Origin of the sequence: Streptomyces kronopolitis, assembly GCF_050953795.1 — a bacterium.
Classification (GTDB): Bacteria; Actinomycetota; Actinomycetes; order Streptomycetales; family Streptomycetaceae; genus Streptomyces; species Streptomyces kronopolitis_A.
On record NZ_CP191850.1, the window covers coordinates 691745 to 748607 of the forward strand.

A 56863-nucleotide genomic window follows, 5' to 3' on the forward strand; every position below is an offset into this window, starting at 1 on the left:
AGGGCGCGCCGGGTCTCCTGGAGGTGGCGGTCGATGGCCGCGCAGGCGGCCTCGGCGTCCCCGGCGGCCAACGCGTCGAGGATGTGGCGGTGTTCGGTGAGGACCTCGTCCCGGCGGTGGCCCGAGCCGTGGTGGCCGGGCACGCCGGCCCGGGTCTGGCGGCTGCGCAGGGCGTCGTACTCGCGGCACATCAGCGTGTTGCCGACGGCGGCGACGAGGCTGGCGTGAAAGCGGTGGCCGGCGGCGTGGAACTCCGTGGCGCCGGCCTCGCCGCGCAGCGCCTCCTGCCGGTCCAGGTGGCCGGCCATCTCCTCGACGGGCGCGGTGCCCCGGCCGGTCGTGCACCGGGCGGCGAAGCGCTCGATCAGGCCGCGCATCTCCATCAGTTCGCCGATCTCCCGGCCGGAGAGCGGGGCGATGTGCGCGCCGCGCTTGGGTACCAGCCGCACCAGGTCCTCGGCGGCGAGCAGCAGCAGGGCCTCGCGGATCGGGGTGCGGGAGACGCCGATCCGGTCCGCGATCTCCTGCTCGGACAGGAAGCGGTCCCGCATCGCCGGGTCGGTCAGCACACTCTCCTTGAGATAGGCGTAGGCCCGCTCGCGCCCCGACTGCATCGCCCGCACTCCCCACTCATGACATCCCGCCAGGAATCCCCCATACGGCCTGTATGCGCAGGCTACACGGTGGGCCGGAGGTCAACACCCGGTGGTCCTCAGCTGCTCTGACGGAGCGTCATGGAGACCGAGCCGAAGGTGTTCGACGTGGAAGAGGGCCTGGTCGAGGAGTTCGGCGACATGGTGGTCGTAGAGCGTGTAGACGATCGAGCGGCCGTGGCGTTCGCCGGTGACCAGGCCGAGGTTGCGCAGCAGCCGGAGTTGATGGGAGCAGGCGGACTGTTCCATCCCGACGGCGGCGGCGAGATCGCCGACCGCGCAGGGGCTCTCCTGGAGGCGGGCGAGGATGCGCAGCCGGGAAGGGGTCGACAGGGCCTGGAGGGTGGCGGCGACCTCCGCGGCCCCCACCGCGTCCAGTCGTTCACGGGTGGCGGTGTGGCGGTCATCCATGCGGTGGCCCATGGCGCCATCTTAACGACGACATATGAAGACTTCTTCACTTATTCCTGGCGGGGCACCTCCTCCCCCGCCAGGAGGTCGGTGACCCAGCGGTGGAAGACGCCGATGTGGTGCTCGCTGGGCACCAGCACCCCGCCGGCCCGGTACGCGCGGGAGTGCATGGCCGGCTGGGTGCGCTCGCAGGCGTCGAAGTCCTGGGCGTTGACCCGGTGGAAGAGCTCGACGGACCGGGAGACATCGGCCCCGGAGTCGACCACCTCGGGCAGATACAGCCAGTCGCACTCGACGACGGTGCGGTCCGGCGCCATCGGGAACATCCGGTGGACGATGACATGGTCGGGGACGAGGTTCACGAACACCTGCGGGCGCACGGTGATCGCGTAGTAGCGGCGGTCCTGGGCGTCCTCGATACCGGGGAGCCGGCCGAATCCCCCGGTGCCGTCCACGGTGAAGCCGGTGGCCTCCTCGGAGAAGGCCGCGCCGTGGCCGACGTAGTACTGGGCGGCGAAGCCGTCGGCGAACTCCGGCAGCACCTCGGTGAGTTCGGGGTGGATGGTGGCGCAGTGATAGCACTCCATGAAGTTCTCGACGATGAGCTTCCAGTTGGCCGCCACGTCGTAGGTGCGGCGCTTGCCGAGGGCGAGGCCCTCGGTGCGGTAGCGGTCGAGCGAGGCGGCGTCCCCCAGCCGCTCGACGGCCGCGCCGATCACGGTGTCCTCGAAGGACGGGGGTTCGTCGGCCAGGCACACCCAGGCGTAGCCGAGCCACTCCCGCAGCGGGACGGCGACCAGCGCGCGCTCGCCGCGGTCCACGTCCGGCATCTTCTGGAGGTTGGGGGCGGCGACCAGGCGTCCGTCGAGGTCGTAGGTCCAGGCGTGGTAAGGGCATTGCAGGTTGCGCCGGACCTCGCCGGCCTCCTCGGTGCACAGCTGCGCGCCGCGGTGCCGGCAGACGTTGAGGAAGGCGCGCAGCGCGCCGGCGCGGTTGCGGGTGAGCAGTACGCTCTCCCGGCCGATCCGGACCGTGCGGAAGGCGCCGGGCTTGTCCAGGTCGGTGCTGCGGACCGCGCAGAACCACAGCCGCTCGAAGATCTTCTCCTGTTCCCGGCGGAAGATCTCCGGGTCGGTGTAGTGGTGGCCGGCGAGGGTGGCGAGGAGGCTGGGCGTGGCGGTGGAAGCGGCGGGTGTGGTCGTCATATCCGGTCTCCTCGGACGGCCGCGGCGGTGGGCCGGCGGGGGTCGAACAGCTCGATGGGATGCGCGGTGGCACCGGTCAGCGCGAGATCCGCGACGATCTCACCGACCACCGGCACGAACTTGAAGCCGTGGCCGGAGAATCCGCAGGCGACGGTGACCGTCTCCGGGTGCGCGGGGTGCCGGGTGATCACGAAGTGTTCGTCGGGGGTGTTGGAGTACATACAGGTCGCGGCCTTGAGGAAGCGGCCGGGGAGGGCCGGCAGCCGCGGGGCGAGCTGCTCGGCCATGGCGCGCACCTCGTCGTCGCGCACGGTGCGTTCGATGGTCTCGGGGGTGCAGACGGTGCCCTTGCGGAAGAAGGCGACCTTGGCGCCGCCGCCGGGGCCGTCGATCGCGGGGAAGCCGTAGATCTGCACGCCCCGGTCGTCCTCCCAGATGTAGATCGGGTGCCGCTCCGGGACGAAGGGCGCGGTGCCGCCGTCGGGGGCGAACCAGTACATGACCTGCCGCTCGATGGTGAACGGCACCCCGAGGTCGGTGAGCAGACCGGGCGCCCAGGCGCCGGGGCAGCTCACCAACTGCCCCGCGGTGTAGGTGTTCTCGGGGGTGTGGACGCGGACCCCGGAGCCGCCGGGCAGCTCTTCCCAGCGGGTGACCGGCTCCTCGAAGTGCAGCTCGGCGCCGTCCTGTCCGGCGCGCTGCAGATGGGCGGCGACGGTGTACTCCGGCCGGACCAGGCCCGCCCGCGCCTCGTACAGGGCGACCTCGTCGGCGGCCGGGGTGAGCGTCGGGAAGCGGCGGCGGATCTCCCCGGCGTCCAGCACCTCGTGCGGGAGGTCCCACTGCACGGCCGACTCCAGGCTGCCGCGCACCGTGCGGCTGTCGGGGCGGCCGACCATCACCCCGCCGCAGAGGGTGGCGATCTCACGGCCGGTGTCCCGCTCCAGCTTCTCGTACAGCTCGTAGGAGCGCAGCAGCAGCGGGACGTAGGCGGGATCCTCGAAGTACGACTGCCGGGTGATGCGCGAACCGCCGTGGCTGGAGCCGCGGTGGTGTACCGGGCCGAATTTCTCCAGGCCGAGGACCCGGGCGCCGCGGGCGGCGAGATGGTGGGCGGCGGCGCTGCCCATGCCGCCGAGGCCGAGGACGATGACGTCGTAGGTGGGAGCCATGCGGTTGCTCCTTCTGCGTACGGGGGGCGGGTGCGGCGCACCGGGAGTGCGGGTGGTGGGGCGCCGGCCCCCGCCTACCGGCGGATGCGCTCCATCTGCGGGTCGAAGAGCGGCTCCCGGGCGACGGTGGCGGGGATCTTCTCTCCGAAGTACTCGATGTGGACGGCGGTGCCGGGGACCGACACGGCGGCCGGCAGCCAGGCGTAGGCGATTCCGCGGCCGAGGGTGTAGCCGTAGGCGGCGGAGGTGACGTAGCCGGCCGGCGCGCTGATGGGGGCACCTCCCGCTCGAACGGAGTCGAGAGTGGGGGAATGGACCGGTTCCTTGCCGAGGACGACGGCCGAGGGGTCGTCGAGGGTGAGGCAGGTGAGCCGGCGCGACACGGTGTCCTCGCCGATGCCCGCCAGCGCGTCCCGGCCGAGGAAGTCGCCCTTGTCGGGGCGGACGGCGAAGCCGACACCGGCCTCGTACGGGTTGTGCTCGGTGGTCATGTCATGGCCCCAGGCGCGGTACCCCTTCTCCAGGCGGAGGCTGTTGAAGGCGCTGCGCCCGGCGGCGATCACCCCGTGCCGCCGGCCGGCCGCCCAGAGCGTGTCCCACAGGCGCAGTCCCAGGTCGGCGGTGGTGTAAAGCTCCCAGCCGAGTTCGCCGACGTAGCTGAGCCGCATCGCGGTGACCGGGACGTGGCCGAGGTGGGTGTGCCGGGCGCGGAAGTAGCCGAAGGCCCGGTGGGAGAAGTCGTCGCGGGTGAGCGGCTGGACGAGGTCGCGGGCCAGCGGGCCCCAGACGCCGATGCAGCAGGTGCCCGGGGTGATGTCGCGGACCTGGACCCCCTCGGCGGGGGCGTGCCGCAGCAGCCAGTCGAGGTCGGACCCGCTGTTGGCGCCGACCTGGAAGCGGTCCGGGGCGAGCCGGGCGACGGTGAGGTCGGAGCGGATGCCGCCGGCCTCGTCCAGCAGCAGGGTGTAGGTGACCGCGCCGGGCTTCTTCGCGAGGTTGTTGCTGGTCATGTGCTGGAGGAAGGCGAGGGCGCCGGGTCCGGTGACCTCCAGGCGGCGCAGCGGGGTCATGTCGTACAGGGCGACCCGCTCGCGGGTGGCCTTCGCCTCGGCGGCGGCGATCGGCGACCAGTAACGGGCCGACCAGGCGTCGCGCGCGGGGAGTTCGAGGCCCTCGGCGAGCGGGGCGTTGGCCTCGTACCAGTGCGGGCGCTCCCAGCCGCCGCCCTCCAGGAAGTACGCGCCGAGTTCCTGCTGCCGGGGGTAGAACGGGCTGGTGCGCAGTGGGCGGGGCCGGTCCATGGGCTGCAGCGGGTGGATGACGTCGTAGACCTCGATGAAGCTCTGGGCGCCGCGGTCGGCGAGGTAGGCGGGCGAGCGCTGGGCGTCCTCGAAGCGGTAGAGGTCGCACTCGTGGAGGTCGGTCGCGGGCCGGCCGTCGGTCATCCACTCGGCGACGGCTTTGGCGACGCCCGCGGAGTGGGTGACCCAGACCGCCTCCGCGAGCCAGAATCCGCGCAGTTCACGGGATTCGCCGAGGACCGGCATGCCGTCGGGGGTGAAGGAGAAGACGCCGTTGAAGCCCTCGGCCACCCGGGAGTCCGCCAGCGCGGGCAGCAGGCCGACGCTGTCCTGCCAGCTCGGGGCGAAGTCGTCCGGGGTGAAGGGCAGCGACGAGGGCATGGTGGGGGCGTCGTCATAGGCGGGGACGGTGAAGGGGTCGACGGGCATCGGGCGGTGGGCGTAGGAGCCGATGCCGAGGCGGCGCCCGGCGGCGTCGAGGTGTTCGCGGAAGTAGAGGTCGCGGTCCTGGAAGCGCAGGATCGGCAGACTCTCCTCGGCTCCCGGCCTCCCGGCTTCACCCGGGGAGAGGACCTCCCCCCGGGGGCCGGCGAGTTGAGGCAGCGGATCCGTGGTGGCGTATTGGTGGGCCAGCGGGAGGAGCGGGACGTCCACTCCGGCCATCGCACCGATCACCGGGCCCCAGAAGCCGGCGGCCGAGACGACGTGGTCGGCGGGGAAGGTGCCGCGGTCGGTGACGACGCCGGTGACCCGGCCGTCGGCCTGCTCGATGCCGGTGACGGTGTGCCGCTCCAGGAAGCGGGCGCCGCGGCTCTCGGCGCGGGCGATCTGGGCGCGGCAGGCGAGCACCGCCCGGGCCAGTCCGTCGTCGGGGGTGTGGAAGCCGCCGTACAGCCGGGTCTCGTCCAGCATGGGCCACAGTTGCTTGCACCGTCGCGGGGTGAGGAGTTCACCGTGTACGCCCCAGGAGGCGGCGAGGCCGGCCTTGCGGTGCAGGTCGGCCCAGCGGGCCTCGGTGGTCGCGACCTCCAGCCCGCCGACGGGGTGGAAGCAGGGCAGCCCGTCGACGTCGAGGGCGCCGAACTTCTCGGCGGTGTAGACGGCGAACTCGGTCATGGTCTTGGACGGGCCGGTACGGAAGACCAGGCCGGGCGCGTGTGAGGTGGAGCCGCCGGGGGCCGGCAGCGGGCCCTGTTCGAGGACGGTGACCTCGGTCCAGCCGCGGGCGGTCAGCTCGTCGGCGAGGGAGGCGCCGACGATGCCGGCGCCGATGACAACCACGCGGGAACGGTGTGCGGGCGTGCGGGACATGCCCCTCCTCCTGCTGCTGGTCGGGGTGGTAGGGCGGGTGGTGAGGATGGCGGCTCAGGGGTGGCTGTAACGCCGTTACAACAGCACGACGGAGCGCAGTACGGTGCCGTCGCGCATCGTGTCGAACGCGGACTCCACCTCGTCCAGGGCGATCGTCTCGGTGACGAAGCCGTCGAGGTCGAGCCGCCCGCTGAGGTAGCGGTCGATGAGGACCGGGAAGTCGCGGCTGGGCAGACAGTCGCCGTACCAGGAAGACTTCAGCGCGCCACCGCGCGAGAAGAGGTCGAGCAGCGGCAGCTCGACGCGCATGCCGGGTTCGGGGACGCCGACCTGGACCAGCGTGCCGGCCAGGTCGCGCATGAAGAAGCCCTGGGTGTAGGTCTCCGGGCGGCCCACCGCGTCGATCACCACATCCGCGCCGTGGCCGCCGGTGAGGCCGCGGACCGCCTCGACGGCGTCCGTACCCCGGGAGTTGACGGTATGGGTGGCGCCGAAGCGGGCGGCGCCGGCCAGCTTGCGGTCGTCGATGTCGACGGCGATGATCCGGCGCGCGCCGGCGACCGAGGCGCCGGCGATCGCCGCGTTGCCGACCCCGCCGCAGCCGATGACGGCGACGGTGTCCCCGCCGCCCACCGCGCCGGTGTGCACGGCGGCGCCGTATCCGGCCATCACCCCGCAGCCGATGAGTCCGGCGGCCTCGGGGCGGGCGTGCGGGTCGACCTTGACCGCCTGTCCGGCGGCGACCAGCGTCTTCTCGGCGAAGGCGCCGATGCCGAGCGCGGGGCTGAGCGGGGTGCCGCCCCCGGAGTTCGTCCGGGAGGCGTCCCCGGGCAGGGTCATCGGCCGGGAGGCGTTGCGGGAGTCGAAGCAGTACCAGGGCCGGCCCCGGCGGCAGGAACGGCAGTGGCCGCAGGGCGCCCGCCAGGCGAGGACGACGAAGTCACCGGGGGCGAGAGCGGTGACCCCGGGGCCGACGGCCTCGATCACACCGGCCGCCTCATGGCCGAGCAGGAAGGGGAACTCGTCGCTGATCGCGCCGTCCCGGTAGTGCAGATCGGTGTGGCAGACCCCGCAGGCCTGCACGGCGACCAGCACGTCTCCCGGGCCGGGATCGGGCACCAGGATCGTCCGCAACGCGACCGGTGCGCCGGGTTCCGCCGCGACGACGGCTTGGACTTCGTGTGGCATGCCCTACCCCTCCGTGTTGCGTAGTGCACGACTCGTTGCGCGATGAGAGACATAGTGAGAACGCGGACCGGCACCGTCAAGGGGGTGCGGGCGCGCTCTTCACGCGCCGGCCGGCTTTTCTCCGGACCGCTTGACGCGTGAGCCCAGCGACTGGATTCTGTTGCGCATAGCGCTCCATCGTGCGCACCGCGAAACTCGATGATCCAGGGGGTCCCGTGATTCCTGTCTGCCGTCTCGCCGATCTGCCCGCCGGCGAATCCGTACGCATCGACACCGCACCGCCGATCGCCGTCTTCCACGCCGAGGGGCGGCTCTACGCGATCGACGACACCTGCACCCACCAGGACGCCTCCCTCGCGGACGGCTGGCTGGAGGGCTGTCTGGTCGAATGCCCGCTGCACGCCGCGGCGTTCGACCTGCGCACCGGGGCGGCGACCTGCCTGCCCGCCCGCCGGGCCGTGCGCACCCACCCCGTGACCGTCGAGGACGGCATGATCTACGTCCAGCACGCCGCCGAGGAGGGCACCGCCGCATGAAGACGGTCGCTGTCATCGGGGCCTCGCTGGCCGGCCTCTATGCCGCCCGGGCCCTGCGCGCCGAGGGGTTCGACGGCCGGCTGGTGATCGTCGGGGACGAGCAGCACGCCCCCTACGACCGCCCGCCGCTGTCCAAGGACCTGCTCACCGGCGCGACGGGCCCGGACCAACTGGCCCTGGCCGACGCCGAGGAGATCGCCGAACTCGATGCCGAATGGCTGCTGGGCACCGAGGCCACGGGACTCGACACCGGCGGGCGCACGGTGCTCCTCGACGGCGGACGGCGCCTGACCACCGACGGCGTGGTGCTCGCCACCGGCGCCGCCCCGCTTCGCCTGCCCGGCCCGGCGCCCGCCGGCGCGCACACCCTGCGCACCCTCGACGACGCGCAGGCTCTGCGTGCGGACCTCTCCCGCGGCCCGGTCCGGGTCGTGGTGATCGGCGGCGGCTTCATCGGCGCCGAGGTCGCCTCCTCCTGCGCCGCCCTCGGACATCACGTCACCGTGGTCGAGGCCGCCCCGCTCCCCCTCGTCCCCCAGCTCGGCGACGCGATGGCCACCGTCTGCGCCGCCCTCCACGCCGACCACGGCGTCACCCTCCGCACCGGGACCGGCGTCGCCCGGCTGCGCAGCGAGGGCGCCGGGAGCCGGGTCACCGGGGTCGAACTGGCCGACGGCCGGCTGCTGCCCGCCGAGGTGGTGGTCACCGGCATCGGCGTCCGGCCCCGCACCGCCTGGCTGGCGGGCTCGGGGCTGCCGCTCGACGACGGGGTCCGCTGCGACGCGGGCTGCGTCACCCCGCTGCCCCGGGTCGTGGCGGTCGGCGATGTCGCCAGGGTGGACGGCACCCGCGCCGAGCACTGGACCAGCGCCACCGAACAGGCCGCCACGGCCGCACACAACCTGCTGGCCGGACGCACCGTCAGGACCCACCGCGGCGTGCCCTACTTCTGGTCCGACCAGTACGGCGTCCGCATCCAGTTCGCGGGCCGGCGGCTGCCCGGCGACACCCCGCGCGTCCTCGAAGGCTCGCCCGACGACCGCAGCTTCCTCGCCTGCTACGAACGCGACGGGCACCCCACCGCGGTCCTCGCCCTCAACCGCCCGCGCCCGTTCATGCGGCACCGCCGCGCCCTGGCCCGCGCCGCCCAGCCGGCCGCCACCTGACCCGCCCGGCCGCCGGTGCCTCAACTCCCGTCGGCGTCGCGCGGCTCGATGTGGTAGCGGAACGCGGCCCCGCCCGGGTCGCCCGCCGTCGCGCCGCCGTCGACGGTCAGCACCGCGCCGTTGACGAAGGAGGCCGCCGGCGACAGCAGCCAGCCGATCGCCTCCGCGACCTCCCGTGGCTGACCGGCGCGGCCGGCCGGCAGCAGCCGGGTGGCCTCCTCGTACGCGGCGTCCACCCCGCCCGCGAGCCCGGCCTCCTCGGCGAAGCGCGCCATCCGCCCGTCGGCCATCTCGGTCCGCACCCAGCTGGGACAGACGATGTTGGCGCGCAGCCCGTCCCGCCCGTAGTCGACGGCGAGCGAGCGGCAGAGCTGGAGCAGGGCCGCCTTGGACGTCGCGTAGGCGGGGTTGCCGTGACCGTTGCGCAGCGCGGCGACCGAGGCCACGGCGACCACCGCGCCACGGGCCGCCAGCAGGTGCGGGAGCGCCGCGCGTTGCAGCAGGAAGGGGCCGGTGACATTGGTGGCCATGACGGCCTGCCAGTCCTCCATCGACAGCTCACCGACCGCGCCGCCGCGGGCGATCCCGGCGTTGAGCACCAGCCCGTCGAGCCGTCCGTACGCGGACACGGCCGCCTCGACCAGCCCTCGCACCGCGTCGGGGTCGGCGGCGTCGGCGGGGTGCGCCAGCGCTCCGGTCTCCTCGGCGAGCCGGTGCAGCGGCTCGGGCCGGCGACCGGAGATCACCACCTGGTGCCCGGCCGCCCGCAGCAGCCGCGCGGTGGCCGCGCCGATGCCCGTACCGCCCCCCGTCACCAGGACCACCCGCTCATCCGTCATGCCCGTTCACGCCTCCGGTCCTGGTCATCCGCCGCCTCCGCGATCCTACGGGCGCGTCCCGGGCGGGGCGTGGCATCCCACCGCGCCCCGCGCCCTCCTCATGTGCCCTGCTGCCCGGGTGCGGAGAGGGGCGGAATGGTGGAGGTGGTGGCTTCCCACTGGCTGAGGATGCCGTCCCAGTCGTGCTGGGCGGCGGTGATGGCGTTGGCGTCCCAGGAGCCCTGGGAGGGCTGCTGGTAGTAGTGCTGCTGCGGTTGCTGCTCGTACACCCGGTACTCCTGATACTGCTGATGCTCCGGGTAGTTCTGATACGGGTGTTGCTTCCAGGGTTCCTGTTCGTAGTACTCCCGTGCCTGCGCGGGCCGCTCGCGCCAGGCCGCGTGGGGGGCCTCGGGCTGCGGGGTGGGCGGCGGGACGTTGACGAGGCGGCGGTGCCGGCCGATCCGGTCCGGCGGCGGCGCGGGCCGGCTCTCGGCCGTGAGCTGCTGCGCCCGTGCCACCAGGATCCGTACGTCGAGACCGAGTTCGGTGGCCAGCGCGGTGAGGTCGACGCCGGCCTGCCAGCTGCTCATCAGGACCGCGTCCAGGGCCGGCGCCCAGGCCGGTTCGCCGGGCGGGGACATGCCGGGCGGGGACATGCCCGGCTGGGGCGCCGCGACCGGGGCAGGGGCCGGGGCCGGCGTGGGCGGTGGACTCGCGGCCGGCGGGCCCGCGGTGGGCTGACTCGCGGGGGACGGGCCCGCGGGGGCTGCGGCGGCCGGCTGCGCGGGGGTTTGCTCGCACGCGGGCTGGGACAGCAGGCTCTGGGCGACCGCACGGGCGTCGTCCTTGCCCACCGTGCGCCGGGCCAGGCGCACTTCGCGCTCCTCCAGGCCGAGCAGGTCCGCCACCACGGCGTCGCTGCCCACGGTCACGGCGAAGGCGGCCAGGGTCCGGGAACGACGGGCCTCGGCCTCGTCGAGGAGCCCCTGCGTACGGCGGACCTCGTCATCGCTGCTGCAAAACGCCTGTGCGAGTACCGCGTGGCGCTCCCACAACTCCCTCGGTTCCATGACTGCGACAACGTTCCTTCGTCCGTATTGGACTGCTTCCCAGCTATAGATCACTGCATAAGGTGATATTCGAGAGGGAGCCGTCCCCGCCTTCACGGGGAATCCCGGGCAGTTGAGAAAATACGTCGTGACCACATGCCGGAAGAATCGTTTCTACGGCCATGAGCGTCCCCTCTTCCGGCACCGTCGCAGGTCACGGACAGACGTCCCTCCCCCGCCCCGGCTCCGTTCCGCGATGGCTCACCGCGGAGATCGTCCGCCAGACACCCCTGTACGCGGGGATGGCGAAGCTCTGGACGGAGCGTGCGCGCACCGTGCCCGGGGTCGCCGACCCGGAGTGGCAGCGGCTGGTCTCCTACCGCGCGCTGATGGAGGAGACCGAGCGGGCCCTGACGGCCCTGCGGCCGCACCGCGCCCCCGATGTGCTGCCGCAGAGGAGGCAGGTTCCCGCCGCCCGTCCGGCCCGTCCCGCCCGTCTGGACGTCTGAGGCACACCCGGCCCGGCGGCCGGCCGTCCTGCTACCTCGCGCCTGCCGGTGCCCGCGGGGCCGCGCCGGGCACCCGGAGGTGTCCGGCGGGCCCACGGGGCGCCCGCGTGGCCCGGCTCAGGCCGCGGCGGGCGTGGGCGTACGGCGCCAGCGGGTCAGGACGAGGTGCGCGAGGACGCCGAAGAGCAGCCCCCAGAACGCGGATCCGATGCCGAAGAGGCTGACGCCGGAGGCGGTGGCGAGGAAGGTGATCAGTGCCGCCTCGCGGTCCTTCTCCTCCTTCACCGCCCCGGTCAGGCCGCCGGCCAGGGCGCCGAGCAGCGCCACCCCGGCGACCGCCGCCACGAGTTCCTTGGGGAGCCCGGCGAACAGCACCACGAGCGTGGAGCCGAACGCGCCGATGAGGAGGTAGAACGCGCCGCAGGACACCCCGGCCACGTAGCGGCGCTTGGGGTCGCGGTGGGACTCCGGGCCGGTGCAGATGGCCGCGGTGATCGCCGCGAGGTTGATGGCGTGCGAGCCGAACGGCGCCAGCACCGTGGAGACCAGGCCCGTGGAGCCGATCAGCAGCCGGTCCTTGGGCCGGTAGCCGGACGCGGTGAGCACGGCCATGCCCGGGGCGTTCTGCGAGGCGAGCGTCGCCAGGATCATCGGCACCGCGATCCCGATGAGCGAGGCGACCGAGAAGTCCGGGGTCGTCAGGACCGGCCTGGCCAGCTCGATCCGGTCGAGGTGGACGTCCAGCCGGGAGCCGGCCGCACTGGCCACGACGCCCACCGCCAGGGCCACCAGGACGGCGTAGCGGGGCAGCCAGCGCTTCGCCAGGAGGTAGGCGAGCAGCACCGAACCGGCCAGGAGCGGCGCGGTCTTGAGCGAGGTGAACACTCCGGTGCCGAACGAGAACAGGATGCCGGCGAGCATCGCGGAGACGACGGCGGTGGGCACCTGCCGCATCAGCCAGCCGAACACCCCGGTCAGGCCGACCAGGGTGATCACCAGTCCGGTGACGAGGAAGGCCCCGACGGCCTCCGCGTAGGAGTACGCCCCCAGGCTCGTCACCAGCAGGGCGGCGCCCGGGGTCGACCAGGCGGTGATCACCGGCATCTTGGTGCGCAGGCTCAGCGCGATGCAGGTCAGACCGCTGCCGATGGAGATCGCCCACACCCAGGAGCTGGTCTGTGCGGTGTTCAGATGCCCGGCGGAGGCCGCCGCGAGCACGATGACGAGCGGTCCGGAGTACGACACGACGACGGCGACGAAGCCGGCCAGTACCGCGGACAGCGAGACGTCGTGCAGGAACCCCGGACGGGGCCCGCCGTCCGGGGCGGGCCCCGCCGCGCCCTGCGGACCCGTGGTGTCCGGCGGTGCGGCGTCGGGGTGGGGGGTGGGGATCTTTGCGCTCAACGGTCTTCCTTCACGGCCTTTTCGAGGGCCTGTTCGAGGTCGGCGACGAGGTCTGCGGGACTCTCCAGACCTATGGACAGGCGCAGCATGTCCTTCGGTGAGGTGCTGTCCGGCCCCTCGAAGGTATAGCGGTGTTCGATCAGACTCTCCACACTTCCCAACGACGTGGCGCGGATGAAGAGTTCGCAGTGGTTGGCGGCGCGCAGGGACCGCTGCCACGCGCCGTCCACGTGCAGGGAGAGCATGCCGCTGAATCCGCCGGTCATCTGGCGGGCGGCGATCTCGTGTCCGGGGTCGGTGGGCAGGCCCGGGTAGGCGACCCGCCGGATCAGGGGATGGGCGGCGAAGTGCTCGGCCACCGTCATCGCCGTGGCGGAGATCTGCCGCATGCGGGGGAAGAGCGTGCGGATGCCGCGCACCAGGAGGTAGGTCTCCAGCGGGCCGAGGATCGGGCCGGTCAGCCGGCGGTGCAGCTGCAGCCGCTCCCAGATCGCGTCCCGGGCCTCGGTGCTCCGCGGTGCCTTGACGAGCAGTCCGGCGACGACATCGGTGTGACCGTTGAGGTACTTGGTGCCCGAGTGCATGACCAGGTCGGCGCCGAGGTCGAACGGCCGGGCGTGCACCGGGGTGGGGACGGTGTTGTCCACGCCGAAGAGCGCGCCGGCCCGGTGGGCGATCTCGGCGCAGCCGGCGAGGTCGGTCACCAGCCAGGTGGGGTTCGCCGGGGATTCGGCCCACACCAGGGCGGTCGGGGCCGCGTCCACGGCGGCCGCGACCGCGTCCAGGTCGTTCATCGGCACCTGGACCACGTCCAGGCCGCGCTGCGGGCCGAACTCCCGCAGCCACTTGGTGAGACCGAAGTACATGGTCTGCGGGACGACGACCCGCGCACCGGCCGGCAGTACCTGGAAGACGGCGGTGGCGGCGGCCATCCCGGAGGAGAAGAGCAGCGCGTCCGAGCCGCCCTCCAGGCCCGCCACCACCTGCTCGGCCTGCTCGTACCCGGGAGTGCCCTGGTCGCGCAGGTACGCGAGGCCGGCCGGCGAGCGGTAGTCGCTGTCGCGGGCGTAGGTGACGCCCAGGCTGATCGGGGGCGGCACGGCGCCGGTGGTCGGGCAGCGCCAGCCGTCGCCCTGTGCGGCGCGGGTCTCGGGGCGGTACTCCTGGGTCCAGGGCGTGTAGGTCTCGCTGGTGTTCATCGGGTCCTCGTGATCAGAGACGGCAGGGCGGTGCGCAGGGCGAGTTCGGCGTCCAGCAGGGCGCGCGAGGGCACGCCGGGCGAGGGGACGTAGTGGTTGTAGTAGCTGGATCCCTCGGTGTGCGGACCGAGGAAGAACAGCCGCGGCTGCGGGGTGCCGGTGCGGTCGACGCCCCGTCCCTCGCGGGTGACGTCCAGTCCGGGCACGGCCGTCCCGCGGTGGGCGAGGGTGCGGACCCGGCCGGCGGCCACGAGCGTGCCGAGCAGGGAGCCGGCCACCCGGTCCGCGCCGGGCTCGTTCACGTGCGCCTGGACGACGTGGTCGACCTCCATCCGCAACGGCCGGTCCAGGCAGGTGGATTCCAGCCGCCAGGGGCCCTGCCCGGCCGGTGCGACGACCTTGGGCCGCGGGCCGGGGCCGAGCCGGACGATCCCGGCGTCGAGCAGCGAGAGCAGCTCCGCCGAACGGTCCAGCTGCGGGCCGATCACCAGCCGGTTCACCGTCGGGGCGAACTCCCCGAAGAACGCGGCCAGCGAGGCGTCGTCGACGCCGGGCGGGTCGATGACCGCGCGCAGGACATCGCGGTGATCGCGCAGCACTTCGAGGGCTTCCTTCAGCGGGGCGGCGCCGAGGCCTTCCCTGGCCTCGGCCAGGTCGGCGGCGACCTCCGCGGTGAACCAGTCGCGGTAGGCGTCGTGGCCCGTCCACCGCCGGTCGACGAGCTCCGCGGACAGCAGACCGGTCACCGGGCAGGGGCCGAACTCCGCGCGCAATTCCCCGAGCACCGCCGGGTGGCCGTCGCGTGCGCAGCGCCGGGCCAGCTCCGTCCCGGCGCCCATGGCATCGCCGTGCGTGCGGGCCAGCAGGGTGCGGTAGTAGGCGAGTTCCATCTCGGCCTCGACCAGCGGCAGCACGTCGCGGGTGAAGCCGAGACGGCCGTCCGGCCTGCCGGCCCGGATCTCGTCGAGGCGCCGGGTGGTCAGCGCCAGCGGCGCGAAGCGGACCCGCCCCGGGCGCAGACGGGGGCGGCTGCGCGCGGGCAGCCCCGAGCGGTTGGTGAGGACGATCGAGGGCTCCCGGCCGCTGGGCAGGTAGCGCAGCCCCTCGGGGCCCGGGAGGTGCCTGCCGCCGCGGCCCAGCGTCAGCGTGGCGAGGACGTCCATGGCGGTCAGTCCCATGCCGAGGACGGCGACCCGCTCGCCCGGCCCGATGCCGTCGAGCGCCGCGGGCAGCGGGTAGGGGCGGGTGACCAGGCGGGGATCGGGCGCCGGGGCCGCGGGCAGATACAGCGAGTGGTGGCCGACGGTGACGAACACCGCGTCCGCCTCGATCCGGCCGCCGTCGGCGAGGACCACCGTCTCGGTCCGCGGCCCGCCGGGGCGGATGTCGACGGCGGTCGTACGGTGCCGGATCAGGGTCAGGCACGCGGGGGCCGCGCCTGCGATCTCGCCCGCGGCCCAGGCGAGATACTCGCTCAGCAGCCGCCGCGGCAGGAAGTCGCCCGGCTCGATCTCCCGCCCCTCCCCCGGGCGCACGGTGTAGCCGTCGTCCGCCAGCCGCAGATCCCGGCTCCGGCACCACGCGTGCAGCGACGGGCCGCGGACCGGAGCGGGGCCGTCCACCATCTGCGGGTCGGCGAAGGCGGAGAGCTGTCCGCAGACGGTGTTGAGCAGCAGGTGGTCGGGCTGGGCGGGCAGATGGAATCCGGCGCCGAAGGGCTGAGGGTCGATGAGGTGGACGGTGAGCGGAGCCGGTCGTTCCAGGCAGTGGGCGACCAGCCGCTCGAAGACGCCCAGCCCCCGCGATCCGGCGCCCACGAGGGCGACGGAGGACGGTATGTGGCTGTCGGAAGGGGATATGTGGCTCACCACCGGCGCGTCTCCCCGAAGAAGTTGGGCACCTCGATGGTGGTGCCGTCCTCGCGGGCCGCGCCGAGGACGAAGGCTCCCACGGCCAGGTCCAGCACGCCCAGGCCGAACGGCGAGAAGACCACCGGGCGTTCCGCCGCGAGCTTCACCTCGCCGTTGAGCACTCCGGCGAGGGTGCCGGTCACGAACTCGCGGGCACCGGAGCGCTGCTCGGCCAGATGCGGCGAGGTGTTGGCCTTGAGGCAGTGTTCGACGTCGTCGAAGATGTTGTCCGCCGCCAGGATCACCTCGGGCGCCAGGTCGCGCAGGGAGATGTTGAGGACGAGCTGCCCGGGCCTGAACGGCTCCGTGACATAGGGCTCCAGGGCGGTGGTGGCGAAGACGACGGTGTCGGCCGCGAGCGCCGCGCCGAGGTCGGCGGTGAAGGACGCCGGGCGGTCCTGGGTGGTGCGGAGGTGGCCGGCGAGGGCCTGGCCGGAGGCCTCGTCGAGATCGTGGACGAGGTAGGCGTCCGGGGCGCAGCCGGCGGCGTGCAGGTAGTCGCAGATGTTGCGCGCGATGACGCCGCCGCCCACCACGGCGATCCGGGTGCCCTGGAAGCCGTCCGGGCGCAGCGCGGTCGCCGCGACGGCCGCGGAGGCGGCGGTGCGTGCCGAGCTGATGCTCGCGGCCTCCAGACAGGCGATCGGGTAGCCGGTCTCGTAGTCGTTGAGCACGAGGACGGCCGAGGCGCGCGGGGCGCCGATCCGCGTGTTGCCCGGGAAGCTCGCGATCCACTTGATGCCTGCCAGCTGGACATCGGCACCCAGGTAGGCGGGCAGCGCGATGATCCGGGAGTCCGGCTTTTCCGGGAAGCGGAGAAAATAGCTGTCCGGGTTGACGGAATCCCCGGCCTCATGCGCGAGATAGGCCTTGCCGACGATATCCAGCACCTCGCCGCGTCTCCCGTGCAGGACATTGCGCACCGTTTCACCGGCGACGATTTCAAAATTGAACACGGTCATTCCCCCCTCTCGGGCCGGTGCCCGAGAAACCTAGTGGCCGACCACGTCGGGCCAGCGTTCGGCCACCCATGCGTCGTCGTAGATGGTCTCCAGATACCGGTCCCCGAAGTCCGGTGATATCGCCACCACCACGCTCCCCTCCGGGATTTTCTTGGCGGCGTCCTGCACGGCGCACAGCACCGTTCCGGTCGAGGCGCCCAGGAGCAGGCCCCGTTCCCGGGCGAGCGTCCGGCACATCTCGACGGAATCCGCCTCGGAAATGAGCACGATGTCGTCGAGGTTCTTGGTGTCGAGTATTTCCGGGCGCCGGCTGGTGCCCAGTCCGGGAAGGTGGCGGCGGGCCGCCGGCCCGCCGAAGGTCACCGAACCGACGGCGTCCACCGCCACGATCCGGGTGGCGGGGCTGTGCCGGCGCAGGTACTCCGCGCAGCCCATCAGTGTCCCCGTGGTGCCGGCGCCGATGAAGGCGTAGTCGAGATGGCCGATGCCCTCCACGATGGCGCGGCCCGTACGGTCGCGGTGCGCCCGCGGCCCGGCCGGGTTGGCGTACTGGTTCAGCCAGTGCAGGTCGGGGTCGGCGCGCAGCCGCTCGCCGATGTAGTCGATCCGCGACTGCAGAAAGCCGCCGTTGGCGTCCCTGGTCTCGATGACCACGACCTCGGCGCCGAGGACGGCCATCAGGCGCCGTGAGCGGACGGTGGCGTTGGGGTCCGTGACCAGCGTGAGCGGATAGCCCTTCGCCGCGCACACCATCGCCAGGGCGACACCGAGGTTTCCCGACGTCGATTCGATCAGGCGGGTCCGTGGAAAGCGGAGCCCGGATTCCTCGGCCGCCGTGACCAGCGCGACAGCCGTCTTGAGCTTTACCGATCCGGCCGGATTGAGTCCTTCCAGTTTCAGGAAAACGGAACTACCCGGAACCAGTTGGTCCAGCCGAATGAAGAGGTCATCCAACACGAGATCGTACACTTCTTCCGCTATCACCAGAATCCAAACCGTTGAAAGTGGGCAGCGCAAGGCAGCTGTGCTCGCAGAAGCGAGCGCCCACGGGCTTGTTGGCCGCACACACGGGTCAGGTGTGCGCTACGCAGAAGGGACACTTCCCCCGTCCCCCATTGACCGCAAATCCCCCATTCGCGATGTGACGGTTTAATCCTGCCACCAAGTAAGGCCAATGACAATGATTGGCCGGAATCGAAACACCCGGCCCAAGGAAATGGCGGACGCCCTTCCGGGTACCGGCCGACACCCCGTCAGCCGGGCGACCCGGCGGGCGACCTGGGGCGAGAGACCGGTGCGGCAGCGGGCCGGGTACGCCTCCGGCGGGGCTCACGCCCGCGGCCCCGGCGGACGGAGGGACTGATTCCGGCGCGACACGGAGCCGGGCGGGGGCTGCCGGAGCGTTCACTTCCGGGGCAACATCCGCCTCCTGGAGGTGTGTTGGGACGGAGTCAGGGTCTTGACGGGCCGTCGGGGTCGCGTCCACGGCCGGCCGTACGGACCTCACCCATGAGCCCCGCGGCGCGACGAGGCGGGCACCGGCCGCCCGCATCCTCCGCCGGCCCCGGACCCGGACGCTCCCCTTCCAGCCGCCACCCGCCCCGCGGTGACCCGTGGTCAGCCACCGGCCACGGCGCGGCGCTGCATGACGAACAGCGGGCCCGGGAGAGGATCCCGGGCCCGCCGCAGGACTGTCCGGCAAAGGTCAGAGGATGCCGAGCAGGCCGAGGCCGAGCAGGCCGTTCCGACCCCGCCCCAGACCCTCACGGCCGGCGCCGTCACGCCCGTAGCCGTCGCGGTCGTAGCCGCCGTCACGGCCGTAGCCGTAGTCGTCGCTACGTCCGCCGTCGCGACCGAAGTCGTCGTAGCCGTCATGGCCGCCGTGCCCGAAACGGCCGTGGTGGCGGCCGTCGCGACGGTCATGACGGCGGTCGTGGCGACGGTCGTGACGGCGGTCGTGACGGCACTTGCAGTAGCGGTGCCCGAAGTGGTGGTGGCCCCGGTCGCAGCGAAGGCACATGGTGCTCTGCGAGCTGCTGCTGGGGGGCGCGGTTGCGGCGGTGGCGGCACCGGCCGTCGGCACCACCAGGGCAGCCGCGGTCAGGCCGGCCAATGCTAGGCCGCGAGGAATCAAACGGAGCATGTTTCCACCTTGACTCGACTGTGCAGAAAAAGGATATTTTCTGCAAACATGACGATAAAGGTGCGTTTGATCACCGACTTGCGACCCGCCGGAGAGTCACTGGAACGCAGCAGGAGGCGCGGCGGCGCACCACACCCCGCCCGCTCACCCCGGATTCCCCCCGCTTTCCCGGCCTCCCGCGGCTTTCCCTCCCGACCCGTCTCCCCCGACACGCCGGGCGCCGTCCCCCGTCGGCAGTCCCTCCAACAGACCACCCAGGGCCCCCACGACGAGCGAGCACACCGTGTCGGGGTCGGCGCTCGCCAGCGGCTCCTTGGCGACGACCACTCGCATCAAGCCAATTCCCAGCAGCCACGACAGCGCCAGATCGCCGCGCAACCCCCCGGTGTCGGACTCCGAGAGCGTGGCGAGGACCTCCGCGTACTCCTCCCCCAGCCCCCGCAGCGCGTCGGCGATCTCGTCGCTGCCACCTATGGAGCGCAGACACACCTCCAGGGAACGGTCGGCGTCCTCCCCGCCGCCGGCCAGCATGCCGCGCAGAGCTACCTCGAACAGCCGCTCGGCGGGCGTGTTGCGCAGCTGCTCCTGGCCGCCGCGCGCCATGACCTCGCCGAACAGGGCTTTCTTCGAGCCGAAGTACCGGAACAGCAGGGCCTGGTTGGCCCCGGCGCGGTCCGCGATGTCGCGCACCGTCGCCCGTTCGTAGCCGCGCTCGGCGAACAGCTCCGACGCGGCGTCCAGCAGCCGCAGCCGGGTGCCCTGCGCGTCCCGGCGGTGTGTGCCCGCGCCGCGCTGCGGGGACTTGGCCATCGCCACGCTTCCTTTCCTCCGGACCGTCACCAGGACGGCCACAATGCGTCGTTGACCGCCCCGTGGGAGCGGCTTACGTTTGTAAGCAGGTGCTTACACAAGGGAGGTCACCATGACCACGATCGATACGGCACCCCTCTCCTACCCGTTCAACATTGCCGAGAGCCTCGCCCTTGCCGAGGAGTACGAGCAGGCCCGCAACCGTCCCGGGCTGCTGAAGGTACAGATGACCTACGGGGAGCCGGCCTGGCTGGTGACCCGGTACGCCGAGGCCCGGTTCGTCCTCGGTGACCAGCGCTTCAGCCGCGCCCTGGGCGCCTCGCACGACGAGCCCCGGCAGTCCGAAGGGCGTCGCGACAGCGGCATCCTGGGGATGGACCCACCCGATCACACCCGGCTGCGGACCCTGGTGGCCAAGGCCTTCACCGTGCGCCAGGTCGAAAAACTCCGCCCGCAGGTACGGGAGTTGACCCACGGTCTGCTCGACGAGCTGGAGGCGGCCGGACCGCCCGCCGACCTGGTGGACCGCTATGCGCTGCCCATCCCCGTCGCCGTGATCTGCCGGATGCTGGGCGTCCCGGCCGAGGACCGGCCGCGCTTTCGGGTGTGGAGCGACGCCGCGCTGTCGACGAGTTCCCTGACGGCCGAGGAGTTCGACGCCAACCTCGAAGAACTCCGTGCCTATATGGGGCAGTTGATCGAGGACCACCGGCGGGCTCCGCAGGACGACCTGATGACGGCGCTCATCGACGCCCGGGATGTCGGCGACCGGCTCTCCGAGCTCGAACTCGTCGACCTGTGCGTCGGGATCCTGGTCGCCGGGCACGAGACCACCGCCACCCAGATCCCCAACTTCGTCCTGGCGCTGCTGGATCACCCGGGCCAGCTCGCCCTGCTGCGGGAGCAGCCGCAGCTGATCGACAAGGCCGTGGAGGAGCTGCTGCGCTTCGTCCCGCTGGGCAGCGGCGCGGGTCAGCCCCGCTATGCGACGGAGGATGTCGAGGTCGGTGGGACCCTGGTGCGGGCCGGCACCCCGGTCCTGGTCGCGGTGGGTTCGGCCAACCGGGACGCGCTGCGCTTCGCGGAGCCGGGGACCCTGGACATCTCCCGGGCCGCGAACCAGCACCTCGGCTTCGGTCACGGCGTCCACCACTGTCTGGGAGCGCAGCTGGCCCGGCTGGAGCTCCAGGAGGCGATCGGCGCGTTGATCACCCGGTTCCCGGGGCTGCGGCTGGCCGGCGATGTGGAGTGGAAGAGCGAGATGCTGGTGCGCGGGCCCCGGGTGATGCCGGTGGGGTGGTGAGTCGATGACCTGGCACGTGGAGATCGACCCCCGGCAGTGCATCGCCTCGGGCTCCTGCGCCGCCGTCGCACCGGACCTGTTCGTCCTCGACGGCAGCCATGCCCGTCCGCGGCAGGAGCACATCGAGGAGGACGAGCGCGCGCTGGACGCCGCCGAGGTGTGTCCGGCGCTCGCCATCACCGTGCGGGACGGCGGGGAGGTCATCGGGTCCCGGCCATAGAGGTGTTGTCCCGGCACGTAGGTGACAGGCGATATGCCCTGGCTGATGCCCGGCCGAGGTGAGGGCCTTCTGGCTCGGTGTGGATTGTGACACTTACCGCCGAGTACAGGGGGCCCTTGCGATCCACCACAAAGCCCCGCTCACGCCGACGAGCAGGATGCCTCTGGCCTGGTGCCTCGACGATGAGGGCCGGCCGTTGCACCGTGCCGCGAAACGGTTCCAGGTCAGCCACATCACCGCCGCCCGCTACCAACGCCATGGTCGCGCCGAGATGAAGGGCCACTCCAACAGGCCCTACCGCCAACCTCGCCGCGCGCCCTCAGCGGTGGAGGACGAGGCCATCCGCACGCGACGCGAGCACCGGACCAGCCGACTGCGGTTGCCCGTCCGTGCCGGTGTCGCAGCCTCCGCCGCACACCGGATCCTCCAGCGCCGCGGCCTACCACCCCTGGATGCGATCGACCGCGCCACCGGCGAACCCCTCCGCCGCTACTAACGCGCCCGGTCCGGCGAACTGGTCCACATCGGCGTCATGATGCGGTCGCATCCCCAATGGCGGTGGCCACAAAGCCCTCGGCCGGGCACCGGCCGCAAGGTCTGTGCGGGCGTCGGTCTCGCCCACCTGCACACCGCTCTGGACGACCACTCCCTTCTCGCCCACACCGAAGACTCTCCCGATGAGAAGGCGGCCGCCTGCGTCGGCTTCCTGATCCGAGCCACAGCCTGGTTCACCGCCCGAGGCGTCACCGTCGAATGTGTGCTGACCGACAGCCCTACACCTCAGATGCCGAACGACAGGCAGCATTTCCCGACTGGCTGGACTGGCACAACTACCACCGACCACACACCGGAATCAACGCCTACACCCAGCCAGCCGCGTCACCAACCTCTCCGAACAACACATCTAGTGCTCTGACCGGGAAGGTTCGCCGGGTTGGCAGGGTAGGTTCTGCTCGGACGCGGCAGCGAGTTGACGGCGGCAGGAGGTCGACGGCCGTGAGGTAGGGCTTGTTGAGCGCATCGTCAGCGAGGCGCAGCTCACAAGCCGCCCGGTCCAGGTGCTGTCAGAATTAGGGCGGCACGTCGAGGTCGCCATCGAGATCGACCAGGCAGTCGACAGCGAGTCCAAGCCGTTGTGCTGCAGAAACTCGAGCACCACTGAGAAGCCGATGTCCGGGTAGACCCGTCAGGTATTCCCGTGCGGCGTCGAGGTGACCCCCGGGTGCGGTTCCAGGCCGGTCTGACGGGCCTCACGATCAACGGTCATGGCGTCACGCCGGTTGCCTTTGTCACGGTCAGGCGTCCTTCCCCGGTCCGCCCCAGCGCACGTCCTTCTCACTACGGATACGGGCTCCTCGCGGCGCTGAGCGGCCGGCACGTCGGAGTACCGGGGGTTCGTGTTGCGCCAGCGCAGGTAGGCGGGCTGGCCGATCACGGATCCGGCGGCGCCGGGCAGGAGGAGGACCAGCGAGACGTCGGACGATGCAGACTGCACCTCCTGCGGCAGCGTCCGTCCGAGACAGGGCGGCCAAACTTCCCGAGTGATGCAAACCACATGGTAACTCATCGTCATCCCACACCGACGAAGTTGTGCAGTTTGTCATGATATCTACTACATAAGATTAGCTAGTCGCTACAAGTATTTGAAAATCCGACGTCTGAGAATCTTTTACCTGAGCGTTCCGCCGGTCCGACGGTGTAGATTCCTGGCCGATCGCGAGGCTGCCCTGGCTCGCGTGAACCGGGGGGTTCACCAGGGCGGAAGCTCCCCTTGCGATTTCACCATTTCGCGATGCTCCCAGGGGGAAATCAATGATCAACACCATCACCAAGCCCGCAGGGCGACTTTCCGCCGCCATCGCCGCCTTAGCGTTAACGGGCCTGATTGCTCCGAACGCAGTTGCCGCTGACGTAAATGCGGCGTCGGAGGTGAGGGTTTCTATGCAAGCGAATGACGAGACGCGCACAATCGCGAAAAAAGAATCCGAGGCTGTGAATTCTGCAGCAAATCTCTGCGGGGCAGGGTACGAGCTATTCATGGCAGAGCGACTTCCGGATGCGACGCGACTTGGCACCCTCTTCACGTACACCAAGTCCGGCTCATCGGGATTTACGAGCTCCTGCGCAGTATTCGACAATAACTCTGGCAGCAGCGCGTACATGAAACTCAAACTCTGCCCGAACAGTACCGACACCAAGTTGTGTAAAACGGACGAGGGCACGTTCAGTCAGTACGCTGGCCCCGTCCGTGTCACAGGATCCAGCGCTTCCATCCTCTGTTCCAAGGTGACCGCCATCATGAAGTACGAGGGCGGTACGGTCATCAATCGCGTCACGTACGCAGCCCCCTGCAACTGATGGGCCAGCGAGCTGCGCACTCTGTTGCGAACTCCGTCCGACGTCGGGCCCTGATGACTACTGTACTGCTGGCTGCTGTCGCGGGGTTGGTAGCTATCGCTCTCTTCGTGTTCCGCGATACGGGGATCAACGGGCAGTCGGGGCCGGAGAAGCAGTCGCCTGGGCAGGCCGGTGGCGCTCCTTCCAGTTCTGCGTATCAACCGGGTACTCCGCGACCTTCAGAGAGCGCACCAAACTCAGCAGGCACCGACCCCAGCGCCTCTCCCGAAAAACGCGAGTCACGCGAGCCGAAATCGTCGAAAAAGGCTGACACGAGCCCCGGAGTATCCCGAGTCGTAAGCACCAGGGACGGCGTAACCGTAAAACGACCGGTGGCAAAAACATCTGGCAACGGGATGTGGGTAGCCGTCGACATCGTCAATCAAGGGAAGACGCCGGCAACCTACGAGGCTGAGATCCGCATCACTGGTCCGCACGGGTTTTCAGCAACCGTACGGGCCACTACGCAAGCACTCGGCCCGGGCGATAAGGCATCTCAGGCGCTTACCGCAATGGATACTTCCGGAGCTCCCGTACCGAAGCAGCCAAAAGTCCAAATCATTGAAGTAACTCGGACGCCTGCCTAGGTATTTACCGATGAGGCTTTCGGGAACGGTCCAAGTATGTGCCCAGAAAGGTACGTAGTTCAAGGAGACGCCGTGGCGTGCAACGTAGATACGTCACGACGTGAGAAGAGACAGAACCAGGGGGAGTAAAAGCAGTGCGGGGAAAGAGATTCAGACGGAGTCGATTACCTGTGACCGTAGGGGTCACACTGGCGCTCACAGCCAGCATCGTCGGCAGCCGGGCCGTTGCCGCAGACAGCCCCGGCGTGCCCAAGAAGGCAGCGCAGGGCTGGAGCGGCAGCCCAGGGGCTAGCGGAACGGCCATGACCGAGTCAGGAGATGAGCCGCGATCGCTTCCTGTGAAGGAGAGGGCGGCAACACTCGGGAAGAACTATCGGGCCTCGAAGGACATTGCCTGGACCACCTCGGGGGACGGCACGGGCTTTCACCTCCTGGTTGGTGCTGAGAAGGACGGCTACCGGTGGAGGACGGCCGCGTCGCTGTCCGAGACTGGTTTCGACACCGATACCTGGATAGGTAATGCATGCGTGACCGAGTCCGGGAAGCACGCGGCCGTCGCCTACGCTCCACGCACCTTCACAAACAAGCCCGAGATGATGTCGCGAGGCGCGTTCACCGCGGTCGTTGACCTGGAGACCGGAAGAATCACGAAGCTGCCGTACCAGGCAACGCTCGGTTACTTCTCACCTGGCTGCGGCCAGGGGGAAGATGCGGTGTTCACCGCTCTGACGGACGACACTGCGAAGTCGCCGGAGAGTCGCCTGGTCACTGTCGCCGCCGCGACTGGCAAGGTGAAGTCGAAGGTCACTGTGGCCGGCCAAGTGACCTCGGCGATCCCCGTCAGAGGGGCCCTCGCGGCGGCGCGCGGCAACCACATCATCAAGGTGACCGGCGGGAAGGTGCGTGAGGTCGCCACGACGAAGGCGACTCCGTTCCAGCTCAAGGCCGATGCTGAAGGCGGTGTGACGTTCATCGACCGCGTGCCCCAGAGAGCCAAAGCTCGCGCTGGCACACAGGAGGCGGCGATTGTCTCTCGAGTGCCTGAGCGCGACTTGGAGAAGGCGAGCGGCAAGGCCCAGCCGACCGCACTCGCCCGGGGCAGCCTCACCGGCTTCGATCTCACCGCGACACCGTCTGGCGAGGTGTACATCACGGGTGAGGCCTCCTCCACGACAAGCGGGGCCGGCGGCGTGATACACAATCCAGGTGGGCTGGCCAAGGGGGCTCTGGTCTCCAGCCACGGGCAAGCTGCGGTCACGTCACGGTGGGCAGATGGGAAAGATTCCCGGATTCGTCCTGAAGAAGCACTCACCCAGCGGACCGTCCGGACCACGCTGAAAACGATTGACACCGGCAATACAGCAGTCCTGGACGCGGCTCCCGGGGACCTGATCGGCGGTGCCAAGTCCGCGCGCGCGGGAAACGAGACCTCCCCGGTGCTCACTGCCCAAAGTGCGAGGGCCACCGCACTAGCCAGCGGGACCGTCGATGACGGCCGCTATTGCTCCGTGCCGCGCGGCGATGCGAAGAAGCAGGCATTCCAGCCCACACCTCGCCAGATCGAGTGGGCCGTGGACCAAGCCGTCGTGGGCAAACTGAACAAGGGAGCAACCCGCGGGGCGAACTGGAAGAACACCGGCATGGCCGCGTATGCGCCCCAGTCACTTTTCCCGCTGACTCCGCTCAAGGGCGGATCGGGCGCGGATTGGCACGTTCCCGCACAGGTATTGCTCGGCGTTACCGCGCAGGAGTCGAACATGTGGCAGGCTGCCCGCACCGTCGTCCCCGGCGTCACCGGCAATGCTCTGATCGGCAACTACTACGGCATCAAGTACAGCGCGGACGGCGACCAGAAGGATCCGTGGGCGATCAACTTCGCCGAAGCCGACTGTGGCTACGGCGTCACCCAGGTTACCGACGGGATGCGCATGCACGGCAAAGAGAAGGAGGGCGAGCACCCCAAGACGTCCGTGCAACAGGAGGCCGTCGCGCTGGACTACGCAGCGAATATCGCCGCCGGCGTGAACATCCTGATCGGGAAGTGGAACGACACCCGCGACGACGGGATGACCATCAACGGCGGCGACCCTAGATACATCGAAAACTGGTTCTACGCCCTGTGGACCTACAACTCCGGCTATCACCCCAAGTCCACAGCCGGCAGCAACTCCGGTAAGTGGGGGGTGGGCTGGACCAACAATCCGGCCAACCCACTGTGGAAGGAGAACCGCACCCCGTTCCTGGAAAACTCATTCGGCAACGACGACTACTCCCATGCTTCGCATCCCCAGGACTGGCCCTACCAGGAAAAGGTAATCGGCTGGGCCGCACGACCTATCTCAGCAATGTTCGGCCCCGGCGACTTCCAGGCCGGCTACCGACCATCCTGGTGGGTGAACGTGCAAGAGCGCACCCAGGCAAAGCCGCCAATCGGTCTGTTCTGCGACGCCTCCAACACGTGCGACCCCTCCTCGGCCACCGACGACGCCTCCAACGAGACGGGCAAAGGTCCCTGCACCCTGCCCGGCGACCCGGACACGCACAACCCGCTGTACCTGAAGTGCTGGTACACCAAGCCTGCCGCGTGGAAAAGGTGTGACGACGCGGAGTGCGGTAATGCCGTCCACCGGTTCGACGACACCTACCCCGAGCAACCAGACGCCAACTCGTATCCGCCGCGCTGTAACACGGGCTTGCCAGCAGGGTCGCTGATCGTCGACGACCTGCCCAACGGCACGACCCCAGCGGGATCGTCCAACCGCTGTTCAGGAGTCTCCTCCCAAGGGTCATTCACATTCGACTTCGCGTCGCCGTCGGCTCGGATCGACCTGCACCAGCTCGGGGCAGGCAACGGCAACCACTTCTGGTTCTCGCACACCCGCTCCAAGATCAGTCACAGTGACGGATCGCGTCTGTACACCAAGGGCACCTGGACCCTCGGTTCGTCCAAGCGCGGTTGGATGCGCGTCTACGCACACCTGCCCGACCATGGTGCGCACAGCCGCCAGGCCACCTACACGATCGGGGGGACGGACTCGACCAGTCCCTTCCGGGTCCAGCCCCAGCGGGTGATGGAGAATAAGTGGGCGGACCTCGGCGTCTTCAACTTCACAGGCACACCGACCGTGTCGCTGGACACGGACACACAAGACGGCACCGGGGACGAGGACATCGCGTGGGACTCGGTGGCCTTCCAGCCGCTCAGTGCGAAGCCGAAGAACTTCGTCGTGGCGATGGGCGACTCCTACTCTTCTGGTGAGGGCGCGACGGCGCCGGAAGGCAAGGACTACTACGCCGAGTCGGACTACTACGACAAAGCGCAGCCGAAGACGAAGAACACCTGCCACCGCTCAAGGCTCGCCTGGTCGCGTCAGGCGACTCTGCCGGGCTACACCAAGTCCATCGGTGCGATGGATGACGGGCAGGACGCCACCATGGACTACCACTTCGTCGCATGCTCTGGTGCCCGTATCTACAACGTGGTGAGCTTCGGACAGAACAGTGAACTGCCACAGCTCAAGCAGGGCTACCTCGATCAAAACACCACACTGGTCACCCTCTCTGTGGGCGGCAACGACGCCCGGTTCACAGACATAGTCACGGAGTGCGTCCTGCCCAACCTGGTGAATTGCCAGGCGAGCTCAATGGACAACGTGAACCCGGACAACGGCGATCCCGTTGATGGCGATACAGGACGGCTCGACGAGTGGGCTCCGAAGTGGCTCCATGAACAGATCCGACCGCGCATCACCGCGATGTTGAAGATGATCCACGACAAGGCACCCAACGCGAAGATCGTCCTCATGGGCTACCCGAAGCTCCTGGAAAACAACGGCTCATGCATCCCCGCCATCGAGCAAAGTGAGGGGCAGTGGCTTAATACCGTTGCCGACACCCTCGCCACCGAGATGAAGGGCGCGGTCGACGACGCCAACAATAAGTACGGAGCAAAGTCGATCTTCTCCGACCCACGCGCAGCGTTCGCCGGCAAGGCAATCTGCGGCGACCCCGAGTCAGTACACGGCATCGTGATGACAGGACGGTCGCAAGCCGACAACGACCTACCAGCGCCCTCGATGCAGTCGTTCCATCCCAAGCCCGCGGGCGCACGCCTCTACGCAGACTCCCTCGAGAGCACCCTCAAGGGCTAAGCGCACTCGTCCTGGAAGAGCAGGGAATCACAGGGAGATGGTGAAGAGACGGCCCTCGAGCCGCCCCAAACGGCAAGATGGCCGACATCCCGCTCCCCCTCTGACCACCTGATGCCGTAGGGGTCCTGAGTGCAAATACTCAGGACCCCTACAGCCCCTCTCGAAAGAATGTTCCCTATGGCCAGTTCCCGAGCTACTCGCCCCCTCAAGGGAGCGGCAGTCACGACATTCGCCATCGTTGTCTGCCACGTCATCCTCAGCGTCGGCTATGCCGCCGTGAGGGCCAAGAAGCGTGCAAACCCGAGCAGTTCCTGGGCAGATATCGATTTACGCCTGGCGACCTTTGCTCTGGGCATTGTGATCATGATGCCTCTGATTTTATGGATAGGCATGCGGATCATGGGAGAGAAGGACAACTACGCGCTCGTCATCGGCGGCAGTCTGGCCTGGTTGTTCGGCGCCGGCTACTGCCTCAGTTACATCAAGTACACGCCTAGTTCGCACCTGCCAGTGCCGTTGCTCGTCGCCATGGTGGCCGTTGGGGGACTCCTCTCCCTCGACAACGTGGCGCACCGACTGACGGGGCGTGCGAAGAGCTGAGTAGCGTCGGATCAAGCTCGTCAGCTTCGGCGCAGTGCGGTCGCAGCCGCTGCCGCAGATGGTCGTGTGTGCACTCTGCACGGTCACGGAGGGCGGGGATGGATCTGTCGTCGTCGAAGAACACCGCTTCTCGACGAGTTCCAGAGGCGCTACGACTGTAGGCCTCGGCCGCCGACGGACAGACGCGTCGGACAGGTCGGAGGGGCAAGCCAGCCGCCACCGTCGGCGACGAGTGACATCCCGTGCTGGGAGGCAGCGGAACGCCCGAGATCGCGCTGGGCCTTGGCCAGGTAGTAGAAAGCCATCTCGTGCAACTCGTCCGGCAGCCGTCCGGTGTCGACCACCGCGGTGAGCCGGTCGGCGGTGCACTCACGGTGCTCGTGCTGGCGCCGGGCGAGGGCGCTGAGCATCTCCACCAGGGCCTCGGCCGCAGTCTCCAGGTGGTTCACGGATCGCTCGTACTGGGCTGCGGCGGTGAGCGGCTCCCAGATGGAGTCGCAGGCGAAGGTCAGGCCTTGGCGCAAGCAGCCGATCAGCACCATCCACCCGGGTGCGATGCTGGTGATCCACTGCTCGCCGACGGCGGCGAAGGCGCGTTCGGCGGCCTGGTGCCAGTCGCGCGGTGATCAGCGGTCGTCCGAGGCATTGTCGGCAGTGCGCAGGGTGGAGCGGATCAGGGCGTGGAGATGGAAGGGCTACAGGACGAACGCGGTGTAGTGGACGATGGGCCGCTCCAGCAGGCTGAGAGCCGGTGCGTCATGGGTCGTGCCGGCGACCTGGGCGGCAGGGTGAGGTCGCCAGCATCGAGGAGGCTGACCAAGCGCCGGACATGCCGTTCGTCGGGAGGAGGTCGGACAGGGTGCAGGCGATCAGGGCCGGGAAGCCGTGGTCGAAGTTTGCCGGCTGAGGGGTACAGCCGGTGCGCCGGATCTCCAGGAACCGCATCACGGACAGGTCGAGGTAGAGCGGAAGGCGGTGCGAGCCGGCGGTGATGATCGACCTCAGTTCGTCGCCGATAGGGGGCTGTCCGGCGTTGCTGAGGCGGCCGGGCGAGGTAGTCGTCACAGTCCTTGAGGGAGAAATCGCCGAACAGGATCTTCCGCCCACTGGCGGCGGCCGCACCGGTGCGCTTGTGTGGGGCGTCGTGGGCGACCAGGCCAGGTCAGGCCGCGAAGCCGGTCCAGTCGAGCGCGCCCTTGTAGGACCAGATTGGATGTCGCGATATCCAACCGCCCACAATGCCCGCACTGCCAACAGGCAACCCGGTGAACCTTCCCGGTCAGAGCACTGGACAAGGGGCAGCGGGACGGCGGGGCGTGGCCGGGGGCCGCGCCCCGCCGTGCGCCGGAGCCGCGCCCCGCCGTATGCGGCGCGGGCCGCCGACTCCCGTGGCGGCCGGGGCGGCGGGCCGGGCCCCTCTGGTCCCGTTGCGGGAGCGGGGTGCGACGATGGGCCTGTCATGGATGCGGGGCAGGTTCTCAGGGGGCTACGCGCCGCGGTGTTCGCGGTCGTGTGTGTGCTGCTCGCCGCGCTGGGCCACGTGGTGATGTCGGATGCCACGATTCCCGCGTGGGCGCTGCTCGCGGCCGGGGCGGGTACCGCGGCCCTCGCCTGGTGCTGCGCGGGCCGGGAACGCGGTCCGTTCCTGGTGGGGTTGCTGACCGTCGGCACCCAGGCGGCCCTGCACACCGCGTTCTCGTTCGGCCAGGCGGTCGCCGGCCCCGGCGGCGGCGCACCGCGCACGCTGGGCCGGTGGGCGGACACCTGGTTGTGCGGCGCGCCGGAGACGCCGCTCCCCGATGACGACGCCGCCCGGCTGACGCAGCTGATGCAGCGGCAGATGGCGGCCCTGCCCGGGATGGACCACTCCTCCTCCGCGTCGGGCATGGCGCACATGAGCCGGATGTCCGGGGCGGACGGCATGGCCTCGATGCACGACGGCGCGTCCGGGATGGCCGGGATGCACGGCAGTGCCTCCGGCATGCTCGCGGCCCACCTGCTGGTCGCGCTGCTCAGCGCCTGGTGGCTGTGGGGCGGTGAGCGGGCGGCGTTCCGGCTCGTGCGGTGCGTGTCGGCGTGGCTGTGCGCGCCGTTGGTGCTGGTCTGGCGGATCGTGCTGCCCGATACGCCGCCCGCCGTGCGCTCCGCCCGTCCGGAGCCGCGGCGTGCGGTGCACCAGTTGCTGCTGGCCCATGCGAGGTCGTTGCGGGGTCCGCCGTGTGAACCGGCTGTCGGCTGACAGCACGGACGAATTCCCGAGCCGGCCCACGGGCGCGGAGGGCTCACGCCCCTGCCCGGCTCCGACTTCACCGGTCCCCGCCGTGCGCGGCGACCGGATCACGCGAAGGACTCCAGATGATGAATCCTGTCCGGATGCCGGTGGCGCTGCCGCCCGCGTCCGCTTCGGGCGCACCGGCCGGCGCGGGCGGGCGCCCGTACGCCGGCACCCCGGCCGGCTCAACCGGCCCGTTTCCCGCCGCCCGCCACCTCGCCGGGAGGTACCGCACCCGGCCGTACGGAGACCGTCCGCAGCCGGGCGAGCAGGGCGTCGGCGGCCGCCGGGTCGTCCTCGGGCTGCCCCGCGGCGCGGACCGCACCGGTCGCCAGCGCGCGGATCTGCGCCTCCCAGCGGCGGCAGTCCCGGCAGTCGGCGAGGTGCGCCCGGAGCCGGTGAACGGTGAGACCGGGGGGCGGTTCCTCGCCGTCGAGGCGGGCCGAGAGTGCCGTACGGATGCGCGTGCAGAGCATGCGTCCATCCTCCCCGACGCGCCGGGCGGCGCCGAGGGACGGTGCCGGAATGCGCGATGACGAGAGTGTGACGGGCTGGGCGCTGGCCGCGCGCGGCGGTGACGAGCGGGCCGTCGAGCAGTTCGTCCGGGCCACCCAGCTCGATGTGCGGCGCTATGTGACGCATCTCAGCGGTGACCCGCAGGCGACCGACGACCTGGTGCAGGACACCTACGTCCGGGCGCTGCGCAGTCTGCCCGGGTTCGAGGGCCGGTCCTCGGCCCGCACCTGGCTGCTGACCATCGCCCGGCGGGTGGTGGCGGACCGCATAAGGTCCCGTGCGGTGCGGCCCCGGCTGGCCGCGACGGACGACTGGCAGACGGCCGCCGAGCGGGTGCAGCCCCGGGGGGTGCCCGGATTCGACGAGGGCATCGCGCTGGCCGAGTTGCTGGCGGCGCTGACGCCGGAGCGGCGGGAGGCGTTCGTGCTCACCCAGCTGCTGGGGCTGCCGTACGCGGCGACGGCCGGGGTGATCGGCTGCCCGGTGGGGACCGTGCGGTCCCGGGTGGCACGCGCCCGGGAGGCGCTCGTCGCGCTGCTCACGGAGGCGGAGCGGGCCGAGACCGCCGACCTGCCGCGGGACCTGGCGGGCGCGGTGGCCTGACGGGCCGTGACCGGCGGGGCTCATGGGCGGGCGGTGGCCGGCCCATGAGCCCCGCCGCGGTAAGTTCACCGGCCGGGCACCACGGCCACGGCCCGTACGGTCCGCGGGGGGCTGTGGCGGAAGTGCAGCGTGAAGGTGAGCCGGTCGCCGGGCGCGAGCCGGGGCGGTGGGCTGACCATGACGTCCAGGGTGGTCGCGGTCATCGTCAGGTCGCCGCCGGCCGGGACGGTGGCGTCCTTGACCATCGCCATGCTGCGGGCGTTGTCGCCGATGTCCACGGTGCGGCTGAGCATCGCGCGGTGGCCGGGGGGTCCGGTGACTCCCGTCAGGACGTCGTCGGAGCCGCCGGTGTTGCGGATCGTGAAGAAGGCGGCGGTGGCGTCGGACCCCGCGGGGATCAGCACCCGGCCCTCGGCGACGCTCAGCCGCGCGGGGGTGCCCGCGTTGCCGGCGGCGGTCCACGCGGTGAGCGTGCCGAGGGTCACCAGACAGGTGAGCAGCGGGACGGCGACGGCCTGGGCGGCGGGACGCTTCATGAGGTCTCCCCACGGTTTCGGGCCCGCGGGCCGTGCGGGCGGGCGGTGGTGGCGCCGCGCGGGCGCCAGGCGCGCAGCCGCAGGCTGTTGCCCACGACGAGCAGGGAGCTGGCGGACATCGCGGCGGCCGCGAGCATCGGGTTGAGCAGGCCGACGGCGGCCAGCGGCACGGTGACCAGGTTGTAGCCGAACGCCCAGCCCAGGTTGGTGCGGATGGTGCCCAGAGTGCGCCGGGCCAGCCGGACCGCGTCGGCGATCGCCTGGAGGTCCTCGCGCACCAGGGTGACGTCGGCGGCGCCGATCGCGGCGTCGGTGCCGCTGCCCATGGCGATACCGAGGTCGGCGAGCGCCAGCGCGGCCGCGTCGTTGACCCCGTCCCCGACCACGGCGACGCGGCGGCCCTGTTCCGTCAGGGTGCGGACCAGGGCGGCCTTGTCCTCGGGGCGGGCCTCGGCGTGGATCTCGGTGATGGCCAGGTGGGCGGCGACCGCCCGGGCGGTGGCGGTGCGGTCCCCGGTCGCCAGCACCGGCCGCAGTCCCAGCCGGCGCAGGTGGTCGACGGCGCGGTAGCTGTCGGGGCGCAGCGTGTCGCCGACGGCGAGCACCGCCTGCGGGGTGCCGTCGACGGTCACCAGGACGGCGGTGTGACCGTCGGTCTCCGCGGACCGCACCGCCTCCGGGAGCGGCGCCGGGAGCCCGTCGAGGTCGCCGGGCCGGGTGACCGTCACGTGGTGCCCGTCCGCCACGCCCTCGACGCCGTGCCCGGGCGTCGCCTTGAAGTCCCGTACGGGCAGGCGGAGTTGATTCGGCTCCGGGTGCCGTTCACGGGCGTGGGCGGTGATCGCGCGGGCCAGCGGATGCTCGGAGCCCTGCTCGACGACGGCGGCCAGCCGCAGTACCGCTTCGGCGTCGAGGCCGCCGGAGCGGGCGGTGAGGGCGGTGACGCCCATCCGGCCGGTGGTGAGGGTGCCGGTCTTGTCGAGCACGACGGTGTCGATGTGCCGCAGCCGCTCCAGCGCCTCCGGGCCGCGCACCAGGATGCCCAGCTGGGCGCCGCGCCCGGTGGCGGCCAGCAGCGCGGTCGGCGTGGCCAGGCCCAGCGCGCAGGGGCAGGCCACGACCAGGACGGCCACCGCGGCGGTCACCGCGGCCTGCGGGTCGGCCCCGGCGCCGAGCCAGAAGCCCAGGACGCTCACCGAGACGGTCAGGACGGCGGGGACGAAGACCGCCGCCACCGCGTCGGCCAGCCGCTGGACCCTGGTCTTGCCGGTCTGGGCGTCCTCGACGAGGCGGGTGATCCGGGCGAGTTGGGTGTCGGCGCCGACCGCCTCGGCCCGTACCTCCAGCAGACCGCCGGAGTTGACCGCGCCGCCGACCGCCGCCGCCCCCGGGCCGACCTCGACCGGGCGGCTCTCGCCGGTGATCAGGGACAGGTCGAGGGCGGAGCTGCCCTCGACGACGGTGCCGTCGGTGGCGACCCGTTCGCCGGGCCGGACCAGGAAGCGGTCCCCGACCCGCAGCCGGCTGACCGGGATGCGCCTCTCACCGTCGGCGGTCGGCACGGCGACGTCCTTGGCGGCGAGTTCGGCCAGCGCCCGCAGCGCGGCGCCGGTGCCGCGCCGGGCCCTGGCCTCCATGCGGCGCCCGGCCAGCACGAACAGCGGGACGCCGACGGCGGCTTCGAGGTAGAGGTGCGCCACGCCGTCGCCGGCCGTGGGCAGCAGGCTGAACGGCATGGTCATCCCCGGCGCGCCGGCCCCGCCGAGGAACAGCGCGTAGGTGGACCAGCCGAAGGAGGCGGCGACGCCGAGGGAGACCAGGGTGTCCATGGTCGCGGCGCCGTGCCGCAGGCCGCGCAGCGCACGGGCGTGGAAGGGGGCGGCGCCCCACACGGCGACCGGGGCGGCCAGCACGAAGCACAGCCACTGCCAGTTGCGGAACTGCCACCCCGGCACCATCGACAGCACCAGGACGGGCAGCGAGAGCAGCGCGGTCACCAGCAGCCGCCGGCGCTCGGCGCGGGCCGCGTCGTCCCCGTCGTCCGGGCCGTCGGCGGCCGCGGGACGCTCGTCCGCGTCCGGATCCGGCTCGGGCTCGGGGAGGTGGGCGGTGAACCCGGCGGCCTCGACGGTGGCGACGAGGTCGGCGGCGGACACCGCCGGGGGGTGGCTGACGGTGGCGCGGCCGGTGGCGAGGTTGACCGTGGCGGCGACGCCGTCCAGCCGGCCGAGCTTCTTCTCGACCCGGCCCACACAGGCGGCGCAGGTCATGCCGCCGACCGTGAGGGTGGTGGTGCGCTCGGCGGTCCGCTGCGGTACGGGGACGGGCCGGGGCTGCGGGGTCATCGCGCCTCACCCACCGGCAGCGGGCGGGGAGCCGCGGCGCCCATGCCGTGCATGCCGCCCATGTCCCCACCGCCGTCGGACGCGCCGCCACCGCTCCCGCCGGCCGGGCGCAGCCCCGGTGCCACCGGGCCGACCGCGGCGCCGACGGCGTACGACAGGGTGCCGAGCACCACCAGCAGCGCGAGGAAACCGAGGACCGGCCGGGCGGGCAGGAACCGGGTGACGGCCCGGCGGAGAGGGGGCCGACTGCGGTCGGCGGAAGAGCTGGACATCGCGTCATGGTGGCAGCTGAGGACGGTGCGGCGGGGGCGATCGGGGGCTCGCCGGCACGTGAGGTTTGTCCCGTTCCGTCGCCGGAACCGAGTGGCTGCCGGGACCGACTAACTGGGATTGCGGTGCCCGCGCGAGGCGGTGTGCGGCGCCCGCTTTCCCGCCCGCTCCTGCCGCCCGGCCGAATTTCCCGCCGTCCCGCGGGAACTCGGTGCGGCCCCCGCCCGACCTCTCCAACACCGTGCCGTCGGGGCCCGGTTCGCCGTCACTTTGGAGAATGCCGTGTCCAGACCGTCCGAACCCGTGGAGCTGTACGGGGCGGAGTACAAGCGTGACCCCTATCCGCTCTACGCCGAGCTGCGCGAGCGCGGCCCCGTCCACCGGGTGCGCTTCCCCAGCGGGGTGCACGCCTGGCTGGTCACCGGCTACGAGGCCGCCCACCGGGCGCTGACCGACCCGCGGCTGGGCAAGCACCACTCGCGGGGCAACGCCGCCTGGCGGGCGCGCGCCTCGATCATGCCCGAACCCCAGCACTCCCAGCTCCAGGTGCATCTGCTGCACCAGGACCCGCCGCGGCACACCGAGCTGCGCCGGCTGCTCGGCGACGCCTTCGCCCCGCAGCGCGTCGAGGCGCTCCGGCCGAGCTTCCAGGCGATGGCTAACGCGCTGCTCGACGGCCTCCCGGAGAGCGGCGAGGCCGATCTGGTGGAGACCTTCGCGGCCCGCTTCCCCTTCCGGGTCCTGGCGGAGGTCATCGGGTTGCCCGAGGAGTTCGCGGCCCGCTTCGACCGGGACTGGGGCAAGGTCGTCCAGCCCGTGGGGCCCACCGACCCGGGCCGCCCGGCGTACGAGGCGCGGCTGCGCGGGCTCCAGCAGTACATCGCCGACGTGGTCGAGGACCGGCGCGCGTCGGGCGGTGCGGATCTGCTCTCCCGGCTGGTGGCCGCCCACGACGCCGGCGCGCTCGGCCGGGAGGAGCTGGACTCCATGTTCTTCCAGCTGCTGGTGGCGGGGCAGGAGCCGGTCACCAACCAGATCACCACGGCGCTGGTCACCCTGCTGCGGCACCCCGCGCACCTCGCGGCGCTGGCCGCCCGCCCCGAGCTGCTGTCCCGCGCGGTCGAGGAACTCCTGCGGTACGACAGCGCCTTCGAGCTGACGACCTGGCGGTTCCTCGCCGAGGACGCCGAGCTGCACGGCACCCGGATCCCGGCGGGCGACTCGGTCATCGTGTCGCTGTGCGCGGCGAACCGCGACGGCCGGCAGTTCCCCGACGCGGACACCCTCGACTTCGCGCGCTCCCCCAATCCCCATCTGGCCTTCGGTCACGGCATCCACTTCTGCCCCGGTGCCGCGCTCGCCCGTATCGAACTCCAGATCGCCCTCGGTACCCTGCTGCGGCGGCTGCCGGGCCTGCGGCCGGCCGTCCCGGACGGCGAACTGCGCTGGATCCCGGCCGTCCTGGCGCGCGGCGTCGACCGGCTGCCGGTGACCTACGGGGCGGCGGGCGGCTGCCCCGTCATGAACGGGCCGGACGCCGCGTGCTGACCGTACCGGCGCCGCCCGGCGCACCCACCGAGGTACCGGCCGTCTGCGCGGCGCTCCTCGCCACCCTGCTGCCCCACCGGCGCACGCTGGACACCGGCGGCCACGACGACACCCCCGACGCCTTCCCCGCGCAGCTGCGGCAGCTGGCCGCCCCGGTGGCGGCAAACGAGCCGATCGTCTTCACCCTGCCGGGCTTCCCGTGCAAGTCCCCCAACCCGGCCAAGGTGCTCGGCCACCTGCCCGACGAGGGCGAACGGCTGGCGCTGCGCTTCCTGGACGGGCTGTGCGCCCGGATCGCCGCGCTCCATCCGCCCGGCGCGCGGATGGTCATCTGCTCGGACGGCCATGTCTTCAGCGATCTCATCCAGGTGCCGGACCGTGACATCGATGCCTACGCCGACGCGCTGCGCGCCCTGATCCACGACGAGGGGCTGACCCGGCTGGAGGTCTTCGACCTGCGGGACGTGTACGGGCAGGAGCTGTCGCACGACGCCAAGCGGTCGCTGGTCCACGAGCGTTACGCCCCGCCCCTGGAGGTGCTGCGGTCCCGGACCCGCGGCGACGAGCCGACCCGGCGGCTGTACCAGGGCATCACCAAGTTCCTCTTCGAGGACTCCGCGTCGTTCGCGGGCACCCGGTCGGCCCGGCAGCGCAGTTGCCGGCGCCGGGCCTACGGGGTGATGCAGCGCAGCGGCGCCTGGGGCGAGCTGATCGCGGCGCACCACCCGGGGGCGTTCCGGCTGTCCATCCATCCGCAGCCGCGGGGCTCCGCGAAGTTCGGCATCCGGCTGCTGGACGCGCCCGATGTGTGGATGACGCCCTGGCACTCGTGCGTACTGGAACACACCGACGGGCGGCGGGAGTTGCTGCACCGCGCGGACGCCGAGCGGCTCGGCCGCCCCGTCCTGCGCCGGGGGCGGCCGAGCCACTTCGCCGCCGGGTGAGGCGGCGGGGCGGGCCCGTCAGCCGTCGCCGGCGGCCAGCGGCTCACGGTGGTCGAAGGCGATCAGCGGATCTCCGGTGAGCGGGTGGGCGGTGACCGCGGCGCGCACCCCGAACACCTCGGCCAGCAGCTGCGGGGTGAGCACCTCACGGGGGGCGCCGGACGCCACCACTCGCCCGCCGTGCAGCACGTGCAGCCGGTCGCACAGGGAGGCCGCGGCGTTCAGGTCGTGCAGGGAGATCAGCGTCGTCCGGCGCCGGTCCCGCAGCAGCGCGAGCAGCTCCACCTGATGCCGCACATCGAGATGGTTGGTGGGCTCGTCCAGCACGAGCACGTCCGGGTCCTGGGCGAACGCGCGGGCCAGCAGCACCCGTTGGCGTTCGCCCCCGGACAGGGCGGAGAACCGGCGGGCGCCCTGCCCGGCCATCCCGACGGCGGCCAGGGCGCCGGCCACGCTCTCCCGGTCGGCGCGGTCCTCGCCCGCGAAGGCCCGTTTGTAGGGCGTCCGGCCCATCGCCACCACTTCGCGCACGGTCAGCTCGAAGTCGCTGCCGCGCTCCTGCGGCAGCGCGGCGACCTGCCGTGCGGTCTGCCCCGGCGTCAGGGTGCGCAGGTCGCACCCCGCCAGCAGCACCCGCCCCGCGGTGGGCCGCAGGTGCCGGTAGACGGTCCGCAGCACGGTGGACTTGCCGCTGCCGTTGGGCCCGACGAGCCCGACGATCTCGCCGGCCGCCGCCATCAGGCGCACCCCGGCGACGACATCGCGGCCGGCGTAGCCGACGTGCAGATCCTCGATCTCGACGGTCATGCGCCCGCCTCCGTCCGCCGGTCCAGCAGGAAGAGCAAAACGGGCGCCCCGATCATCGCGGTGACGACGCCCACCGGCAGCTCCTGGGTGTCCATGGCCGTACGGCACACCAGGTCCACGACCACCAGCAGCAGCGCGCCGGTCAGCGCGGACAGCGGCAGCAGCCGGCGGTGGTCGCCGCCGACGACCAGCCGGCACAGATGCGGCACCATCAGGCCCACGAAACCGATGGCACCGGAGACCGCGACCAGCACGCCGGTCAGCAGTCCGGTCACCACGAACAGCTCCCTGCGCAGCCGGGTGACGTCCACGCCCACGCCGGCCGCGGTCTCGTCGCCCATGATCAGCGCGTTCATGGCCCGGGCCCGCGCCTGGAGGGCCAGCAGCCCGGCGGCGACGGCGGCCGCCGGCAGCCACAGGACGCTCCAGGTGGCCCCGCCCAGGCTGCCCATCAGCCAGAACAGCACGCTGCGGGTCTGCTGTTCATCACCGGCCTGCAACACCAGATAGCTGGTGAAGCCGGAGAGGAACTGCCCGATGCCCACCCCGGCCAGCACCAGCCGCAGCGGCGAGAAGCCGCCGCCCCGCCGGGCGATGCACCACACCAGCGCGAACGAGACCAGCGCACCGGCGAACGCGGCGGCCGAGAGTCCCAGCCCCAGCAGGGAGTCGGCCGACACCCCCAGCACGATGGCGGCGACCGCGCCGAGCGAGGCACCGTTGGAGATGCCCAGCAGATAGGGGTCCGCCAGCGGATTGCGCACCATCGCCTGGGTCGCCGTGCCCACCAGCCCGAGTCCCGCACCGGCCAGCGCCGCCAGCAGCGCCCGCGGCACCCGCAGTTGCCACACGATCAGGTCGTCGGTCCCGGCCCGGGCCGGCGCCCCGCCGAGCCGCCGCAGCACCACCGACCAGACGTGGCCGGGCGCGATGTCGGTGGAGCCCAGACAGACCGCCGCGGTCAGCGCCGCCACCAGGGCGATCCCCAGCCCGGCGGCGAGCAGTCCGGCGCGCGGGGTGCGGCGCGCGTCGGGAGCCTCCTCCTGCGCCGCGGTGGTGCACGGGTCCACGGCCGTCCGCGTCACTGCCGCGCCGCCTTGAAGCGGTCGGCGTGGACGGTGTGCGCGATCTCCTCGACGGTGTCCGCGTTGCCGACCCCGGCGATGGTCGTCCGCTCCGAGCCGATCCGCAGGAACCTGCCCTTGCGCACGGCCGCGAGGTCCTTGGTGGCGGGGAAAGACTTCAGGAACGCGGCGGCCTCGTCGAAGGCCTTGGTGTTGGCCGCCTCGCTGCCCCGGTCGCGCACCCCCAGCTGGATCCAGTCGGGGTTCTTGGCGACCACGTCCTCCCAGGAGACCTGCTTGAAGTCCCCCTCGCAGCCCTCGAAGACGTTGCGCGCCCCGGCCTGGCCGATCACGGCGTTGGCGACCTGCTTGCGGCAGACCGCGACCGGCTGCTTGGTGCCCGCGTCGTAGTCGAAGAAGAAGTACGTGGGCCGCTTGCCGGGGGCGAGGTCGCCGACGGCCTTTCGCACCCCGCCGACCTTCGCCCGCATCCCCGCCACCAGCGCGTCGGCCCGCTTGCCGGTGCCGGTCACCGCGCCCAGCCGCCGGAGGTCGTTCTCCACACCGGACAGGTCCGTCACCGCCTTGTCGGCCGTCGGCGCGCAGGCGGTGGAGGTCAGATGGAGGTGCTTGATGCCAGCCGCCGTGTACTCCTCCTCGGTCGGCGCGTCACCGCCGCCGCCCATCATGTCCATCGCGCCGAAGGTGTCGACGTACAGATCGGCGCCCGACCCGAGCAGCTTCTCCTTGGGGATGACGGACGTGCCCAGGACCGGCACCTTGCGGGCCGCCCGGTCCAGCGCGCCCGGCAGCGTCCCCTTCCCGGGCGGGAACCCGGTCCCGATGACCCGGTCGCCCGCGCCCAGCCGCAGCAGCATCTCCAGGGCGGCGGCATTGCTGGTGACGATCTTGCGCGGTGCGGACGGGAAGGTGACGGAGCCCTTGCAGTCGGCGACCTTCACGGGAAAGCCGGTCCCGGAGGCGGCCTTGTCCGCCCCTCCTCCCCCGCCGCTGCCGCCGCACGCGGTGGCGCCCAGCGCGACGACCACCGCGATACCGCACAACTTCCCAGGACGCATGGCTCTTCTCCCTGTGCTCACCGGCCGGCGCACCGGCCCTCTCACCCGCCGCGCAGCGACCGGCGGGCCGCGGACACGGCCCGGCACAGATAGTCGGCCCGACGGCGGGGGCGGTTCCGGGGCCACGGGCGTCTTTTCCGGTTTTCCGGACTCCGCCGGGCCGGGGCGCCGGCCTGCGTGGTCGCCCCCGGCACAGGGGCGGACTAGGGTGACGCCTCACCACGGCACCGGGAGGCGGTCGATGACGGCGGACACGGACGGGCCGCGCCCCCTCGCCACGGCGGACCCGCAGGCACCGGTCCCCGACGTGTCCCAGGCGGCCCGCTCGCTCGCCGCCCGCTGTGTGCCCCGGGTGAACGAGCTGGCCCGGCTGATGTCCCGGGACGCCTTCGAGCAGCTGCACGGCTATGCCGAACTCCCCGCCGAGGTCAAGGACGTGGAGATCGCGGCGACCGCCCGGCACGGGCTGCGGCTGTTCCTGGAACGGGTGGTGCACGATCCGCGGACCGGCCCCGACGACACCGGCCTGTTCCGCGAACGCGCCGCCCAGCGCGCCGAGGAGGGCATGCCGCTGCGGTTGCTGCTGGACACCCACTGCGCGGGCGCACGGGTGCTGTGGCAGGCGCTGCGGGAGGCCGCCCGGCCCGGCGAGGACGCCGCGCTGGTCGAACTGGCCGGCTATCTGCTCGGCGCCGAACAGCGGGTGGTGCGCGCGGTCACCGAGACCTACCTCGACGAGCGGGCGGCCCTGGCGGCCGAACACCGCGCGGAGCGCCGCTCCATGGTCCGCGACCTGCTGGCGGGCACCACGGTCCCGGCGGCGGACAGCCCGCTCGCGGGACCGTCACTGGTGCTGGCCGTGCGCCTGCCGGACGGGCCGCGGGCCCCGGTCGCCGCACGGCGGGTCGTGCGGCGGCTCCAGACGGCGCTGGACGGGGCGTTCGGCCGGGAGGTGCTCACCCTGCTCGACGGCACCGGGGGCCGGGCGCTCGTGCCCGGCCCGGCGCGGCCGCCGGCCGATCTCGCCGGGCGGCTCGCCGAGGCCGGCGGCCCGGGCGTACGGCTCGCCGCCGTCCCCGTCGAGCGGGGCGCGCAGCTCCCCGAGGCGGCGCGGACCGCCGCGCAGATCGTCCGGGTGGCCCGCGCCTGCGGCCGGCCGGCCGGGCTGCACCGGCTGGAGGACGTCCTGCTCGAATACCAGCTGTCCCGCCCCAGCGCCGGCAGCGACCGGATCGCCGCCCTGCTCGATCCGGTCGCCGGCCGCCCCGAACTCCTCGACACCCTCCGCACCCACCTGGAACAGGCACAGGACCGCCGCGCCACGGCCCGGCTGCTGACCCTCCACCCCAACACCGTCGACAACCGCCTGGCCCGCCTCACCGCCCTGACCGGCCTCGACCTGACCACCCCCCGGGGCACGGCCCTGGCACTGGCGGCGCTGCTGCTGCGCGACGCGGCGGACGACGGGGACGAGGGGTACGGGGAGGGCTCACTCCGGCTCTGAACCGGCTCGGCCCGCGGTCACGGCGTGACGATCGGGAAGTTCCAGTCGGGCTTGTCCAGCAGAGTCCCGAAGGTGAGCAGCGCCTCGGCGTCGCCGTCGAGAGTGACGGTGCCGGCGGTGATCTCGTCGAGGAAGGTGCTGGCGCCGCTGAGCACCGCGTTCAGGGTCGTGCGGGCCAAGTGCAGTGTGGCGAGCGGACGTTCACCCCGGGGCGCGTCACCGGGCATGGGGGTGAGCGCGCCGTTGGACAGCAGCAGACTCCAGATCTCCGGGTCCGGGCCCGGGTCGTCACCGACGGGCGCGGACCCGATCTCCCAGCGCAGAAGGAGACGCCGGTCGCCGGCCCGCGGCCCGTTGAGACGGACCGCCATGGACTGGAAGATCTGCTCGGCGGTCAGGGCCGCGAGGACATCGGGCGCGGGGTGTGCCGGGGTCCCGGCGACGGGCCCGCGCAGCTCCACGGCCCCCATGAGGTAGAAGTTACGCCAGGGCCCGGACTCGGCGGCCCGGCCCAGCCGTTCGAAGGCGTCGGCCTGCAGCGCACGGGCCCCGGCATGCCCCGGCTCGGCGAAGACGACATGGTTGACCACCTCGGCCACCCACCGCAGATCCCCCGCCTCGTACGCCTGCCGGGCCTTGTCCACCACGGCGTCGGCGCCACCCATGAACTCGACATAGCGCCGGGCCGCGGCCACCGGCGGATGCTGCCACAGATGCGCCGGATTCCCGTCGAACCAGCCCATGTAACGCTGGTACACGGCCTTGGCGTTGTGGCTGAGAGTGCCGTAGTAGCCACGGGCGTGCCAGGCACGTTCCAGCGCGGGCGGAAAGCGCAACTCCTCGGCTATCTCGGCACCGGTGAGCCCCGCATTGATCAGCCGGACCGACTGGTCGTGCAGATAGGCATAGGCGTCACGCTGCTCCTCCAGGAAGCGGACCGCACGCTCCCGCCCCCACGTCGGCCAGTGATGCGAGGCGAACACCACCTCACTGGAGTCGGCGAACAGCCGGAGCGTCTCGGTGAGATACCGGGCCCAGGCACTCGGATCGCGCACCAGCGCCCCGCGCAGCGTAAGGACGTTGTGCAGCGTATGGCAGGCGTTCTCGGCCACACACAGCGCCCGCAACTCGGGGAAGTGAAAGTTCATCTCGGCGGGCGCCTCGGTCCCGGGCGTCAGCTGAAAGACCATCCGCACCCCGTCGATCACCTCCTGCTGTCCGGTCTCGGTGACGTCCAGGGTCGGGGCGATCAGCCCGACGGACCCGGTCGAGGTCGTCTGCCCCAGCCCACAACCGATCTGCCCGGCCGGCCCCTTGGGCAGCGTGGTGCCGTACATGTAACCGGCCCGGCGCACCATCGCGGGTCCGGTGAAGACGTTCTCACTCACCGCATGAGCGAGAAAGCCGGCCGGAGCGATCACCGGAACCCGCCCGGCGGCCACGTCGGCATCGTCAACCACACCCCGCACCCCGCCGAAGTGGTCCAGATGCGAATGGCTGTAGAGCACGGCAGTCACCGGCCGCGGCCCCCGGTGCGCCCGGTACAACCCCAGCGCGGCCCCCGCCACCTCGCTGCTGATCAGCGGATCGATGACAAGAACCCCACGCTCACCCTCGACGAACGTGATGTGCGAGATGTCCAGCCCCCGCACCTGATAAATCCCCGGCACCACCTCGTACAGCCCCTGCCGCGCCACCAGCCGACTCTGCCGCCACAGCGAGGGGTTGGCGGTCGGCGGGCACTCATCCTCCAAAAACCCATAGGCATCGTTGTCCCAGACGACACGCCCTTCGCCATCCCGGATGACACAGGGTTCGAGGCGCCCGATGAACCCACGATCGGCGTCGGCAAAGTCCTGCTCATCGTCCCAGTCGAGGTCATTCATGCAGGCGATTGTGCTGGGGCGCCGACCGGGATTCATGGTGCTGGGGCACAGAGTGGACTGTCATGGGTCACAAGCCGGCGGGGTGCAGGACTGCGGCTCGCCCCGGCCCTCGTCGGGAAACGCAGAAGCCTCACCGCTAGCTGGACAGCAGAGGCGTCACGACGGACGGGCCCGCGAACTCTCCGGCGACGGCGTCCATGATGACTTCGTCGCACGACTTCCCGAGCCAGTACCCGGCGTCACGGAGCGTGCCGGCAGCCCGGAAGCCGGCCTTCTCATAGGCACGGATGCCTGCCTTGTTCGGGGCGAGGATCTTGAACCAGACCATGCGCAGGTTGGTGATGTGGAAGGCGTAGTCGAGGGTCAGGCGGGTGGCCTGGGTCCCGAGTCCGCGTCCGCGAGCTTCGGGGGCGAGCATGATGACGTACTCGGCGGTGCGGACGGCGTGATCGGGTAGGAGGGTGGCGACTCCGGCGGGTACGGGTTCGTCGGAGGTGCGGTCGTAAATGGTGAACCGGAGGTTCTCGCCGCGGAGTTGCTGGGCCATGCCTTCGGTGCGCGCTTCGAGAGACTCGGGTGCCTGACGCCCGTAGCCGACGAGGAGTGTGGGGTCCTGTTCCCAGCGCCAGTACGTTTCGACCAGGTCGGCGCGGTAGGGACCGAGTGCGCAGGTGTCGGTGCCGATCCATAAGATCGGGTCAGAGCTGGTGCTGATGACGGGCTCCAATGGTGAGGGCGACGGTGTAGCCGACCGTCGAGGGTGGCTCGGCGGCCGGGACTCCGTCGTCAGTCTGCACCCAGGCATGGAGCCGTACGGGATCTGGCGCGACGCCATGGCACCAGGTGGCGGACAGACGCCTGGTCGCAAGCAGGAACACCGCGGCGGCGGACTCCTCCAGGCAGGCGGTTCTCACTGGCGAGAACCAGCCAACGCGGCGGACAGCGAGGACGGCCGCTTGTGTCTGGTCATGGGTGGCGGGTTGGCGGCATGTTGACACCGCCCTCCTCAGTGCGGTGGTGAGGCGGTGCATCGTGGCACTCGGGCTGCCGAGTCGTTTGAGGGCGAGGACCGCGGCCAGAGCGGCAGTGGTGGTGCGAGTAGGAGCGGGCCTGAAGCTCCAGCAGGGTGTTCTGCGCTGCCCCAGCTATTGCAGTCAGTGTTGTTTGCCATGCGCAGGAGCACGCGCTGCAAGCACAGGGATGGAGGCGATCTTCTGTGCATCCAGGTGTTCCCAGATCAGCCCGGACGGCCGATGGGGCGAAGGGCAGGTGATGGTCTCCCCGGGTGTGACGATCACATCGACGCCGACGTCGTGCGAGGTCGCAGGCAGTTCCACGTTCAGGACTTGCCGCTCATGGACCGTGGTGACGACGACGGTGTGCTCGTCAATGAGGCCGGCCTCGGTGAGGAAGGCGAACTCCAGGTCTGAGTAGCCGGCCCCCTTGCCGACGCGGACCCCGGATCGGTTCACGGCGACGCTGCCCAGCACCACCACGTCCACGGGCCGGAGGTCGTCCACACCCACTCTGGGAGCGATGTCGGCCGCGGTTGGGCTGGAGGCTGCTTCGGCTGGCGGGATGGTGAGGGCCGCAGGGTCCAGCAAGTAGAAGGGGTGGGGGTCGGCGAGCTTGGGCACAGCCATGAAGACGGTTTTGCCTTCGGACAGCGCCAGAGCGCGTACGGGGAGCTGAGCCTTGTCCGGCACTGACTTGATCACTCGGGCGTGCTTCCAGGCGGGCAACTCGCCAAGTCTGGCGGCTGCCTCCTGTGATCCGACGAAGTTCGGAATGCGGCCGTGCACGGTGACATCGTGGGTGGCGTCACACGCGTCCAGAACGTCCCATACGCGTTCGCGCACTTGCTGCTTCTCGCGGTCCACGTCCGTGAGCATCCGGTCGTCGTTCATGTCGCCTCCATCAGCGCCAACAGGCGATCCTGCGCCTCCTGTACCGCGTTCTCGCCTCGCCACGGACGCAGTTCGCGTGCGGCACGGAAGACGACGTTCATTCCACCACCTCCGCGCGATCCCCGCAGCTCGTCGACGGCATCGTGGAACACGACGAGCGCAGCGTCGAGGTCACCTCGGCGGATCGCGGTGAGCGCGAGGTTTCCCAGGACGATCGCGCGCGACTTGCGGCGACCCTGCATGCGCGACGCGGTGTCTTGTAAGAACTCCTGCGCTTTGTCGTACTTCCCGAGTGAGAGGTAGCAGGAGCCGGCGAGGCGACTGAAGTGAGTCGGGGTGAACAGCTCGTGGGCGGCGTCAGTCCCGTCGGAGCGTTCGAGGTGCTTCTCGGCTCCCAGCAGGGCGCGCTCGCATTCGCTGTGTCGGCCGAGGAAGGCGTGCGCCTCCGCAGCGTGCAACAGGGCCAGGCCTGTCAGGGCATGGCTCGAATGGCGGGTGATCTGGGCGGCTTGGAGAGCGAGTTCGAGACCCTGTCGATGGTCCTTCGCTCCATACAAGGCGAGGTAGCAGGTGCGGAGTAGCGCATGCCCCTCAGTTGCGCGATCACGCAGGTAGCGTGCCACCTCCAAGCTCTGCGCATAGTACGCACGGGCCGACTCGTGGTCTCGCCGCTGCGACGCATCCCAGATCAACTGGCCCATGAGGGTGGCCGCGTCGGCTTGGAGTGAGCGGAGCTCGCGCTGCACCCGGCCGGCCGGGGCCTCTTCGGCGAGAAAGACGATCTTGTTGAGTTGCTGCCCGGCGTCAGCGAGGAGCGTCGCCGAGGGAACGGCGTCATAGCGGTTCGTCAGACCTTCCGTGTCGGAACGCAGCTCCGCTGCCGTGATCAGATCGGCTCCGGACGGATGTCGCAGTGCGTAACCAATGCGCCGCGAGTGGCCTGCTGACGTTGCCGACGCCACCGCCAGCAAGTCTTCCAACTGCTCTGCGCCCACTCGCAGGAGTCGAGCCAGCCGGGGGCGCTGGAAGGGAAGCGGGCTCGAATCACCAGACTCCCAGCGGCGAACCGTGGAGCGCTCCACGGCGAGAGCCTCGGCGAGGGATTCCTGGTGAAGCCCATAGCGCGGCGGCGTCGAACAAATTCGTGCCTCTTCACCGCCATGGGTCAGCTCTCCCCGGTCATCGTCAGCCTCGATGGCGAAGCGGCATCCCAGGTCGGGCCCAGGTGTGCCCCAAACATGCCCCGTCCTCGCCTCAATTCTGCTCTGGTTCCGGCTGCTTGGGAGCGGTTCCGTGGATCCACTCCAGCAGACCGCATCACTCGAACTGCAATCACTTGTGCCAACGATCGTCAAGGAGACCCGTTGCTGAGGAACTACGAAGTGGACCCGGGCCCGAGGCAACCTCCACGGCTTTTGCCAGCAGCCTGCTTGCCCAGCGCCCCTCCTTCCATCGGCGCCGAATCAACAGAGAGGAGATCAGGGCGCACCGACGAAAAGACTGAACGCCGGTTCAACCGTGCGGTCAAGTCTGTCGGCAAGGCGCGCGCCTTCGTCCGGGCCGCGCTCCCCGTCGACCAGTTCCGTCACCGCATCGACGACATCACGCTGTGCGTGTCCGAGCTGGTCACGAACGCGGTACGGCACGGCAGTCCTGCAGGTCACCTCATCCTTGTGCGCGTGGTAATCGCCGAGATGCTCCTGCGCATCGAAGTACACGACGCGGGCGAGAACCGCCCCCAGCTTCTCTCCCCGACAGACGATGACCAGTCCGGGCGTGGCCTCTTCCTTGTCGACACGTTTGCTGACGACTGGGGGATCACCCCTCGCGACGGGCTCGGCAAGGTCGTCTGGGTCACGTTCAAGGTGTCCGCGCCTGCGTCCGCAGCCATCCCATGCCCTGCTGACCATCGCTGAAGGCCGGGTGCGGAGTGGCCCGACAACACCTGCGCCGTCATCCGCGACTTGGGCTCCACCGCCCCACATCTACCAGGTCCATCCAGTCATCCATTCTGCTCCATAGGAGGAGTAATGTCCGTCCACCGCTTAGCTGTCCGGAACTTCCTCGACCGCCCCAGGCTGAGCCCTGCGGACCTGGCGATGGTCTTCCTCATGCGTGAGGACGACGACACCAGGCCGCGTCCGATGCCCACGCTGACCGTCGCGGAGGTGCCCGAAGCCGTCAAGGCTCTGGTGTCCCTCGGCGTGAGGTCAGTGAAGATCTTCGCGGGGTCCAGGGTCAGGGACGCCCACGCATCTCAGGGCGTCTCCCCCACCAGTCTGATGGCTCGTTCCATCAGTGCTGCGAAGAAGGCCACCTCAGACATTCTCGTGATGACGGAGACGTGCGTCTGCTCCCACAACGACTCCGGCGAGTGCTGGCTCGCCGACGAGCATGGGGACATGGACTTGGCGGAGACGAACGCGGCGTTGGCTGCTCAGGCCGTGATGCAGGCCGATGCCGGGGCGGACATCGTGGGTCCGGCCGCGATGGTCCCGGGAGCCGTACGCGCCGTACGCGGAGCCCTTGACGAGGCAGGCCACAAGGCGGTGGTGGGCATCATGCCGCACCTGATCTTCGAGTCATCCCTGTACGAGGGCTACCGGGCTTCCATGGGGGCTGCTCCCCGCTCGGGGGCTCGTGTGTTGCAGATCAACCCGGTCCAGCCCGAGCATGCCATCCACGTAGCGCGCACCATGGTCGATGAGGGCGCGGACATGATCCTCATGGAGCCCGCCCTCCACACCGTCGACACCCTGGTCCACCTCAAGGACAAAATCCCCGTCCCTCTGGTGCCCTTCTCGGTGTCGGGCGAGTATCTGCGTTTGACGGACCGCCGCGAAGACGGCTTGCGAGATGTAACAGGCCTCATCGAGGCATACACCGTCCTCAAGCGGGCGGGCGCCACCCGGATCATCACCTACGGCGCCCTGGAGATCGCCCGCGAGCTCAAGCCTTCCTGATGGACTCCAGGATGTCGGACGCGCCTTGCGCAAGGAGATCGGCCGCGACGCAGGCGCCGAGCTTCTCGGGGTCGTCGGTCGGCCCGACCCCGGCAGCTGTGACCTGCTGAACGCCGTCCAGAGAAGTCACCGCCGCGGAGAGGTGCAGAAGTCCGTCGGAACCGAACCGACCCCAGGCGCCGACGGGGACGGAGCAGCCCCCGTGAAGTTCGGCCAGCAGGGCGCGCTCGGCACGAACACAGGCGTCGACGCGCGGATCCCCGGTCCGCGCCAGCAGCTCGGCGGCCGGGGACTCGGCTCGGACCTGGATGCCGAGCGCGCCCTGCCCGGGGGACGGGGGGGGAACACGACAGGGTCGAACACCTCGTGGACCTCCGGCATCAGGCCGAGTCGGTTCAGTCCCGCTGCCGCGAGCACCACCGCGTCGAGGCCACCCTTGATCGTGCGGGTGAGCCGGCCGGGGACGTTTCCACGGATCGGCACAACGTCCAGGTCCGGTCGCAGAGCGAGGAGCTGAGCGACCCGGCGTGGAGCTCCGGTGCCGACCCGTGCTCCTCTCCGCAGGCCGGCCAGCGTCGATCCGCACAGCACATCGCGTACATCCTCGCGCGGGCCGGGAGTCGTCAGCAGGAGCGTGCCTTCGTAAACGGAGGTGGGGAGGTCTTTGAGCGAATGGACGATCACGTCGACCTGCCCGGTGACGAGAGCCGCTTCCTGGTTCGTGGAGAAGGCGCTCCCACCGGCCGTCTTCGCCACGTCGGCAAGAGTCGGGGTCACGCGGTCCTGGTCACCGCCTTCGAGGATGATCTGCCGCTTGAACGCCATTCCGGGGAGTTGCTCGGCGATCGGCGCGAGCCACTCCGTAACCTGCGTCCGGGCCAGTTTGCTGGCCCGGGAACCAATGCGCATCACGTCGCTCATTCGGGTCAACCCCTCGTCCCACAAGGCTTGTTGGCAAAGCATCGTACGTCCACCCGAACCATGCGCTTTCCGACAGATTGTCGCTGGAGGAGAGTCCTCGGATCACGGCCCGTCAGCGACACCCACGGATGCTTGGCCACCGCCCGCCGCTCACAGATCCTGCTCCTCTCCCCCGCTCCCCTGCGGCCCGTACAAAGCCAGCAGCCGGCTTCGTGTCCCATGAAGCCGGTCGGCGACCGTCTCGGCTACGTAGTGGTACATCGCGCGGCCGAGGACGGGGTCGGAGTCGCACAGGTCGCGGACGACCGGGGCTTCGAACTCGACGGCGTCCACCGGGCCGAGCGTCTCGGCGCCCAGGTGCCACAGGTACGGTGGGAAGAGCCAGGACCAGCCGAGGAGTTCGTCGCGGCCGAGGGTTTCGACGACGGCGGCGCGGCGGCCGGGGACGTGCTGGTCGAGGGCTACCTGGCCGCTGCGGATGATCCAGAAGCGGTCGGCGCGGCGGCCCTCCTCGAAGAGGCGGGTGGCGCGTGGGAACGACACCGGGCGGGCGAGGTCCCGCAGTCGCCGGCGCCGGTCCGGTGGCATGGCGTCGAACAGGTCTTTCGCCGTGGTCATCTCATTCTCCGTCCGCTGACTGCTTTGCAAGATAAGCGGTGGTTCGCGGGGATACGGGGAATGGCCCGGCGGGCGGGGCGGCGGTCGTGGCGGTCAGGTCAGCTGGCGGCGCACCAGGTCGTGCAGCGCCCCGGAGGTGTCGGCGAGCAGCTCGGCCGGCGGGCCCTGCTCGACGATCCGGCCGTCGGCCATGACGATCACGCGGTCGGCGTCCATGACCGTGGTGAGCCGGTGGGCGATCACCAGCCGGCTGGCGCTGAGCTTGCGGGTGCTGTCGCTGACGATGCGCTGGGTCTCGTTGTCCAGGGCGCTGGTGGCCTCGTCGAAGAACAGCATCCGGGGGCGGCGGACCAGCGCCTGCGCGATCATCAGGCGCTGGCGCTGGCCGCCGGAGATCGCGGCGCCGCCGGAGATCATGGTGTGCAGGCCCATCGGCATCCGCTTGATGTCCTCGGCCAGGCCGGCCATCTCGGCGGCCCCCCAGGCCTCCTCCTGGGTGAAGGCCTCCGCGCCGCAGATGCAGTCCAGGATGGAGCCGGTCAGCGGCTGGGCGTTCTGGAGGACGACGCCGCACTGGCGGCGCACCGCCGCCTGGTCCAGGGCCGACAGGTCCTGGCCGTCGTAGAGCACGCTGCCGGAGGTGGGTTTGTCGAAGCCGATCAGGAGCCGCAGCAGGGTCGATTTGCCGCAGCCGCTCGGGCCGACGACGGCCACGAACTCACCCGGCCGGATCCGCAGCGAGACGTCGTCGAGGACCAGCGGGCCGTCGTCGGTGTAGCGGAAGGAGAGCTTCTTGGCCTCGATGGCGCCGGTGAGGGCGCCGGGCTGGGCGCTGGCGCCGCGCACCTCCGGCTTCTCGTCCAGCACCGGCTTGACCTGCTCGAACATCGGCAGCGCGGCGGCGGTCTGGACGAAGGCGCCGGTGATCTGGGTGACCGAGGTCAGCAGCATGGTCACCGAGGTGTTGAAGGTGAGGAACGAGCCGGCCGACATGCTGCCGCGGGCCGGGCCGGCCAGCAGCATGAACATGATCAGGGAGCAGAGCGGGAGGTAGACCGCGTTGAGGACGGTGGTCAGGTTCTTGATCCGGCCGGCCCGCTGCTGGAGTTCGCGGGTGTGGGCGAACTCCCGCGCCCAGGCCGCGTAGGCGAAGCTCTCGGCCGCGGCGACCCGCAGCTTGGGCAGCCCCCGCAGGGTCTGGAACGCCTGGTTGTTGAGCTTGTTGCCGAGCTTGACCAGCCGTCGCTGCCAGCGCAGCTCCCACAGTCCCATGGCGAGGAAGACCGCACCGATGACGAGCAGCATGGCGATCGCCGCGAAGGCCAGCGGCACGCTGAAGCACAGCAGCATGACGAGGTTCATCGCGCCGATGGTCAGCGACTGCACGGCGACCGGGCCGACCCCGGACAGCACCCGCCGGATGCTGCTGATGCCCATCGCGGCGCTGGCCAGCTCGCCGGTGGAGCGTTCGGTGAAGAACTTCGTCGGCAGCCGCAGCAGCCGGTCCCACACGGCCGGCTGGAGCGCGCTCTCGATCCGGCCCTCCATCCGCAGGACGGTGAGGTTCTGCAGCAGCATGAAGGCGGCCGAGACGACGCTGGTGACGATGACGGCCAGCGCGACCTGGACGATCAGACTGCGCTGGGCGCTGGGGACGTACACCCCGAGCACCCGGCCGGTCGCCAGCGGGACCAGCGCCCCCAGGGCGACCGTCACCAGCCCGCCGAGGGCCAGGTTGCGGACGTCCGTCCGGGTGCCGCGCAGGCTGAAGCGCATCAGCCGCCACAGGGTCATGGGCCGTTCCGGCAGCGGCCGGTAGAACATCACGGCACGCGCTTCGAGCTCCTCGGCGTTGTCCTTGCCGATCCGCATCCGCATGCCGGAGGCCGGGTTGACCGCTTCGTAGCGGCCGCGCCGCCACAGCAGCGCCACCGGGGCCCCGGATTTGGCCCGGTGGCCCACCAGCGGCCCGGTGTTGGTGCGCCACCAGCGTCCCTGGAGGCGGACCGCGCGGGTGCGGACCCGGGAGCTGACCGCGATCCGTTCGACCGGGCTGATGCGGTCGTTGACGGCACCGCCCTTCGGCGGTTCGGTGAGGGTCATCCCGGCCGCCTCGGCCACCGTGCGGCAGACCGCGAAGGTGGCGTCGTCGCCGGCGCGGCCGCCCTCCCCGCCGCCCCGCCCGGACCGGTCCGAGCGGCCGATGGAGGCCAGCAGCGCCTGGTCGGCCCGCTCGCGGACGGCCTCACCGGCCTTGATGCCGGCCGCCGTGCGGTCCTCGTGAGCGCGCTCCAGTTGCTCGATCCACCGGTCGACGGCGGACAGCAGCCGGTATTGCTGATTGACCATCTGCTGCCACAGCCCGGGGTCGACGAGCAGATCGCCGGCCGCCTCCGCGCTGTAGGAGGCGCCGTACTGCACGCTGCCGGGCGGGACCGGCATCCACAGGATGTCGTCGTCGGCCACCGCCTCGTCGCCGGGCCGGCCGTCGAGCGGGGCCTCGAAGAGCACGCCCAGGCTGCGGGCGGTGCCCAGGGCGAAGGCGTGCTCCAGCGGGGAGGGGGCGGGCTCGCCGTGGCCGGCGTACGCGGGGTCGTGGGGCTCCTGCGCGCCGTAGGGGGACGTCTGCGCGTACTGTCCGGTGTCCCACTCGGGGCGGGGCAGTTCGCGCAGCGGTATCCGGCGCAGCAGCGCGTCCTGCGTCGGCCGGCCGAGCAGGGTGTGCTGCGGGCCCTGTACGGGGCCGAGCAGCAGGGCGCCCGCTTCGAGGCGGCCGAGGAAGTGCCAGTGGCCCTCCTGGGCGGCGTCGACCGCGAAGAGGTCCAGCGCGCCGCCCGTGACGAGCCACAGCACGTGCGGGCCCTCCAGGGGGACGCTGCGCAGGCCGGTGCAGTCGACGGGGGTGCCGAGCGTGCCCAGGGCCTGGGTGACCGCGTCGGTGTCACCCGGTCCCACGACGGCGGACGGGGGCATCGATGACACGTCAGTGCTCCTTGACCAGCTCGGCGTACGGGCCTCCGGCGGCGACGAGGTCCTCGTGCCGCCCGCGTTCGACGACCACGCCGTGGTCGAGGACCACGATCTCGTCGCTGTCGCGGACGGTGCTCAGCCGGTGGGCGATGATGACGCAGGCGCAGCCGCGGCGCCGCAGGTTGTCCATGATGAGCTGCTCGGTGCGGGCGTCCAGGGCGCTGGTGACCTCGTCGAGGACCAGGACGCTGGGGCGCCGGACCAGGGCGCGGGCGATCTCCAGCCGCTGCCGCTGCCCGCCGGAGAAGTTGCGGCCGTCCTGTTCGACGCGGCTGTGGATGCCGTCGGGGCGGCGGGCGATGACGTCGTCGTAGAGAGCGGCGTCCTTGAGGGCGGTGATGACCGCGTCGTCGGGGATCGAGGGGTCCCACAGGGCCACGTTGTCGCGGACCGTGCCCTCGAACAGGAAGACGTCCTGGTCGACGAAGGAGACGGAGGCGGCGAGCGCGCTGCGGGAGAGGTCCTCCAGGCGCCGGCCGTCGATGCGGATGGCGCCTTCCCAGGGGCTGTAGAGGCCGGAGATCAGCCGGGAGACGGTGGACTTGCCGCTGCCGGAGCCGCCGACGAGGGCGACCTGCCGGCCGGGGCCGACGGCCAGGGAGAAGCCGGTGAGCAGTGGCTTGTCCAGCGGGCTGTAGCCGAAGGTGATGTCGTCGAGCGTCACATGGCCCTTGAGCCGCCGGGTGTCGGCATCGGAGCCGGGGCGGGAGTAGAGGGTGTCGGCGGGGAAGCTCTCGACGTCCTTGAGGCGGGCCACGTCGGCGGCGAAGTCCTGGATGCGGCCGGCCACCCCGTTGAGCCGGGTGATCGGTGCGGTGAAACGGGTCACCAGCGCCTGGAAGGCGACCAGCAGACCGATGGAGATATGGCCCTCGACCGCCCGCAGGCCGCCGATCCACAGGATCAGCGCGCTGTTGAGGGTGGCGAGGGTGGGGGCGACGACGGCCAGCCAGGCGCTCGGCACCCCGAGGCGCTGCTGTTCCTCCAGGGTGGTGGCGTGCTGGCCGGCCCAGCGGCGGAAGTAGCCGTTCTCGCCGCCGGTGGCCTTCATCGTCTCGATGAGCTGGAGGCCGGTGTAGGCGGTGTTGGTCAGCCGGGCGGTGTCGGCGCGGAGCTTTTGGGTGTGGGTGGCCCGCAGCCGCACCACGATCCGCATGGCGACGACGTTGAGCAGCGCGATGCCCACGCCGATGACGGTGAGCTGGGGGTCGTAGGTCCACAGCAGGACGGCGTAGAGGACGACGACGACCCCGTCCACCGCGGCGGCGGCGAGGTCGCGGGCCAGGGTCTCGGCCACCGCGTCGTTCGACTGCAGCCGCTGGACCAGGTCGGCGGGGCTGCGCTGGGCGAAGAAGGTGACCGGGAGTCTGAGCAGATGGCGCAGGAAGCGGGCGCTGGTGAGGGTGGAGGAGATGATCCGGCCGCGCAGCAGGTTCGCCTGTTGCAGGCCGGTCAGCACGGCGGTCAGCGCCACCATCGCGGCCATCGACGCGAAGAGCGGCCCCAGCAGCGAGGTCTGGTTGCCGATCAGGAACATGTCGATGTACGTGCGGCTGAGCGCGGGCACCGCGGCGCCGACCGCGACCAGCAGCAGGCTGGCGAGGAGGGCGGCCAGCAGGGTGCCGGTCGTGCCGCGCATCCGGGCGGGCACGGCGCCGAGGACGCCGGGCTTGCGGCCGCCCTTGCGGAAGTCCTCGCCGGGCTCGAAGACCAGGGCGACGCCGGTGAAGCTGGTGTCGAAGTCCTCGGTCGCCACGAAGCGGCGGCCCTTGTCCGGGTCGTTGATGTGGACGCCGCGGCGGCCCAGGCGCCGGCCCGTGCCGTCGTAGACGACGTAGTGGTTGAACTCCCAGAACAGGATGGCCGGTGCCTGCACTTCGGCGAGCGCGGCCGGTTCCATCTGCATGCCCTTGGCCTGCAGGCCGTAGCTGCGGGCGGCCTTGAGCAGGTTGCTGGCGCGCGAGCCGTCACGGGAGACCCCGCAGGCGATCCGCAGCTCCTCCAGCGGCACGTGCCGTCCGAAGTGGGCCAGCACCATGGCCAGGGACGCGGCGCCGCACTCCACGGCCTCCATCTGGAGGACGGTGGGCGTGCGGACGGTCCGGGTCTTGCCGGGCTTGGGGGCCGGCGGCGCGGCGCGGCGGGGGCGACGGGGGCCGGGCGCGGGCTCGGGGCGGTGGCGGCCGCGGCCGGGCGGCGGCAGCTGCGGCTGCGGGGCGGCGGAGTCGTGCGTTGCGGTCACGGCAGCAGCCAATCGATCGGGTGCTGTGCGGCCAGGTGGACCGCGCCGTCGGTCAGGGTCATGGACCCGACGGCGTACGGGGGGCCGTCGGAGGTGGACCAGGCGTAGCCGGACTTGTTGTGCGGGGCGGGGTCGAGCCGTACGAGGACCGCCACCGGCTGACCGTGCCGGGAGAACTGCTCGCCGAGCTGGCTGCTGCCCAGGAAGGTGCTGATCCGCTGGCGGCTCTGCGCGGTGCGGCCGACGGCCTTGACCCGGCCGCGCAGCACGCCGTACTGCTGGCTCGGCACGGACTGGACGGTGAGGTCGACGGAGGCGCCGACGGGCACCGTGGCGCCGCTCTCGGCCGGTACGTAGAGCATGGCCGTCAGGAGGTCGCGGTCATGGGCGACGCGCTCGACGGCGGCCACCTCCGCGCCGGTCGTGACGACGGCGCCGACGGTGGCGGACAGCGAGGTCAGCCGGCCGGCGGCGAGGGCGCGCACGACGGCGGTGCCCCGCGCGGTGCGGACCTTCAGCACGGGGGTGTTGGTGCCCACCCGGGAGCCCTCCTGGGCGAGCACGGCGGTCACCTGGCCGGCGACCGGGCTCTGCAGGACGTAGCTGCCCTGGCCGTGGGTGAGGATGCCGGGGGCGTTCAGGGTGGACGACACGGTGCCGGTCACCGCCCATACGGAGGCGGCGAGCACGAAGAGGACCGTGACCGTCAGCACGAGCCAGCCCTGCGGCCGGGCGAATCGCACCGGGAGATCGATGTCCTCGGGCGACTGCAGCTTGGAAAGGGCCTGTTGGCGGAACTG

50 protein-coding genes and 1 pseudogene (2 of these 51 cut by a window edge) are annotated in these 56863 nt (G+C 71.3%); 16 read left to right on the forward strand and 35 right to left on the reverse strand.

Going from position 1 to position 56863, the window contains the following annotated elements:
• The 6 genes from ACQP17_RS02610 to ACQP17_RS02635 all read right to left on the reverse strand — a co-directional run.
• A protein-coding gene (locus tag ACQP17_RS02610; RefSeq protein WP_433854742.1) for a GntR family transcriptional regulator crosses the window boundary here: on the reverse strand, positions 1-614 show its 5' portion. It extends 13 nt beyond the left edge of the window; 614 of the gene's 627 nt are visible here — the first part of the coding sequence; it begins with the start codon at positions 612-614; its stop codon lies off the left edge, out of view.
• A gap of 81 nt (positions 615-695) precedes the next feature.
• Positions 696-1076 (reverse strand): ArsR/SmtB family transcription factor, encoded by a 381-nt coding sequence (locus ACQP17_RS02615; protein WP_433854743.1) that lies wholly within the window; start codon positions 1074-1076, stop codon positions 696-698.
• Between the two features lie 38 nt (positions 1077-1114).
• On the reverse strand, positions 1115-2269 hold the full coding sequence (locus ACQP17_RS02620; protein ID WP_433854744.1) for an aromatic ring-hydroxylating oxygenase subunit alpha: 1155 nt from the start codon (positions 2267-2269) through the stop codon (positions 1115-1117).
• Positions 2266-3441, reverse strand: coding sequence for an N-methyl-L-tryptophan oxidase (gene solA / locus ACQP17_RS02625; RefSeq protein ID WP_433854745.1), 1176 nt, complete (start codon positions 3439-3441; stop codon positions 2266-2268). Before solA ends, ACQP17_RS02620 begins: the two co-directional genes overlap by 4 nt.
• Positions 3442-3515: 74 nt before the next feature.
• A complete protein-coding gene (locus tag ACQP17_RS02630; protein ID WP_433854746.1) occupies positions 3516-6053 on the reverse strand; it encodes a GcvT family protein in 2538 nt (845 codons plus the stop codon).
• Between the two features lie 75 nt (positions 6054-6128).
• On the reverse strand, positions 6129-7241 hold the full coding sequence (locus ACQP17_RS02635) for an S-(hydroxymethyl)mycothiol dehydrogenase (RefSeq protein ID WP_433854747.1): 1113 nt from the start codon (positions 7239-7241) through the stop codon (positions 6129-6131).
• A gap of 215 nt (positions 7242-7456) precedes the next feature.
• On the opposite strand from ACQP17_RS02635, the gene ACQP17_RS02640 reads away from it, so the two are divergent.
• Together ACQP17_RS02640 and ACQP17_RS02645 are read left to right on the forward strand one after the other, a co-directional pair.
• Positions 7457-7777 carry a bifunctional 3-phenylpropionate/cinnamic acid dioxygenase ferredoxin subunit gene (locus tag ACQP17_RS02640; RefSeq protein ID WP_433854748.1) on the forward strand — a complete coding sequence of 107 codons (321 nt, stop codon included), beginning with the start codon at positions 7457-7459 and terminating at the stop codon, positions 7775-7777.
• Entirely contained in the window at positions 7774-8943 is a 1170-nt protein-coding gene (locus ACQP17_RS02645) for an NAD(P)/FAD-dependent oxidoreductase (protein ID WP_433854749.1), read from the forward strand. The genes ACQP17_RS02640 and ACQP17_RS02645 overlap by 4 nt, the downstream gene beginning before the upstream one ends.
• A gap of 20 nt (positions 8944-8963) precedes the next feature.
• On the opposite strand, the gene ACQP17_RS02650 is transcribed toward ACQP17_RS02645, so the two are convergent.
• The gene (locus ACQP17_RS02650; protein ID WP_433854750.1) at positions 8964-9782 is read right to left on the reverse strand and encodes an SDR family NAD(P)-dependent oxidoreductase; all 819 of its coding nucleotides are present in this window, start codon (positions 9780-9782) and stop codon (positions 8964-8966) included.
• A 98-nt stretch (positions 9783-9880) separates the two neighbouring features.
• The gene (locus ACQP17_RS02655; RefSeq protein ID WP_433854751.1) at positions 9881-10834 is read right to left on the reverse strand and encodes a hypothetical protein; all 954 of its coding nucleotides are present in this window, start codon (positions 10832-10834) and stop codon (positions 9881-9883) included.
• Positions 10835-10995: 161 nt separating this feature from the next.
• Here ACQP17_RS02655 and ACQP17_RS02660 point away from each other — a divergent pair, with 161 nt between their 5' ends.
• A complete protein-coding gene (locus ACQP17_RS02660) occupies positions 10996-11322 on the forward strand; it encodes a hypothetical protein (protein WP_364881355.1) in 327 nt (108 codons plus the stop codon).
• A 117-nt stretch (positions 11323-11439) separates the two neighbouring features.
• Here ACQP17_RS02660 and ACQP17_RS02665 read toward each other — a convergent pair whose 3' ends face one another.
• The 7 genes from ACQP17_RS02665 to ACQP17_RS02695 all read right to left on the reverse strand — a co-directional run bounded on the left by ACQP17_RS02665 (position 11440) and on the right by ACQP17_RS02695 (position 19750).
• A complete protein-coding gene (locus tag ACQP17_RS02665; RefSeq protein WP_433854752.1) occupies positions 11440-12726 on the reverse strand; it encodes a benzoate/H(+) symporter BenE family transporter in 1287 nt (428 codons plus the stop codon).
• Entirely contained in the window at positions 12723-13925 is a 1203-nt protein-coding gene (locus ACQP17_RS02670) for a trans-sulfuration enzyme family protein (protein ID WP_433854753.1), read from the reverse strand. Before ACQP17_RS02670 ends, ACQP17_RS02665 begins: the two co-directional genes overlap by 4 nt.
• A complete protein-coding gene (locus ACQP17_RS02675) occupies positions 13922-15793 on the reverse strand; it encodes an FAD/NAD(P)-binding protein (protein WP_433854754.1) in 1872 nt (623 codons plus the stop codon). The genes ACQP17_RS02670 and ACQP17_RS02675 overlap by 4 nt, the downstream gene beginning before the upstream one ends.
• The gene (gene sbnB / locus ACQP17_RS02680; RefSeq protein ID WP_433854755.1) at positions 15790-16791 is read right to left on the reverse strand and encodes a 2,3-diaminopropionate biosynthesis protein SbnB; all 1002 of its coding nucleotides are present in this window, start codon (positions 16789-16791) and stop codon (positions 15790-15792) included. The genes ACQP17_RS02675 and sbnB overlap by 4 nt, the downstream gene beginning before the upstream one ends.
• A 36-nt stretch (positions 16792-16827) precedes the next feature.
• A complete protein-coding gene (sbnA, locus tag ACQP17_RS02685; protein ID WP_364881368.1) occupies positions 16828-17754 on the reverse strand; it encodes a 2,3-diaminopropionate biosynthesis protein SbnA in 927 nt (308 codons plus the stop codon).
• 748 nt (positions 17755-18502) lie between these two features.
• Positions 18503-18940 (reverse strand): hypothetical protein, encoded by a 438-nt coding sequence (locus ACQP17_RS02690; RefSeq protein WP_433854756.1) that lies wholly within the window; start codon positions 18938-18940, stop codon positions 18503-18505.
• Between the two features lie 144 nt (positions 18941-19084).
• Positions 19085-19750, reverse strand: coding sequence for a TetR/AcrR family transcriptional regulator (locus ACQP17_RS02695; RefSeq protein ID WP_433854757.1), 666 nt, complete (start codon positions 19748-19750; stop codon positions 19085-19087).
• A gap of 112 nt (positions 19751-19862) precedes the next feature.
• Between ACQP17_RS02695 and ACQP17_RS02700 the strand changes: the two genes are divergently transcribed.
• The 6 genes and pseudogenes from ACQP17_RS02700 to ACQP17_RS02725 all read left to right on the forward strand — a co-directional run bounded on the left by ACQP17_RS02700 (position 19863) and on the right by ACQP17_RS02725 (position 29008).
• Positions 19863-21053, forward strand: coding sequence for a cytochrome P450 (locus tag ACQP17_RS02700; RefSeq protein WP_433854758.1), 1191 nt, complete (start codon positions 19863-19865; stop codon positions 21051-21053).
• Between the two features lie 4 nt (positions 21054-21057).
• Positions 21058-21273: a ferredoxin gene (locus ACQP17_RS02705; protein ID WP_433854759.1), complete on the forward strand. Its 216-nt coding sequence runs from the start codon at positions 21058-21060 to the stop codon at positions 21271-21273.
• Positions 21274-21430: 157 nt separating this feature from the next.
• Positions 21431-22181 (forward strand): annotated as a pseudogene (locus tag ACQP17_RS02710) (IS481 family transposase).
• A gap of 904 nt (positions 22182-23085) precedes the next feature.
• The gene (locus ACQP17_RS02715) at positions 23086-23631 is read left to right on the forward strand and encodes a hypothetical protein (protein WP_433854760.1); all 546 of its coding nucleotides are present in this window, start codon (positions 23086-23088) and stop codon (positions 23629-23631) included.
• Positions 23632-24427: 796 nt separating this feature from the next.
• Entirely contained in the window at positions 24428-28408 is a 3981-nt protein-coding gene (locus tag ACQP17_RS02720) for an SGNH/GDSL hydrolase family protein (protein ID WP_433854761.1), read from the forward strand.
• Between the two features lie 177 nt (positions 28409-28585).
• Positions 28586-29008 (forward strand): hypothetical protein, encoded by a 423-nt coding sequence (locus ACQP17_RS02725; RefSeq protein ID WP_433854762.1) that lies wholly within the window; start codon positions 28586-28588, stop codon positions 29006-29008.
• 149 nt (positions 29009-29157) lie between these two features.
• Here ACQP17_RS02725 and ACQP17_RS02730 read toward each other — a convergent pair whose 3' ends face one another.
• Positions 29158-29550: a hypothetical protein gene (locus tag ACQP17_RS02730; RefSeq protein ID WP_433854763.1), complete on the reverse strand. Its 393-nt coding sequence runs from the start codon at positions 29548-29550 to the stop codon at positions 29158-29160.
• A 214-nt stretch (positions 29551-29764) separates the two neighbouring features.
• Positions 29765-30073 (reverse strand): hypothetical protein, encoded by a 309-nt coding sequence (locus ACQP17_RS02735; protein ID WP_433854764.1) that lies wholly within the window; start codon positions 30071-30073, stop codon positions 29765-29767.
• 394 nt (positions 30074-30467) lie between these two features.
• On the opposite strand from ACQP17_RS02735, the gene ACQP17_RS02740 reads away from it, so the two are divergent.
• Entirely contained in the window at positions 30468-31247 is a 780-nt protein-coding gene (locus ACQP17_RS02740) for a PE-PGRS family protein (protein ID WP_433854765.1), read from the forward strand.
• A 218-nt stretch (positions 31248-31465) separates the two neighbouring features.
• Here ACQP17_RS02740 and ACQP17_RS02745 read toward each other — a convergent pair whose 3' ends face one another.
• Complete coding sequence (locus ACQP17_RS02745; protein WP_433854766.1) at positions 31466-31756, reverse strand: zf-HC2 domain-containing protein; 291 nt, start codon at positions 31754-31756, stop codon at positions 31466-31468.
• 49 nt (positions 31757-31805) lie between these two features.
• On the opposite strand from ACQP17_RS02745, the gene ACQP17_RS02750 reads away from it, so the two are divergent.
• Positions 31806-32399 (forward strand): sigma-70 family RNA polymerase sigma factor, encoded by a 594-nt coding sequence (locus ACQP17_RS02750; RefSeq protein WP_433854767.1) that lies wholly within the window; start codon positions 31806-31808, stop codon positions 32397-32399.
• A gap of 65 nt (positions 32400-32464) precedes the next feature.
• On the opposite strand, the gene ACQP17_RS02755 is transcribed toward ACQP17_RS02750, so the two are convergent.
• The 3 genes from ACQP17_RS02755 to ACQP17_RS02765 are packed head-to-tail and all read right to left on the reverse strand — an operon-like array spanning position 32465 to position 35552.
• A complete protein-coding gene (locus ACQP17_RS02755; RefSeq protein WP_364881385.1) occupies positions 32465-32935 on the reverse strand; it encodes a copper chaperone PCu(A)C in 471 nt (156 codons plus the stop codon).
• Positions 32932-35280 carry a heavy metal translocating P-type ATPase gene (locus ACQP17_RS02760; RefSeq protein WP_433854768.1) on the reverse strand — a complete coding sequence of 783 codons (2349 nt, stop codon included), beginning with the start codon at positions 35278-35280 and terminating at the stop codon, positions 32932-32934. The genes ACQP17_RS02755 and ACQP17_RS02760 overlap by 4 nt, the downstream gene beginning before the upstream one ends.
• Entirely contained in the window at positions 35277-35552 is a 276-nt protein-coding gene (locus ACQP17_RS02765) for a hypothetical protein (RefSeq protein ID WP_364881390.1), read from the reverse strand. The genes ACQP17_RS02760 and ACQP17_RS02765 overlap by 4 nt, the downstream gene beginning before the upstream one ends.
• Positions 35553-35832: 280 nt before the next feature.
• Here ACQP17_RS02765 and ACQP17_RS02770 point away from each other — a divergent pair, with 280 nt between their 5' ends.
• Both ACQP17_RS02770 and ACQP17_RS02775 read left to right on the forward strand, forming a co-directional pair.
• Entirely contained in the window at positions 35833-37098 is a 1266-nt protein-coding gene (locus tag ACQP17_RS02770; RefSeq protein WP_433854769.1) for a cytochrome P450 family protein, read from the forward strand.
• Entirely contained in the window at positions 37092-38042 is a 951-nt protein-coding gene (locus ACQP17_RS02775) for an L-tyrosine/L-tryptophan isonitrile synthase family protein (protein ID WP_433854770.1), read from the forward strand. Before ACQP17_RS02770 ends, ACQP17_RS02775 begins: the two co-directional genes overlap by 7 nt.
• A gap of 18 nt (positions 38043-38060) precedes the next feature.
• Here ACQP17_RS02775 and ACQP17_RS02780 read toward each other — a convergent pair whose 3' ends face one another.
• The 3 genes from ACQP17_RS02780 to ACQP17_RS02790 are packed head-to-tail and all read right to left on the reverse strand — an operon-like array spanning position 38061 to position 40992.
• Entirely contained in the window at positions 38061-38849 is a 789-nt protein-coding gene (locus tag ACQP17_RS02780) for an ABC transporter ATP-binding protein (RefSeq protein WP_433854771.1), read from the reverse strand.
• Positions 38846-39919 carry a FecCD family ABC transporter permease gene (locus tag ACQP17_RS02785; RefSeq protein ID WP_433859815.1) on the reverse strand — a complete coding sequence of 358 codons (1074 nt, stop codon included), beginning with the start codon at positions 39917-39919 and terminating at the stop codon, positions 38846-38848. The genes ACQP17_RS02780 and ACQP17_RS02785 overlap by 4 nt, the downstream gene beginning before the upstream one ends.
• A gap of 11 nt (positions 39920-39930) precedes the next feature.
• Complete coding sequence (locus ACQP17_RS02790; RefSeq protein WP_433854772.1) at positions 39931-40992, reverse strand: ABC transporter substrate-binding protein; 1062 nt, start codon at positions 40990-40992, stop codon at positions 39931-39933.
• 241 nt (positions 40993-41233) lie between these two features.
• On the opposite strand from ACQP17_RS02790, the gene ACQP17_RS02795 reads away from it, so the two are divergent.
• Positions 41234-42496 carry a PucR family transcriptional regulator gene (locus ACQP17_RS02795; RefSeq protein ID WP_433854773.1) on the forward strand — a complete coding sequence of 421 codons (1263 nt, stop codon included), beginning with the start codon at positions 41234-41236 and terminating at the stop codon, positions 42494-42496.
• A gap of 17 nt (positions 42497-42513) precedes the next feature.
• Here ACQP17_RS02795 and ACQP17_RS02800 read toward each other — a convergent pair whose 3' ends face one another.
• The 5 genes from ACQP17_RS02800 to ACQP17_RS02820 all read right to left on the reverse strand — a co-directional run bounded on the left by ACQP17_RS02800 (position 42514) and on the right by ACQP17_RS02820 (position 47284).
• Positions 42514-44382, reverse strand: a complete 1869-nt coding sequence (locus ACQP17_RS02800) for an alkyl/aryl-sulfatase (protein WP_433854774.1) — start codon at positions 44380-44382, stop codon at positions 42514-42516.
• Between the two features lie 136 nt (positions 44383-44518).
• Entirely contained in the window at positions 44519-45067 is a 549-nt protein-coding gene (locus ACQP17_RS02805; protein ID WP_433859816.1) for a GNAT family N-acetyltransferase, read from the reverse strand.
• Between the two features lie 13 nt (positions 45068-45080).
• Positions 45081-45527 carry a lasso peptide biosynthesis B2 protein gene (locus tag ACQP17_RS02810; RefSeq protein ID WP_433859817.1) on the reverse strand — a complete coding sequence of 149 codons (447 nt, stop codon included), beginning with the start codon at positions 45525-45527 and terminating at the stop codon, positions 45081-45083.
• Positions 45528-45536: 9 nt separating this feature from the next.
• Positions 45537-46289 carry a 5-formyltetrahydrofolate cyclo-ligase gene (locus ACQP17_RS02815; RefSeq protein WP_433854775.1) on the reverse strand — a complete coding sequence of 251 codons (753 nt, stop codon included), beginning with the start codon at positions 46287-46289 and terminating at the stop codon, positions 45537-45539.
• Positions 46286-47284: a transcriptional regulator gene (locus ACQP17_RS02820; RefSeq protein WP_433854776.1), complete on the reverse strand. Its 999-nt coding sequence runs from the start codon at positions 47282-47284 to the stop codon at positions 46286-46288. The genes ACQP17_RS02815 and ACQP17_RS02820 overlap by 4 nt, the downstream gene beginning before the upstream one ends.
• Before the next feature lie 435 nt (positions 47285-47719).
• Here ACQP17_RS02820 and ACQP17_RS02825 point away from each other — a divergent pair, with 435 nt between their 5' ends.
• Both ACQP17_RS02825 and ACQP17_RS02830 read left to right on the forward strand, forming a co-directional pair.
• Positions 47720-48205, forward strand: a complete 486-nt coding sequence (locus ACQP17_RS02825) for an ATP-binding protein (RefSeq protein ID WP_433854777.1) — start codon at positions 47720-47722, stop codon at positions 48203-48205.
• A 114-nt stretch (positions 48206-48319) separates the two neighbouring features.
• Entirely contained in the window at positions 48320-49252 is a 933-nt protein-coding gene (locus tag ACQP17_RS02830) for a hypothetical protein (RefSeq protein WP_433854778.1), read from the forward strand.
• Here ACQP17_RS02830 and ACQP17_RS02835 read toward each other — a convergent pair.
• The 6 genes from ACQP17_RS02835 to ACQP17_RS02860 form a co-directional block, all read right to left on the reverse strand.
• Positions 49239-49472, reverse strand: coding sequence for a hypothetical protein (locus tag ACQP17_RS02835; RefSeq protein ID WP_433859818.1), 234 nt, complete (start codon positions 49470-49472; stop codon positions 49239-49241). The genes ACQP17_RS02830 and ACQP17_RS02835 overlap by 14 nt on opposite strands.
• Entirely contained in the window at positions 49379-50173 is a 795-nt protein-coding gene (locus ACQP17_RS02840) for a hypothetical protein (protein WP_433854779.1), read from the reverse strand. The genes ACQP17_RS02835 and ACQP17_RS02840 overlap by 94 nt, the downstream gene beginning before the upstream one ends.
• 150 nt (positions 50174-50323) lie before the next feature.
• Positions 50324-50791: a cyclic nucleotide-binding domain-containing protein gene (locus ACQP17_RS02845; RefSeq protein ID WP_433854780.1), complete on the reverse strand. Its 468-nt coding sequence runs from the start codon at positions 50789-50791 to the stop codon at positions 50324-50326.
• A gap of 93 nt (positions 50792-50884) precedes the next feature.
• A complete protein-coding gene (locus ACQP17_RS02850) occupies positions 50885-53764 on the reverse strand; it encodes an NHLP bacteriocin export ABC transporter permease/ATPase subunit (protein ID WP_433859819.1) in 2880 nt (959 codons plus the stop codon).
• Positions 53765-53774: 10 nt separating this feature from the next.
• On the reverse strand, positions 53775-56063 hold the full coding sequence (locus ACQP17_RS02855) for an NHLP family bacteriocin export ABC transporter peptidase/permease/ATPase subunit (RefSeq protein WP_433854781.1): 2289 nt from the start codon (positions 56061-56063) through the stop codon (positions 53775-53777).
• Positions 56060-56863, reverse strand: partial view of an HlyD family efflux transporter periplasmic adaptor subunit gene (locus ACQP17_RS02860; protein WP_433854782.1) — the 3' portion only. 3 nt of this gene lie beyond the right edge of the window; only the last 804 of its 807 coding nucleotides appear in the window; the start codon falls outside the window, past its right edge; the stop codon is at positions 56060-56062. Before ACQP17_RS02860 ends, ACQP17_RS02855 begins: the two co-directional genes overlap by 4 nt.

Excerpts from the sequence above, each read along its gene's own strand:
- ACQP17_RS02725 (WP_433854762.1), top strand. The coding sequence starts at position 28,586 with ATGGCCAGTTCCCGAGCTACTCGCCCCCTCAAGGGAGCGGCAGTCACG.
- ACQP17_RS02655 (WP_433854751.1), bottom strand. The coding sequence starts at position 10,834 with ATGGAACCGAGGGAGTTGTGGGAGCGCCACGCGGTACTCGCACAGGCG.
- ACQP17_RS02830 (WP_433854778.1), top strand. The coding sequence starts at position 48,320 with ATGTCCGTCCACCGCTTAGCTGTCCGGAACTTCCTCGACCGCCCCAGG.
- ACQP17_RS02670 (WP_433854753.1), bottom strand. The coding sequence starts at position 13,925 with ATGAACACCAGCGAGACCTACACGCCCTGGACCCAGGAGTACCGCCCC.
- ACQP17_RS02630 (WP_433854746.1), bottom strand. The coding sequence starts at position 6,053 with ATGTCCCGCACGCCCGCACACCGTTCCCGCGTGGTTGTCATCGGCGCC.
- ACQP17_RS02650 (WP_433854750.1), bottom strand. The coding sequence starts at position 9,782 with ATGACGGATGAGCGGGTGGTCCTGGTGACGGGGGGCGGTACGGGCATC.
- ACQP17_RS02645 (WP_433854749.1), top strand. The coding sequence starts at position 7,774 with ATGAAGACGGTCGCTGTCATCGGGGCCTCGCTGGCCGGCCTCTATGCC.
- ACQP17_RS02845 (WP_433854780.1), bottom strand. The coding sequence starts at position 50,791 with ATGACCACGGCGAAAGACCTGTTCGACGCCATGCCACCGGACCGGCGC.
- ACQP17_RS02620 (WP_433854744.1), bottom strand. The coding sequence starts at position 2,269 with ATGACGACCACACCCGCCGCTTCCACCGCCACGCCCAGCCTCCTCGCC.
- ACQP17_RS02790 (WP_433854772.1), bottom strand. The coding sequence starts at position 40,992 with ATGCGTCCTGGGAAGTTGTGCGGTATCGCGGTGGTCGTCGCGCTGGGC.
- ACQP17_RS02840 (WP_433854779.1), bottom strand. The coding sequence starts at position 50,173 with ATGAGCGACGTGATGCGCATTGGTTCCCGGGCCAGCAAACTGGCCCGG.
- ACQP17_RS02815 (WP_433854775.1), bottom strand. The coding sequence starts at position 46,289 with ATGAACGACGACCGGATGCTCACGGACGTGGACCGCGAGAAGCAGCAA.
- ACQP17_RS02660 (WP_364881355.1), top strand. The coding sequence starts at position 10,996 with ATGAGCGTCCCCTCTTCCGGCACCGTCGCAGGTCACGGACAGACGTCC.
- ACQP17_RS02730 (WP_433854763.1), bottom strand. The coding sequence starts at position 29,550 with ATGGTGCTGATCGGCTGCTTGCGCCAAGGCCTGACCTTCGCCTGCGAC.
- ACQP17_RS02700 (WP_433854758.1), top strand. The coding sequence starts at position 19,863 with ATGACCACGATCGATACGGCACCCCTCTCCTACCCGTTCAACATTGCC.
- ACQP17_RS02635 (WP_433854747.1), bottom strand. The coding sequence starts at position 7,241 with ATGCCACACGAAGTCCAAGCCGTCGTCGCGGCGGAACCCGGCGCACCG.
- ACQP17_RS02750 (WP_433854767.1), top strand. The coding sequence starts at position 31,806 with ATGCGCGATGACGAGAGTGTGACGGGCTGGGCGCTGGCCGCGCGCGGC.
- ACQP17_RS02755 (WP_364881385.1), bottom strand. The coding sequence starts at position 32,935 with ATGAAGCGTCCCGCCGCCCAGGCCGTCGCCGTCCCGCTGCTCACCTGT.
- ACQP17_RS02690 (WP_433854756.1), bottom strand. The coding sequence starts at position 18,940 with ATGCTCCGTTTGATTCCTCGCGGCCTAGCATTGGCCGGCCTGACCGCG.
- ACQP17_RS02740 (WP_433854765.1), top strand. The coding sequence starts at position 30,468 with ATGGATGCGGGGCAGGTTCTCAGGGGGCTACGCGCCGCGGTGTTCGCG.
- ACQP17_RS02705 (WP_433854759.1), top strand. The coding sequence starts at position 21,058 with ATGACCTGGCACGTGGAGATCGACCCCCGGCAGTGCATCGCCTCGGGC.
- ACQP17_RS02800 (WP_433854774.1), bottom strand. The coding sequence starts at position 44,382 with ATGAATGACCTCGACTGGGACGATGAGCAGGACTTTGCCGACGCCGAT.
- ACQP17_RS02795 (WP_433854773.1), top strand. The coding sequence starts at position 41,234 with ATGACGGCGGACACGGACGGGCCGCGCCCCCTCGCCACGGCGGACCCG.
- ACQP17_RS02715 (WP_433854760.1), top strand. The coding sequence starts at position 23,086 with ATGATCAACACCATCACCAAGCCCGCAGGGCGACTTTCCGCCGCCATC.
- ACQP17_RS02780 (WP_433854771.1), bottom strand. The coding sequence starts at position 38,849 with ATGACCGTCGAGATCGAGGATCTGCACGTCGGCTACGCCGGCCGCGAT.
- ACQP17_RS02760 (WP_433854768.1), bottom strand. The coding sequence starts at position 35,280 with ATGACCCCGCAGCCCCGGCCCGTCCCCGTACCGCAGCGGACCGCCGAG.
- solA (WP_433854745.1), bottom strand. The coding sequence starts at position 3,441 with ATGGCTCCCACCTACGACGTCATCGTCCTCGGCCTCGGCGGCATGGGC.
- ACQP17_RS02615 (WP_433854743.1), bottom strand. The coding sequence starts at position 1,076 with ATGGGCCACCGCATGGATGACCGCCACACCGCCACCCGTGAACGACTG.
- ACQP17_RS02695 (WP_433854757.1), bottom strand. The coding sequence starts at position 19,750 with ATGGCCAAGTCCCCGCAGCGCGGCGCGGGCACACACCGCCGGGACGCG.
- ACQP17_RS02745 (WP_433854766.1), bottom strand. The coding sequence starts at position 31,756 with ATGCTCTGCACGCGCATCCGTACGGCACTCTCGGCCCGCCTCGACGGC.
- ACQP17_RS02765 (WP_364881390.1), bottom strand. The coding sequence starts at position 35,552 with ATGTCCAGCTCTTCCGCCGACCGCAGTCGGCCCCCTCTCCGCCGGGCC.
- ACQP17_RS02850 (WP_433859819.1), bottom strand. The coding sequence starts at position 53,764 with ATGCCCCCGTCCGCCGTCGTGGGACCGGGTGACACCGACGCGGTCACC.